This window comes from Bremerella cremea (genome assembly GCF_003335505.1).
Taxonomy (GTDB): domain Bacteria; phylum Planctomycetota; class Planctomycetia; order Pirellulales; family Pirellulaceae; genus Bremerella; species Bremerella cremea_A.
This window is the reverse complement of the sequence record NZ_QPEX01000044.1, coordinates 1-57,671: the sequence shown is the minus strand read 5'-3', so window position 1 is coordinate 57,671 and position 57,671 is coordinate 1. Positions and strand designations below refer to the sequence as shown.

47 protein-coding genes, 1 tRNA gene and 1 pseudogene (1 of these 49 running past the window's edge) are annotated in these 57,671 nt (G+C 53.4%); 27 read left to right on the top strand and 22 right to left on the bottom strand.

Features of this window, described 5'->3' with window-relative positions:
* A protein-coding gene (locus tag DTL42_RS19855; RefSeq protein WP_114371285.1) for a hypothetical protein crosses the window boundary here: on the top strand, positions 1 to 243 show its 3' portion. Its footprint begins 123 nt before the window's first position; the window shows 243 of its 366 coding nt (coding positions 124-366); the start codon falls outside the window, past its left edge; it ends in the stop codon at positions 241 to 243.
* Between the two features lie 161 nt (positions 244 to 404).
* Here DTL42_RS19855 and DTL42_RS19850 read toward each other — a convergent pair whose 3' ends face one another.
* Together DTL42_RS19850 and DTL42_RS19845 are read right to left on the bottom strand one after the other, a co-directional pair.
* On the bottom strand, positions 405 to 1,289 hold the full coding sequence (locus DTL42_RS19850) for an ankyrin repeat domain-containing protein (protein ID WP_114371283.1): 885 nt from the start codon (positions 1,287 to 1,289) through the stop codon (positions 405 to 407).
* 45 nt (positions 1,290 to 1,334) lie between these two features.
* Positions 1,335 to 2,591 carry a PQQ-binding-like beta-propeller repeat protein gene (locus DTL42_RS19845; RefSeq protein WP_114371281.1) on the bottom strand — a complete coding sequence of 419 codons (1,257 nt, stop codon included), beginning with the start codon at positions 2,589 to 2,591 and terminating at the stop codon, positions 1,335 to 1,337.
* Positions 2,592 to 2,910: 319 nt separating this feature from the next.
* On the opposite strand from DTL42_RS19845, the gene DTL42_RS19840 reads away from it, so the two are divergent.
* Complete coding sequence (locus DTL42_RS19840) at positions 2,911 to 4,602, top strand: ABC1 kinase family protein (protein ID WP_234824281.1); 1,692 nt, start codon at positions 2,911 to 2,913, stop codon at positions 4,600 to 4,602.
* A 43-nt stretch (positions 4,603 to 4,645) separates the two neighbouring features.
* Here the strand turns inward: DTL42_RS19840 and DTL42_RS26085 are convergent, their stop codons facing one another.
* From DTL42_RS26085 to DTL42_RS19805, 7 genes are all read right to left on the bottom strand, one after another.
* On the bottom strand, positions 4,646 to 4,831 hold the full coding sequence (locus DTL42_RS26085; protein WP_147274371.1) for a hypothetical protein: 186 nt from the start codon (positions 4,829 to 4,831) through the stop codon (positions 4,646 to 4,648).
* A gap of 390 nt (positions 4,832 to 5,221) precedes the next feature.
* Positions 5,222 to 6,418: a type II secretion system F family protein gene (locus DTL42_RS19830; protein ID WP_114371275.1), complete on the bottom strand. Its 1,197-nt coding sequence runs from the start codon at positions 6,416 to 6,418 to the stop codon at positions 5,222 to 5,224.
* A gap of 45 nt (positions 6,419 to 6,463) precedes the next feature.
* Entirely contained in the window at positions 6,464 to 8,191 is a 1,728-nt protein-coding gene (locus tag DTL42_RS19825; RefSeq protein WP_234824280.1) for a GspE/PulE family protein, read from the bottom strand.
* 20 nt (positions 8,192 to 8,211) lie between these two features.
* Positions 8,212 to 8,538: an STAS domain-containing protein gene (locus tag DTL42_RS19820; protein WP_114371273.1), complete on the bottom strand. Its 327-nt coding sequence runs from the start codon at positions 8,536 to 8,538 to the stop codon at positions 8,212 to 8,214.
* 18 nt (positions 8,539 to 8,556) lie between these two features.
* A complete protein-coding gene (locus tag DTL42_RS19815) occupies positions 8,557 to 8,961 on the bottom strand; it encodes a response regulator (RefSeq protein WP_114371271.1) in 405 nt (134 codons plus the stop codon).
* A gap of 42 nt (positions 8,962 to 9,003) precedes the next feature.
* Entirely contained in the window at positions 9,004 to 10,497 is a 1,494-nt protein-coding gene (locus DTL42_RS19810) for a sensor histidine kinase (RefSeq protein WP_114371269.1), read from the bottom strand.
* 256 nt (positions 10,498 to 10,753) lie between these two features.
* Positions 10,754 to 11,647, bottom strand: a complete 894-nt coding sequence (locus DTL42_RS19805; protein ID WP_114371267.1) for a methyltransferase domain-containing protein — start codon at positions 11,645 to 11,647, stop codon at positions 10,754 to 10,756.
* 368 nt (positions 11,648 to 12,015) lie between these two features.
* On the opposite strand from DTL42_RS19805, the gene DTL42_RS19800 reads away from it, so the two are divergent.
* Positions 12,016 to 12,201 carry a hypothetical protein gene (locus tag DTL42_RS19800; RefSeq protein ID WP_147274370.1) on the top strand — a complete coding sequence of 62 codons (186 nt, stop codon included), beginning with the start codon at positions 12,016 to 12,018 and terminating at the stop codon, positions 12,199 to 12,201.
* 172 nt (positions 12,202 to 12,373) lie between these two features.
* Here the strand turns inward: DTL42_RS19800 and DTL42_RS19795 are convergent, their stop codons facing one another.
* Positions 12,374 to 12,562 carry a hypothetical protein gene (locus DTL42_RS19795; protein WP_114371263.1) on the bottom strand — a complete coding sequence of 63 codons (189 nt, stop codon included), beginning with the start codon at positions 12,560 to 12,562 and terminating at the stop codon, positions 12,374 to 12,376.
* Positions 12,563 to 12,908: 346 nt separating this feature from the next.
* Between DTL42_RS19795 and DTL42_RS19790 the strand changes: the two genes are divergently transcribed.
* A complete protein-coding gene (locus tag DTL42_RS19790) occupies positions 12,909 to 14,228 on the top strand; it encodes an AAA family ATPase (RefSeq protein WP_234824279.1) in 1,320 nt (439 codons plus the stop codon).
* 86 nt (positions 14,229 to 14,314) lie between these two features.
* On the opposite strand, the gene DTL42_RS19785 is transcribed toward DTL42_RS19790, so the two are convergent.
* A complete protein-coding gene (locus tag DTL42_RS19785) occupies positions 14,315 to 15,559 on the bottom strand; it encodes a CBS domain-containing protein (RefSeq protein ID WP_158545481.1) in 1,245 nt (414 codons plus the stop codon).
* A gap of 499 nt (positions 15,560 to 16,058) precedes the next feature.
* On the opposite strand from DTL42_RS19785, the gene DTL42_RS19780 reads away from it, so the two are divergent.
* On the top strand, positions 16,059 to 17,144 hold the full coding sequence (locus DTL42_RS19780) for an FHA domain-containing protein (RefSeq protein WP_158545480.1): 1,086 nt from the start codon (positions 16,059 to 16,061) through the stop codon (positions 17,142 to 17,144).
* 173 nt (positions 17,145 to 17,317) lie between these two features.
* Entirely contained in the window at positions 17,318 to 20,761 is a 3,444-nt protein-coding gene (locus DTL42_RS19775; RefSeq protein ID WP_114371255.1) for a protein kinase domain-containing protein, read from the top strand.
* Positions 20,762 to 20,768: 7 nt separating this feature from the next.
* Here the strand turns inward: DTL42_RS19775 and DTL42_RS19770 are convergent, their stop codons facing one another.
* Positions 20,769 to 23,012: a hypothetical protein gene (locus tag DTL42_RS19770; RefSeq protein ID WP_147274369.1), complete on the bottom strand. Its 2,244-nt coding sequence runs from the start codon at positions 23,010 to 23,012 to the stop codon at positions 20,769 to 20,771.
* Positions 23,013 to 23,189: 177 nt separating this feature from the next.
* Positions 23,190 to 24,623, bottom strand: coding sequence for a cardiolipin synthase (cls, locus tag DTL42_RS19765; protein ID WP_114371250.1), 1,434 nt, complete (start codon positions 24,621 to 24,623; stop codon positions 23,190 to 23,192).
* A gap of 97 nt (positions 24,624 to 24,720) precedes the next feature.
* Between cls and DTL42_RS19760 the strand changes: the two genes are divergently transcribed.
* The 3 genes from DTL42_RS19760 to DTL42_RS26965 all read left to right on the top strand — a co-directional run bounded on the left by DTL42_RS19760 (position 24,721) and on the right by DTL42_RS26965 (position 27,717).
* Positions 24,721 to 25,329, top strand: coding sequence for a cob(I)yrinic acid a,c-diamide adenosyltransferase (locus DTL42_RS19760; protein ID WP_158545479.1), 609 nt, complete (start codon positions 24,721 to 24,723; stop codon positions 25,327 to 25,329).
* A gap of 474 nt (positions 25,330 to 25,803) precedes the next feature.
* A complete protein-coding gene (locus tag DTL42_RS19755) occupies positions 25,804 to 27,348 on the top strand; it encodes a mechanosensitive ion channel domain-containing protein (RefSeq protein WP_114371246.1) in 1,545 nt (514 codons plus the stop codon).
* Positions 27,349 to 27,582: 234 nt separating this feature from the next.
* Positions 27,583 to 27,717 (top strand): hypothetical protein, encoded by a 135-nt coding sequence (locus DTL42_RS26965; RefSeq protein WP_261341603.1) that lies wholly within the window; start codon positions 27,583 to 27,585, stop codon positions 27,715 to 27,717.
* A 108-nt stretch (positions 27,718 to 27,825) separates the two neighbouring features.
* Here the strand turns inward: DTL42_RS26965 and DTL42_RS19750 are convergent, their stop codons facing one another.
* On the bottom strand, positions 27,826 to 28,224 hold the full coding sequence (locus DTL42_RS19750) for a VOC family protein (protein WP_114371244.1): 399 nt from the start codon (positions 28,222 to 28,224) through the stop codon (positions 27,826 to 27,828).
* 261 nt (positions 28,225 to 28,485) lie between these two features.
* On the opposite strand from DTL42_RS19750, the gene DTL42_RS19745 reads away from it, so the two are divergent.
* On the top strand, positions 28,486 to 28,908 hold the full coding sequence (locus tag DTL42_RS19745; protein WP_114371242.1) for a YciI family protein: 423 nt from the start codon (positions 28,486 to 28,488) through the stop codon (positions 28,906 to 28,908).
* Between the two features lie 18 nt (positions 28,909 to 28,926).
* On the opposite strand, the gene DTL42_RS19740 is transcribed toward DTL42_RS19745, so the two are convergent.
* Positions 28,927 to 29,565: a helix-turn-helix domain-containing protein gene (locus tag DTL42_RS19740; protein ID WP_114371240.1), complete on the bottom strand. Its 639-nt coding sequence runs from the start codon at positions 29,563 to 29,565 to the stop codon at positions 28,927 to 28,929.
* Between the two features lie 657 nt (positions 29,566 to 30,222).
* Between DTL42_RS19740 and DTL42_RS19735 the strand changes: the two genes are divergently transcribed.
* The 3 genes from DTL42_RS19735 (at position 30,223) to DTL42_RS19725 (ending at position 32,892) form a co-directional block, all read left to right on the top strand.
* Positions 30,223 to 30,783: a hypothetical protein gene (locus DTL42_RS19735; protein WP_114371238.1), complete on the top strand. Its 561-nt coding sequence runs from the start codon at positions 30,223 to 30,225 to the stop codon at positions 30,781 to 30,783.
* 596 nt (positions 30,784 to 31,379) lie between these two features.
* Positions 31,380 to 31,844: a DUF4198 domain-containing protein gene (locus DTL42_RS19730; protein WP_147274368.1), complete on the top strand. Its 465-nt coding sequence runs from the start codon at positions 31,380 to 31,382 to the stop codon at positions 31,842 to 31,844.
* 97 nt (positions 31,845 to 31,941) lie between these two features.
* Entirely contained in the window at positions 31,942 to 32,892 is a 951-nt protein-coding gene (locus DTL42_RS19725) for a DUF1559 domain-containing protein (protein WP_114371233.1), read from the top strand.
* Between the two features lie 132 nt (positions 32,893 to 33,024).
* On the opposite strand, the gene DTL42_RS19720 is transcribed toward DTL42_RS19725, so the two are convergent.
* Positions 33,025 to 33,097: transfer RNA gene (locus tag DTL42_RS19720), tRNA-Arg, on the bottom strand.
* A 321-nt stretch (positions 33,098 to 33,418) separates the two neighbouring features.
* Between DTL42_RS19720 and DTL42_RS19715 the strand changes: the two genes are divergently transcribed.
* Entirely contained in the window at positions 33,419 to 34,363 is a 945-nt protein-coding gene (locus tag DTL42_RS19715; RefSeq protein ID WP_158545478.1) for a tyrosine-type recombinase/integrase, read from the top strand.
* Positions 34,364 to 34,660: 297 nt separating this feature from the next.
* On the top strand, positions 34,661 to 35,443 hold the full coding sequence (locus DTL42_RS19710) for a hypothetical protein (RefSeq protein ID WP_158545477.1): 783 nt from the start codon (positions 34,661 to 34,663) through the stop codon (positions 35,441 to 35,443).
* Here the strand turns inward: DTL42_RS19710 and DTL42_RS19705 are convergent.
* The 5 genes from DTL42_RS19705 to DTL42_RS19680 all read right to left on the bottom strand — a co-directional run bounded on the left by DTL42_RS19705 (position 35,440) and on the right by DTL42_RS19680 (position 37,327).
* Positions 35,440 to 35,967 (bottom strand): hypothetical protein, encoded by a 528-nt coding sequence (locus tag DTL42_RS19705; RefSeq protein WP_147274367.1) that lies wholly within the window; start codon positions 35,965 to 35,967, stop codon positions 35,440 to 35,442. The two genes, DTL42_RS19710 and DTL42_RS19705, sit on opposite strands and share 4 nt — an antisense overlap.
* 111 nt (positions 35,968 to 36,078) lie before the next feature.
* Positions 36,079 to 36,303 (bottom strand): hypothetical protein, encoded by a 225-nt coding sequence (locus DTL42_RS19700; protein ID WP_114371224.1) that lies wholly within the window; start codon positions 36,301 to 36,303, stop codon positions 36,079 to 36,081.
* A 16-nt stretch (positions 36,304 to 36,319) separates the two neighbouring features.
* Positions 36,320 to 36,541, bottom strand: a complete 222-nt coding sequence (locus DTL42_RS19695) for a hypothetical protein (RefSeq protein ID WP_114371222.1) — start codon at positions 36,539 to 36,541, stop codon at positions 36,320 to 36,322.
* A 77-nt stretch (positions 36,542 to 36,618) separates the two neighbouring features.
* Positions 36,619 to 36,849 (bottom strand): helix-turn-helix domain-containing protein, encoded by a 231-nt coding sequence (locus DTL42_RS19690; RefSeq protein WP_114371220.1) that lies wholly within the window; start codon positions 36,847 to 36,849, stop codon positions 36,619 to 36,621.
* Between the two features lie 292 nt (positions 36,850 to 37,141).
* The gene (locus DTL42_RS19680; protein ID WP_114371216.1) at positions 37,142 to 37,327 is read right to left on the bottom strand and encodes a hypothetical protein; all 186 of its coding nucleotides are present in this window, start codon (positions 37,325 to 37,327) and stop codon (positions 37,142 to 37,144) included.
* A gap of 748 nt (positions 37,328 to 38,075) precedes the next feature.
* Here DTL42_RS19680 and DTL42_RS19670 point away from each other — a divergent pair.
* The 8 genes and pseudogenes from DTL42_RS19670 (at position 38,076) to DTL42_RS19635 (ending at position 50,639) form a co-directional block, all read left to right on the top strand.
* Positions 38,076 to 39,611: a metallophosphoesterase gene (locus tag DTL42_RS19670; protein ID WP_147274366.1), complete on the top strand. Its 1,536-nt coding sequence runs from the start codon at positions 38,076 to 38,078 to the stop codon at positions 39,609 to 39,611.
* Between the two features lie 114 nt (positions 39,612 to 39,725).
* Positions 39,726 to 41,897, top strand: a complete 2,172-nt coding sequence (locus DTL42_RS19665) for an N-acyl-D-glucosamine 2-epimerase (protein ID WP_147274365.1) — start codon at positions 39,726 to 39,728, stop codon at positions 41,895 to 41,897.
* A 51-nt stretch (positions 41,898 to 41,948) separates the two neighbouring features.
* The gene (locus DTL42_RS19660) at positions 41,949 to 42,647 is read left to right on the top strand and encodes a DJ-1/PfpI family protein (RefSeq protein ID WP_114371208.1); all 699 of its coding nucleotides are present in this window, start codon (positions 41,949 to 41,951) and stop codon (positions 42,645 to 42,647) included.
* 28 nt (positions 42,648 to 42,675) lie between these two features.
* Entirely contained in the window at positions 42,676 to 43,509 is an 834-nt protein-coding gene (locus DTL42_RS19655; RefSeq protein WP_114371206.1) for a type 1 glutamine amidotransferase domain-containing protein, read from the top strand.
* A gap of 55 nt (positions 43,510 to 43,564) precedes the next feature.
* Positions 43,565 to 45,631 (top strand): ankyrin repeat domain-containing protein, encoded by a 2,067-nt coding sequence (locus DTL42_RS19650; protein ID WP_114371204.1) that lies wholly within the window; start codon positions 43,565 to 43,567, stop codon positions 45,629 to 45,631.
* 26 nt (positions 45,632 to 45,657) lie between these two features.
* A complete protein-coding gene (locus DTL42_RS19645) occupies positions 45,658 to 48,225 on the top strand; it encodes an alpha-amylase family glycosyl hydrolase (protein WP_114371202.1) in 2,568 nt (855 codons plus the stop codon).
* Positions 48,226 to 48,376: 151 nt separating this feature from the next.
* Complete coding sequence (locus DTL42_RS19640) at positions 48,377 to 48,829, top strand: hypothetical protein (RefSeq protein WP_114371200.1); 453 nt, start codon at positions 48,377 to 48,379, stop codon at positions 48,827 to 48,829.
* 585 nt (positions 48,830 to 49,414) lie between these two features.
* Positions 49,415 to 50,639: pseudogene (locus DTL42_RS19635) on the top strand (IS256 family transposase).
* A 180-nt stretch (positions 50,640 to 50,819) separates the two neighbouring features.
* On the opposite strand, the gene DTL42_RS26420 reads toward DTL42_RS19635, so the two are convergent.
* On the bottom strand, positions 50,820 to 50,981 hold the full coding sequence (locus DTL42_RS26420; RefSeq protein WP_158545476.1) for a hypothetical protein: 162 nt from the start codon (positions 50,979 to 50,981) through the stop codon (positions 50,820 to 50,822).
* A 746-nt stretch (positions 50,982 to 51,727) separates the two neighbouring features.
* Here DTL42_RS26420 and DTL42_RS19625 point away from each other — a divergent pair.
* The 4 genes from DTL42_RS19625 to DTL42_RS19610 all read left to right on the top strand — a co-directional run bounded on the left by DTL42_RS19625 (position 51,728) and on the right by DTL42_RS19610 (position 57,280).
* Positions 51,728 to 53,071 (top strand): efflux RND transporter periplasmic adaptor subunit, encoded by a 1,344-nt coding sequence (locus tag DTL42_RS19625; RefSeq protein ID WP_234824278.1) that lies wholly within the window; start codon positions 51,728 to 51,730, stop codon positions 53,069 to 53,071.
* Between the two features lie 11 nt (positions 53,072 to 53,082).
* The gene (locus tag DTL42_RS19620) at positions 53,083 to 56,271 is read left to right on the top strand and encodes an efflux RND transporter permease subunit (protein WP_114371194.1); all 3,189 of its coding nucleotides are present in this window, start codon (positions 53,083 to 53,085) and stop codon (positions 56,269 to 56,271) included.
* 39 nt (positions 56,272 to 56,310) lie between these two features.
* Entirely contained in the window at positions 56,311 to 56,715 is a 405-nt protein-coding gene (locus DTL42_RS19615) for an RND transporter (RefSeq protein WP_114371192.1), read from the top strand.
* Positions 56,716 to 56,797: 82 nt separating this feature from the next.
* Positions 56,798 to 57,280: a thioredoxin family protein gene (locus tag DTL42_RS19610; protein ID WP_114371190.1), complete on the top strand. Its 483-nt coding sequence runs from the start codon at positions 56,798 to 56,800 to the stop codon at positions 57,278 to 57,280.
* Positions 57,281 to 57,671: the final 391 nt, after the last annotated feature.

Below are 57,671 nucleotides of genomic sequence, written 5' to 3'. Positions count from 1 at the left end.
GGCATTGCTCTCATGGGCCCGCTAATGTTTGTGCTGCTTATGTTCCGCAAAGTTTCGGGGGAAGAAATCTCGGTTCTCTGGGGAGCCGAACTCTCGCTCGTAGCGGTTCTCTCGCTTGCTTGGGTGGCGTCGTGGATACCCAACTTTGGCATCGCGACCACGATCGCCTTCATGCTGATTTCTCTCTATCCGACCGCCAGAAATGCCGGGTCTCGCTGTTTCCGACTGGCCCCCAAGGTGTAAGCTGTTTTCGTTTGGGGCTTGCCTTTCAAATTGACGCAATAAACCGTGATTGGAAACAGGCTTGCGGCGAGAATACCTGGTTTATCACGGTCACCATCGCCCGGTTGGTCGTCCCTGATTCTGTGAGGACGAAGCGATTTGGGGAGGTAGATATGGCCCCGCTAGTAACGAGGATAGCGCTCTTCCAAGAGTTGAATGATTCGATCGGCATTTTCCGGCGTGATCGAATTCGGGTCGCCCCTTTTCATTATTTGTTGCGCGATATCCCGTATGGCTACTTTCTTGGGGAAATAGTGGTCGGCACCTTGATCGAGTAGGTATGCCACCAGATTGGCATTGCCAGACCGAATCGCCAATGTCAGGGGATCATTTTTTCCCGTATCTAACTGTCTTGGCACATTCACATCAGCACCCGCCTCGACAAGAATTTGGCAGATTTTCAAATTCCCATGCTCTGCGGCGATATGTAGCGGTTGCCGTTCCATGAACGAATATTTTAGCCGCAGCCACATAGATTCATTGACGCCCTGCTCGATCAGGAATTCGACGACATCGGCATAATCGTTTTCAAGCGCGATGGAGAACGGCGTTTCCTTATCCGTAACACTCACTTCGTTGAGCGGGGCGCCACTTTCCCATAGCCGACGGCAAAGCTTCGCGTTCCCTGATTTCGCTCCCCAGTGCATCGTTTCAGGTTCTTTTGCCAACGCTGGGTAGCGTTTTACCAGCGCCAAATACCGCTCGGTGAGTTCTGGCGTTGGTTCCTGCTGGTTCAATTCGTAGAACTCAGCCCAGGCCGCTGGCCAGGCGACATACCAATGCCAAACACCCAAACCGATGGAGATAAGGGCAACAAAAACGAGTAGTCCGAAGAACGAGAAGTAAAAACGAGGAAGTTTCATCGGAACCGACCTGACGTTCCATGGCGACCTATCGATGCAATCAACAAGCAGAGAGCCAACCTTGCGCATGGAGTCTTCTGCCGTTGTCCGGCGGGTGATTTCCGAATAAATCGGATGGCTCGCTTTCCGGTGGTGAATTCCCACACGTTGCCCTCCACACAATATGGTCAAGGGCAATGTGCTTGGGCATTACTCGCCAATCGCCCACAACGCGTCGAACGTTCGTAGGTAGATGCGCCCGTTGCTGAATACCGGCGAGGCGGCGATCGCTTCGCCGATTTCGTTTTGGGCGATGATCTTGAACTCAGGGCCAGCTTGAACCACGGTAACCATGCCATCGCGGCCGGTGAGGTAGATCTTGCCATCGGCGTAAACGGGGGACGCGCGGTGGCGAATGCGGTTGGTTCGCTCTTCGTAAAGCTGCTTGCCGGTTGCCTTGTCGAGGGCGATCAGGTTACCGTTTTCGCGGCAGAGGTAAACGTAGTCATCTACAATCAACGGCGAAGGAACGTCTGGAGTGACGTCGAACGTCCAAAAATAATCTTCCTTCTTGTCGGTGATGTTCCCCTTGCTGGTGGTCTTCACGGCGGCGGTGATGCCCCGTTTGGCAGAAGGGACAACCACCATGCCATCTTTCGCCACGGGGGACGAAACAAAGCGGAGGGTCACATCGTAGCGGCCAGGCGGGTGCAAGCCACCGACACGCCAGAGCTCTTCGCCCGTTTCCAGGTCGTAGGCTATCGAATAGTCGGCCCCATGCGTCAGCAGGAACTTGGCTTCTGGTCCGTCGTAGACGATTGGCGAGGCGTAGCTGTGTTCGCATTCGGCACGGGCATCGCTCGGGCGAGCCACGGCCCACACTTCTTTGCCGGTTGCTTTATCAAGGGCGACTACCTTGGCACCGCCGCTGTGGATTAGCTGGAGGTAAAGCTTGTCGCCGTGAACAACCGGCGTCGAGGTCATACCGAACTGGATATCGAACTCGCCGTAGCGATCTTCGACGTCGAATTGCCAAATCTCGTTGCCTTCAAAGTCGAAGCAGCCGAGCGAGCCGTTGGTGAAGAAAGCCCAAACGTATTTCCCGTCGGTGGAAGGAGACGGCGCGGCCGAGTTTCCTTCGTCGCCACGGACATCACGGTTGCCGCTGCCCAACTTGCTGCGCCATTTCTCTTGGCCATCGGTGCCGATGCACATCAGCACCAAGTCATCGCCGGCAACGGAAGTCAGGAAGATGTTATCTTCCCAGACGATGGGGGTTGAGCCAGCGGCGCCTGGCATTTCTAACCGCCAGGCGATGTTCTTGTCTTTGCTCCACTCGACGGGAACATTCTTTTCGTAGCTGATTCCTTGATTGTCAGGACCACGCCAGGAAGGCCAGTTATCGGCCAGGGTGGAAGAAGAGAAGAGTGCCAGCAATGCGATGGTGGTAGGGAGCAGCGTTTTCATGCGAGAAATATCCGTCGAGGCAACGGGGCAGGTAATAGGTTTTTCGTATTATAGGGACAAATCTCACGAAAAAATCGAACGATTCGGCCCTAATAAGGTCTCTCCTGGGCTATTTTGGCCTGAGAAGTGCGGACAGACAGAGTTTGCGGCATTATTCTAGGGCGGTCAAGTGTTCTCGTATTTGCTGAATTCAGAATGGCCTAAGATTTATAGATGCCCACCGGTATGCTATCTGCCAGTTTCGATTTTTCAAATCGGCTGTCGTTTAGCAGGCGTCGATAAGAAGCTGAAAGGGTGACGGAAGCCTTTGAGAGGATTCATGAGACTCACGAACATTCCCCAGTTGTATCGCAATATGAACCGTTGGACCGAGATTGTCTCGGTGCTAAGCCGGTACGGGCTGGCGGACTGGATTCAGCGATTCCATTTCGACTTCGCCAAGAACCTGTTTAAGGATCGCGATGGCGAGTTGCTGGCACGCTATACCGGTGAAGCACGGATTCGCATGGCCTTGGAAGACCTGGGGCCGACGTTTATCAAGCTGGGACAAATCCTCAGCACACGTCCCGACATTGTTGGGGTCGATTTGGCTGAAGAGCTGAAAAAGCTGCAAGCCGAAACGCCCGCCGATCCCCCTGAGCAAGTTCGCCAGTTGATTGAATCGGAACTGGGGCAGCCAGTCGAACAGCTGTTCTCGACGTTCGAGGAAACTGCGCTAGCCTCGGCTTCAATTGGCCAGGTTCATTTGGCCCGCTTATTTACCGGCGAGAAGGTGGTGGTCAAAGTGCAGCACCACGGGATCGAGAAGGTCGTGCATGAAGACCTCGAGATCTTAACGGGACTGGCTTCTTTGGCGGAATCGGTGCCGGAGTTCCGAGATTATCATCCCAAAGCCACAGTGGCCGAGTTTCAGCGGGCCTTGCGACGCGAGCTCGATTTTGGCCGAGAAGAACGAAACATTCAGCAGTTCGAGGCTACCTTCGAACGCAACGAAACGGTCCAGATACCGAAGGTTTACCCCGATCTTTGTACGCCACGAATCTTGACGATGGAGTACATCCATGGGATTAAGCTATCGCAGCAAGCCCAATTGGTGGAAGCCGGAATCGATTTGAGCGAGGTGGCTCGTCGTGGCGCCGAGCTATACATGCATATGATCTTTGAAACCGGGTTCTATCACGCCGACCCGCATCCTGGCAACATTTTGTTGCTGCCAGGGGATGTGATTGGTTTGATCGATTTCGGAATGGTCGGGCGGATTGATGACCGGCTGCGGGAAGATATCGAAGACCTGCTGATGGGGATCACCACGCGCGACGCCGATTTACTTTCGGCAACGATCATGCGGATCGGTTCTACTCCGCCTGATTTGGATGAACGATCGCTCCGCCGCGATGCCAACGACTACGTGGCTGACTTCGCGAATCAGCAGTTGGAAGGGCTCAACTTCGCCGACGCGGTGAACGAGATGTTCAAGATCGTACGTGCCTACAAAATACAGTTGCCGCCGCAGGTCACCATGTTGCTGAAGACAATGATGATGCTGGACGGAACGGGGCGCATGTTGACGCCGTCTTTTAGCCTCGCCGAGCTTTTCAGTAAACATCGTCGCCGGATCATGATGCGGCGTTTTTCCCCCGCACGCCGACTGCGGAAATTATGGCGGATGTACAGCGAGGTGGAACGTTTGGCCGAGCAGATGCCACGGCGAATCAGCGAGATCTTAGAGCTGGTCCGCGTTGGCAAGTTTGATATTCATTTAGATCATCGCCGCTTGGAACCTTCGGTCAACCGAATGGTGTTGGGCATCATGACGGCCGCGCTGTTTATGGGTTCGTCGCAGATGCTCAGCTCGGACGTGCCTCCCCTGCTCTTCAAGAACGAAGGGTGGCTACAAATGAAAGATCTTTCTATCCCCGGCTCGATCGGCTTGGTGATTAGCTTTGTGCTAGGAGCCCGCTTGGTTCTGGCCATCAATCGCAGCGGTCGCTTGGACCGTGAGCGAGAATAGGCAACGATCGCTGAACAATATGGGGCAAGCGGTGTCGATCTGGCTAAGCCGCTTTTTGTTGGGCTTGGACCGGAATGGGGATCGGAACAACGACTGGTTCCGGGGTTTTGCTAAGCGATTTGAGAACCTGCTCGATCCGTTGGTCGAGGCTGTCCAGCTCTTGCAGGACTTGATCCTGGCGGCGGCAAAGCTCGTCGACGATGTTGGCAATTCGGATCGATGTGCTCATAAGAAGAAACCTATTCGCGGTGCGTTGCTCGACCGTAGAAAGATCGGACTCCGCCAAGTCGTTCTTCACGCGGAAACCGCCGTCGTTATGCTGGCAGGCTGACCGAAATGTTAAGATGTAACGGTCGTAGCGGTTGTCGGTTGCAATGCGATGCTGGCGTTTCCCTCGTTGGGGGCAGGGGCCCGGGTAAGGCCCTTGCGATGGGGCCGAATGGCAGGCATCGCTAGTGGGGAGTTTTTAGGGGAAAGTTACCGTTGGTTGCCCATGCGTGCTGCTCCCCTCACCCTAGCCCTCTCCCAGGAGGGGCGAGGGGACAGGAATGAAGATTCCCTGGCGTGTGGTTTTGTCTATCTGCTGCTTCCCAATTGAAAACTTCAAATTAGCCGCAGGCTAAACATTTCGGCTGAGTTGGAAAATTGGCAACAGAAGCGACATCGCGATGCCGCCCACCACGACACCCATCACGGCGATCATGATCGGTTCGATCAGGCTCGTGGTGGTCTTGATCGACATATCGACATCGTGTTCGTAGTGGGTGCTGACTTTGTCGAGCACGTCGTCGAGTCGCCCAGTTTCTTCTCCGGCGGCGATCATCTGGACGATGGTCGATGGCATCAACTGGCTCTTGCGTAGGCATTCATGGATTTGACTACCGGAGGTGACTGCTTCAATCACGTCTTTCCACATCTTAGAATAGTGGCTGTTGTTGCAAACCTGAGCAGTGAGTTCCAGCGATTGCAGCATCGGAACGTCGCTCCGGACGAGTGTTCCTAAGGTGTTCAAGCTGCGAGCGATGGCCACTTTGCGGATCATAGGGCCGATGATGGGGAAGTTCAGCTTGAGGCTATCAAGCACCTTGCGCCCTGGCTCACTCTGGCGAAAGATCAGAAAGCCGACCAGCATCGCCACGAGAGCCGGAATCCAGTATGGCCAATAATTAAGTAAGAAGTCGGAAGACTTCATCATGATGATGGTCGGCGTTGGCAGCTTGATTCCCTTGCGGTTGAACAAGGGTTCGAACTTCGGCAGAACGAACGTTAACAGGAAGATTGTCACACCGCAGGCCAGGCAGATCATCACGGCTGGGTAGGCCAACGCTGCCCGGATTTTGCCTCGGGTTTCGGCTTCTTTACGAAGATAGCGGGCGATTTTTTCGAGCATCTCTCCCATGAGCCCTGTCTGTTCACTGGCACGGATCAGGGCGACATAGGTTTGATCGAAGTATTTAGGGCATCGTGATAAGACTAACGAGAAGTCCTCCCCTCCTTCGACATCTTTCTTCAAATCGAGAATCAACTTCTTAAGGGCTTCGTTCTTTTCTTGCGAAGCGATCCCCGACAACGCCGCTGACAAGTTGATACCGGTTTCGACCATCACCGACAGTTGGCTGGTCATGTAGATGATATCGTTTCGCGAGATCCGATTGCCGCCGAAACCCAAGCCGAACGAGGCTTCTTGCTCGATCGAAACGATTTGCAGGCCGTCGCCCGCCAGCAAGGCCCGTGCTTCTTCCACGCTTTCTGCTTCGATCGAACTATCGTGCACTTGCCCGAGTCGGTCTTTGGCTTGATAGGCGAATGTTTGCATGGTTGCGGTCTCGTTGGGCTTTAGTGGGCTGCGTTTGGTAGCCGGTTAGTACACGATATCGCCAGTGGCATGAATGATTTCCTCGACGGTCGTGATTCCTTCTTTCACCTTGCGGTAGCCGTCCAGTTGCATGCCGATGAGCGAGTTGTTGGCTTGCGCGATCTTACGCATATCGGCCAATGAAGTTCCGTTGACGATGGCATCGCGTAGTTCGTCCGAGATGGTTAACAGTTCGTGAACGCCGATACGGCCGCTGTAGCCGGTATTACGACAAGCCCGACAGCCGACCCCTTTGCGGAACGAATCGATCTCGTGGCCCATGCGTTCGAGAGCCCGGCGAAGGTTACGGTCTGGTTCGTACGCTTCGCTACATTTCGGACAGATGCGTCGCACCAGGCGTTGCGCAAGCACCATATTGAGTGCCGCCCCGATCAGGTACGGTTCGACCCCCATGTTCACCAACCGCGTGACTGCCGAGAGGGCGTTGTTGGTATGCAGCGTACTAAGCACCAAGTGCCCGGTTAGGGCCGCTTGAATGGCCGTGCGTCCCGTTTCCTCATCACGAATTTCACCCACCATGATCACGTCGGGGTCTTGCCGCAACAGGGTTCTGAGGGCGACCGAGAATGTCAGGCCAACACGTTCTTGTACTTGAAACTGGTTGATCAACGGCAGGTGGTACTCAATCGGATCTTCGACCGTGCAGACGTTGTTTTCCATCGAAGCGATTTCGTTGAGCGCCGCATAGAGCGTGGTCGACTTACCGCTACCGGTTGGCCCGGTTACCAGCACGATTCCGTTGGGGGCATGGACGTTGGCGGTGAGCCGCGTGAGGATATCTTCGGCGAAACCGAGGTTCTTCAGGACCAGCGTGATCTTTTTGGTGTCGAGAACACGAATCACCGTCTTTTCGCCACGATTGCCGGGGAAGGTGCTCACACGCAAGTCGATCTTTCGCGAATCGAGCATCACGTGAACACGGCCATCTTGGGGCAAGCGGCGTTCGCTGATGTCGAGGCCGGCCATGATCTTGATACGGCTGCTCACCGCATTAAGTAGGTGAATCGGCACTTCCAGCGACTTGTGCAGGCGACCATCGATGCGATAACGAACGCGCATGCAGCGCTCGGCTGGCTCGATATGGATATCGCTCGCCCCTTCCTTCACCGCGTTATAGACGACGTAGTTGACCAAGCGAATCACTGGGGATTGGCCTGCGATTTCCTCGACGTCGCCAATGTCCTCAATCGCTTCTTCAATTAAAGTGACTTCGGTGTCGTTGTTGTCCTCGATAATGTCGTCGATCACGAAAACCCGCGAGTCTGGCAGGTTCGAGATCATCCGGCGAATATCTTTGGTCGACGCCGCGACAATTTGAACTTCGAGTCCTGTTTGGTTTTTGATCTCTTCAATCAAAAACAGGTTCGAGAGTTCCGAGAGAGCGATGGTGAGTACGCCGCGAATCTTGAACAGCGGGAAGACGTGATGCTTCTCGATATATTCGCGGGGGAGTAAGTCGACGACCTTGGGATCGTACAACCGTGCTTCGAGCCGCGCATGCGGAACGCCATACTCGGTGGCGAGGCACTCGATGACTTGGTCTTCGGTGCAGAAGTCGAGTTCAACAAGAATTTCGCCAACAAGCTTGCCCCGCCCTTTGGTCTGTTGATAGACCAGGGCTTCTTCGAGTTGTTCCACGGTGACATAGCCGCGACGAATTAGTAAGTTACCAAGACGAGGCGGAGCGTGCGTGGGGGACATCATCGATTCCATGGGCATCCTCTTCGCACTAGCTAGGCGTAGCTCTTGACGGCGTCGATGACGCTATCAAAAACTTCGAGCATTGAATCGAGCCGGGTAAGTTCCATGATCTTGCGGTTGGCGTAGTTGGTGGTGGCAATCCGCAAATCGCCCCCTTGTTCTCGGAGGGTATCTTGCACTTCCAAGAGGGTTTCCAAGCCGATACTGTCGATCGTTTCCGTACCGTCTAGGTCGACGATCAGCTTTTTGCGATCACGTGATTCCAGAAACTCGCGTACGTTTTCCGCTTGGTCTTCCCCCAGTTCTTCAGGAGTGTGGATGACCATCACGTTGCCGAAAGTTTCGGAAGACAGGTTCATGGCTGGAGCAAATTTCGCTTAGAACGTGGTGACGGTGGGAACATAACTGCCGGTTTCTAGTACTTCGTGAATACATTGCACCAGGCCACGTGGGCTGAATGGTTTGGCCAGCACGGCGGCAATATTTAGCTCGGCCGTTTCGTCGTCATCGCCAGAAAGATCGAAGCCTTTCGCGGTCAGCATAACAATCGGCAAGCTGGCGGTTGCCTCGTTTTGACGAACGGTGCGGCACAGCGCGAGGCCATCCATGCGAGGCATGTGGTAGTCGGTGATTAGAATATCGGGAGCCTGCTCTTGGATGGCTTCCCACGCGGCCTGGCCGTCTTCCACACAGGCAACGTCGAAGCCACTCCGCTTGAGCTTGAATTCGGCTGCACGCAGGATGTGCATTTCATCGTCAGCAATCAGGACTTTCGCAGACATGCGACTTTCTCTCCAGCGAGATTGGGTATGGAATGAATTTGGTTAGCTGGCGTGCTCGATCACTTGAACCGTTGGCAACGCGATTTGGAAAGTACTTCCCTTGCCTAGTTGGCTTTTCACGGTGAGCGTCCCGCCGTGCACGTCCTCGACAATATGTTTGGCAAGTGGTAGACCAAGACCTGTTCCCGAGGCCATCTTTTGATCTTTCTTTACGCGGTAGAACTTCTCGAAGACCATCTCGCAGTCTTCGGGACTGAGCCCCACGCCGGTATCTTCTACCTCGAAGTGAACCTCGCGATCGACCAGGCGACTGCGAAGCGTTACTTTGCCTCCTTCGGGCGTATATTTGATGGCGTTGGAAAGCAGGTTGATCGCCGCTTGTAAAATCATGTCGCGATCGGCAAGCACGCCCAAGTACATGGGGCTTAGTTCCACGCTCAGGGTGATGTTTTTTTGTTCGGCGGTGGGCTGAACAATGGTCGCTGCCTCTTCGAGCAAGTCGTTCAGCGAGCGAGGCTTCTTGCTCACGCTAACGACGCCAGCTTCGATACGTGCCAAGTTCAGCAAGTTATCGATCAGGCGTTGCAGGCGATCTGCCTGGCCGCTGATAACGCCGAGGAATTCGTCTCGCGTTTCTTCGTCTTCCGCTTCGCCGTCGGCCAATAGTTCAGTGTAGGCTTTAATGCCGGCCAAAGGAGTTTTCATTTCGTGGCTGACCGCCGAGACGAACTCTGCATTGCGCCGTTGAATGGCTTTGTAGCCGCTAATGTCACGCAAGACTGCCACGGCACCAAAACTGGTATCGCAGCTTCCGTCTTGCTCGCCTTCCGATACGGTGTTAACCGTCACGCGGTACCAGTGCTTCTCGCCGTTAGGATCGGCCAGCTCAATCTCGGCCACGCGAGACGAACGCAACTTACGGCGACGTGTTTCGTGCAGAAGCTGAATCAAAGTGTCGCAGTGGAGCGTTTGCTCGATGGGCGTGCCAGGCTTAGCGTCTTGCATGCCTAACAGGTTGACTGCAGCAGGGTTGGTGAGGGTGAGTTCACCGTATTGATTAATCATCAAAACGGGCTCGGTTAAACCTTCGATAACCCAGTTGATTTGGTTTGCACGCGACTCCGCTAGATGGATGCGGACTTCAGCGCTGGCCGAGCGTTGTTGCAGTTCAAACAACTTCTCGCGATTCGAGTGGATCGCATCTTGGACTTCCCATAAAACCGATTTGGCTCGCGGTGAGAAATGATGCCGGGCGATTTGTTCTTTAAATCGCTGGAGTTCAAGGTCATCGCTTGACATCGTCACTAGGTTTTGGAGCAAGTCAAACAGCTTGGATTTTATGTTGTTGTAGGCGTAGCGTTTCCAAAGACACAGGACGAAAGCAAGCGACATGCCTGCCAGGGCAATTGCCACCGGAATGGGAGAAGCGGTGGGTAATAAGACGTAGGCAACTCCGGTAGCGAACAAGGTAGTGCCCAAAGTAATAGGGCAGAACCAAGCCAAGGTCGCGAACGCTCCTGGTTTGTCTGTGGTCATATCGCAAGTCAATCTGCAAAGGTATATCGCTTCGATCGAATCGCTGCCCAGGCACTTGGCAAGCACGCCACAAGTGCATGAAAAGCGAAAATCTACGAAAACCTAGGTCAGATCAACGGAATGTCCATAGAAGGCAACGTTCGCTTTAGGAAACCTACGGCCAATAGGATCCGCAGAATCGTTACCAACGCTCAGACAGCACAGGTGCAGCCACGTGTGCCGGAACGATAAACCAAGTTGGTTGCAGGAAAGACCGTTAGGCAGCAAGCTTTTTTTGACCGAACGGAACGTGCAGGCGCTGCTGGATGCCATCCCACAAATCCGTTAGCTCGCTACAGAATTGATAAGCAACCTCGACTTCAACACGGTCACCGATTTGGACTTCTAGCGGTTCTGACAAAGGGACGACCAAGTATTGGTTGTGCCAGCAAATCTCGGTTTGCTGTTCGACCAAAATGGCCAACACGTTCTTAGTGACCAGCCGCCAGGCGTTCAGAGTGCCGGCATGTTGCATGGTCAAGACTCCCTTCCAGGCCACTTCGTGTTGAAAGTTAGAATCGTAAAGAACCGTTTCGTATAGCGCTGGCTGGCCCAGTTCGGTTGTTCCGGGCATTTGGGCTACGGGGGGCTGAAACAAAGGAACTGGCGCGTGAAAACCAGAGAACTCGTAAGCTTGCGTGACCGGTTGCAAAGCCAGCAGCGAGGCTTCTGGAATGAAACGTGGAAGCTTAGGCCCATGTTTTTCCGTGTAATTGCGTTTGAAAGCGGCGATGACCTCGGTTTGTTTTTCCCGTACCAAACCTACATGCAGCATTTCACAGGTAACCACATCGACTGGTTCCGAGGGAACAAATTGAGCGGCGTCTTCGTGGACGATCGTGACAAGATCGGCCACTTTGTTCATTTTTAGAAACCGCTGAGCAACGGCAACCAGTTCTGGATTGCGCTCGACATAGTAAACCTTGGCGCCTGCCATGGCGGCGAAGTAGGAAAGCACACCAGTTCCACCTCCCAGGTCGACGACCGTCATTCCTGGCTGAACCGTTTGGGAGATGGCCTGCTGGAAAGCAGTCATTCGGTAGTTATCCCGCAGCATATCGTAGTGGTAATGAAGCGGAATGAATTGGCCAAGGATTTCGGGAGAAGTCACGTCGTTCGATTCCTTTCAAACGGATGTACGCAGCGAGAGCGGGCAAATAGTAATGACCTTCCGCCAAGGCTGCAAGGCAGAATTAGGAGGGTTGCAATAGTTACGCTCGCGCTGACGAGAAAACGACTTACGTCCGAAGGAAGCGAAAACGCAAGCACCCGGACAGAATGCACTAGCGGCCATTGTGCTATCAGAGAGCACAGGTTTTACCGGTCAATCCGATAAACGGTTATTGCCTCGCGAGAATCTGGTCATTCAGGCCTTGGGCGGGCGATGCGGTCCTAACAAGTTACGGATTTCGTTCCGATACATCTCGTAGTTACCGCCAAGGATGTTGGACAATGATTGGATACGGATTGGATACTTCCATGCTGTCAAGGGTCGAGATCGAAAACCTGCCTGCTCATGAGCTAGAGATTCTTCTGGAGTATGGGCAAGACTTGCTATCACCAAGCGAATTGTTGGGGGTCCAACTTTTTATTCAACGGATTGGTGGCTTGCAAAATGCCCGTCAGGCGATCGATATGCTAAAGCAATTAGAACAATGCGACTAAAGCGGTAGCTGGTGTGTTTTCTACCTCTGCCGGTTCTGCAGGCACTTTCCCGGATAGCAGCTATCCCTGGCCGGGAGACTTCCCAGCAAAAGAGATCTTGGCGACGCATTGGATAGCCGGTTTAGACCGTCGCCAGGTTCCTAGCGTTCAATTTGCCTAGAAACTAGGCTCCTTAAATGCCAGGCAAGACCGTCGTCGAGGCCATCTCGCATTTCTCTGAACGCAACAATCGCAGCCAATCGAGGTAATCTTCGATCTCTTCCATGGGCATGCCCAAGTGCAGAGCCGATTGGATGGCGGTGATCCGTTCGAAGTAGTCGCTGGCATTCTCTAGCAGTAGTTTGGCTTTTTCGTTGGCCATGATTCAACTCGTAGGGGAAAAGGTTTTGTGAAACCTACCATGAATAGGCTCGGCAAGAAATACGATTTCGCCAACTCGTTACACGTCTTATTATCGTCGTAGTGTCAAGACTAGGTCATGGAATCCCATATGTTGAATGCTAGCAATATGAAATTCGGGCATCTAGTTGTTTCGGCCTAAGACGACACTTGGGGATTAGGGCTGAAAAAGCGGAAAATACCGCGTAAATCGTGCATAAACACCACTTTCTAGGCATCTCCACAAGCTGCGACCTACACTTTTGGGTCTAAGGACATACGGCTTTTCATCCCAGAATGCGCTTGAATAATCGACGAAAGACATATCTATGGTTAGTACCGAACTAAAATCAGGCCTTCTTGCCGCTCTGCTAGCAGATGATGGTTTTCGTCCGGAAGAACCTAAAACGCTCGAAGACACTCAGTTATCGCAAACGTTGGTCGAATCGATCATCTGTAAGTTGTTGCTGAACATTGGTTCGATGAGTGGTCGTAAGACGGCGGAGCACATCTGTTTGCCGTTTGGTGTGGTCGAGGGAATTCTCACTTCGATGCGTACTCGCCAGATCATCACCCATTGTGGTTCCGCCCCGCTGAACGACTATACCTATACCCTCACCGATCAGGGACGAACCCGAGCCCAAGCCTATATGCATTCGTGCGCCTATTTTGGGCCGGCTCCGGTTTCGCTAGAGGATTACATCACCTCGGTCGAAGCCCAATCAGTACGTAACGAGACCCCCAAGGAGGAAGACCTGAAGCGGGCCTTCGATGGGCTTTCGATAGAACCGGGCCTGTTTGATCGTCTCGGGCCAGCAGTGAACTCGGGAGCTGGGTTGTTTTTGTACGGAGCCCCAGGCAACGGAAAAACGACGCTCGCGAAACGTATTACGGCTTGTTACGGCCAAGAGATTTGGATTCCACGGACCATTGTCGAGGATGGCCAATACATCAAATTGTTTGATGCTGCTTTTCACGAAGCGGTCGATCAGCATGAGAACAGCATTATCAAAGCCGATAACTTTGATCATCGCTGGGTCAAGATCCAACGCCCGACCGTTGTGGTGGGGGGCGAGCTGACGATGGATAGCCTGGAAATCCGTTTCGATCCTATCAACAACATCTGTGAAGCTCCGCTGCAAATGAAAAGCAACTGCGGTAGCTTGTTGATCGACGACTTTGGTCGCCAACGGATGCAGCCACAAGAACTCCTTAATCGCTGGATCGTCCCCCTGGAAAATCGAGTCGATTACTTGGCGCTTCCCAACGGTAAGAAGATTCAAGTTCCGTTCGAGCAGTTGATCATCTTTTCGACGAACCTAGAACCATCTGATTTAACCGACGACGCGTTCCTGCGACGTATTCCGTATAAGATCGAAGTCGAGGATGCCTCGCCTGAAGAGTTTCAAAACTTGTTCCAGATCTTCTCGAAGCAGTTTGGCTGTCGCTGCGATGAAGACGCCGTCAATCACTTGATCGAGAAGCACTACAAGCCCAACAACCGCCCACTGCGTCGCTGCCAACCACGCGACCTGTTGTCGCAAATCCGCAATTACTGCGTCTACAAAGGCTTCCCCATGGAAATGAGGCCTGAGTATTTCGACCTAGTAGTAGGCAGCTACTTCACGGTGGTGGCCGGAAACGACTAAGCCGCTGGCGGCAAGCAGTGCAAAGTTTGCAACAAACGTCATCTTACGCGATGCGTTTGTTGGGGGATGAAAGACCACGGCCCTGACTATGGCAATGAAACCATTACCGGGGTGTTCATCGAGGTGAGGTCATCGCAGTGGATCACGCCTACCGGGTGACTGTCTTGCAGCACTTCCAGCCATGACGAATCGTTGGACGAGAACAAGGCGACGAATTCCTCGAAGTTTGCATCCCACGAAACCTTGGGGACGTTCGGCAGGCAGTGCTGGCGGATGGGCTGGTTAGGGTCTTCTACTTCCACCAGATCATCAACTCGGATCAGTCCGCACGGTTCTCCATCGCTGGTAAGAACCGGGGCGATGTCGGCATTCCAAAGACGCATCTTTTCAAGTGCCGAGCCGACAGGTTCGTTATCGGGCAGTTCGATGGTAGTCGGTCGCATGATGTCGCGAGCCGTCATTCCATCGAAGATACTGCCGGTTGGTTGCTGCGAGAGCCATTGGTTTTCGTGTGGCTCGTCGATCAGCAAGCCTTCGCCCAGGCTTAACGCAAGGTTCAAGCGATCGTTGAGAACCAAGGCCATTTGTTCGCTTGAAGTTCCCTCGTTGCGCGTGGTGACGAAACTGCCGGAAACTCGGAGCACCGCTTGCTCGGTACTGGTTGTGTCGGTAACCGAGGCACTTGCCAGGCGTTCGGCGGCCCAATCGGAAACTTGTTCGGGGGCAGTGGCTGGCGTGACGACGGCAACCCGTTTTCCGGAGAGTTCAAAGATGCGCGAATTTGGCAAAGCGGTTGTGGCCAAGTCTTGTAGCCACGTCTGATAGCGTTGAGGATCTTCGGTTGCGGTGGCGAACATGGTCGCGCAGACGTAGTGGCCATGGATCGAGATTTGTTCGATTGTCTGCTGCAAGGTTCCCAGAAACGCGCCTTCGCCTGGATAGCGATTACGTACGTCGCGACCAAATTGCTGAGAAATTGCGATACGGGCTTCCAAAATGGCAGCCGCGGCGCGAATACGAACCAATAGTTTGGCAGGCGTTACCGGACGTACCACCACGTCGTCAGCCCCTTCGGAAATCGCTTGACGTACGTGATCGGGCCGGTTGGCGGATACGACGGCGATCTTATACAAACTGTGATGGGAAGTGGCCTGATTCGCGACGTAGTCGTAGATTAGCAAGTCATTCTTGTGAAAGCGATCGGTCTCGCGGTAGATCGTGTCACACTGGGTTTCTACTTCGTATCCGCAGGCTACAAAGAAGTCGTAGCCATTGCGGAGATATTGACGGTCTTCCGATACGACAACAATTCGTAGTGCGCGTGCTACCATGGAACTACCTGCTACCCCAGAAGAGAAGATGAGCGACGCGTGCGGAAAACGGGGCACGTGTCGAAGAGAGATTACCTTGCGGTTCGCCTGATTGGCCTGCGATCGATGTCGGAACGGTTCGACGTCAGGTGAATCGTTAAGACAACCGATCGCGCTCGCCCGATGAACGGCAAGATGGTCTCCTAGGGGAAACATAGTTCGATTTCGCTAGGGAATTTGCTTTGCTTCTCCCCAGATTTCGTTTTTTTACGAATGTCCTGAACATGCCGTAAAAAAATATCCGCCGCGTATCTCAAAAAAATCCTAATCACGCTTTGCGATTATGACCTATGGTTTAGTTGGGTATCACTTACCCACCTTTTATTCCCGCCGTGCGAATCAGAAAACGTAAGGCGGCACCTTTTCCAAACAAGCTCGATGATCGTCGCGGGGCACCTCATTTATTGCGACGGACAAGCGGGACAGTGGCTTAACAGGGTTAGGACGCATGCAAACGCAAATGCTTCCAAGAACCGGAAATGACTCGATCTTTCTCGAGTACCTCGATCATGCTACGGGCAAACCGATGAAAGCCATGATCGATGAATTTCCGTTCATCATTGGTCGAAACGCTACGTGCAACCTGACTGTTGAATCAGGACGCGTATCACGCGAACACGCAGAAGTAGTACGGCACGGCACCGGCTATTTGTTGCGCGATTTGCACAGTACCAACGGGGTTTACGTAAACGGCGAACCAATCGAAGAGCACGTCCTGGTCGATGGCGACACGGTATCGATTGCGGATTTCGAGTTCGATTTTCACTGTCCATCCAACGAAACCACACGTCAAACGGTAACTTTGGCGATGGATGGCCGGACGCCCTCGTCCGACAAGAAAGAAGACCCTTTCCAACTCATTCATGCTTTGCGGACGGTAAATCAGTGGACCGGGTTAAGCCGGATTGATGCCGCCCTAGCGCCGATCGAAACGTTATCGGATCAGCAGACGATTGGCTATTGGTGCCCATTGTTTCGCAAAGCTTATCAAGCTCACGAAGAAATCAAACCGCTCGGCGATACGGTCGTGTTAGAGAAGCCGCTGCGGATGTTACAGCATGTTTCGGCGATGTTCTCTGTACTGGAACGCCAACTAGAGAATGGGTTTCTTTTGTTAGAGGTCGATCAGAACGATCTGCAACGAGTCGACTTGGTCGAGACCGTAGGTTGGATGCGCACCAAGTTCGGAGCGGGCGTCCAGGTGGTTCTCGGTGGCAGCGTTGAACTATGGGAAACCAACTTAGCCGAGAACGCACTGCTGGATGACATCCGCGCCATGGGGGTGCAACTGGCAGCCGTAGGAATCGATCAATTCAAGCCACCGATTGCTGCCGAAGTGTTTAAGCAGGCCACCTATATCGGCGTTTCCGCGAGTGCTTTGTCAGGGACTTCGCGAAGCCCAGCGGTGGCCAATAATATTCAAGAATTCATTACGGAAGTCACGGCTGCTGGATGCAAGGCACTCGCCCAAACGAGTCCCAACAGCCCTGACTCGCATGCATTGATGCAAATGGGTTTTCGTGCAGCAGTACGTTTCCCGAGTTGAAGTATCTTTCGCTTGCGATAGGACCGGACGCCTGGCCAGTTGCCTCGCTCGAATTTTTTTGAGCGAGGTTTAAAGCTATGAAAGCTGAACGCATTGGTTGCGTGACTATAAACCATAGTGGGTGTTTCCTTGCGATAATCGCAATCGCAGACCCGAGATAAAGGTCCCTAACCGTGTCGATCGAGACAACAGGAACCGTACGAGAAATCGATGGCTATCGGCTCGTACAACGAATCGGAGCAGGCGGCTACGGCGAAGTGTGGCGCGCGGATGCCCCTGGCGGACTTTCGAAGGCCGTTAAGTTGGTGTTCGGGTTCCACGACGAAGCCAGGGCCTCGCGCGAACTGAAAGCACTGAACCGGATTAAGAACCTCCGCCATCCGTTTCTGCTTTCCTTAGAGCGTATCGAAGTGATTGAGGCTCAGTTGGTGGTCGTTACCGAACTGGCCGATTGCTGCTTGAAAGACCGCTTTGACGCCTGCCGCAAGGAAGGTATGCCAGGGATCCCGCGCGCTGAACTGCTACGTTTTCTGGCGGACTCGGCGGAAGCATTGGACTATATGACCGATGTCCACTCGCTGCAGCACTTAGATGTGAAGCCAGAAAACCTGTTGATTGTTGGCAGGCATGCCAAGGTTGCGGACTTCGGGCTGGTCAAAAGCATTCAAGACGTAACCGCGTCGATGATGGCTGGCCTCACGCCTCTGTATGCTTCGCCGGAAGTCTTCAACGATCAGCCTTCGCGGCAAAGCGATCAATACAGCTTGGCGATCGTTTACCAAGAGATGCTGACCGGCACCCTCCCCTTCCCCGGCCGCAATCTGGCCCAACTCACCGCTCAGCACCTCAACAGCCCGCCCCGGCTGAACATGCTGCCACCGCGTGATCGCGATATTCTTTCCAAAGCGTTGGCTAAGAAGCCGCAAGAACGTTATCGCAGCTGCGCCGAAATGATTCAGGCATTGATCTCGGCGGATAGTATCGCGCACCTTCCTCAGGTCCGGTCTGGCGTTGATTCTCACGATGAAACGACCAAAACCGACACCAAGACCATCAGTTGCAACGACACCAAGTCAAGCGTCGCCGAATCAAGCCCCGATTTGTCGGAACCGGCCACGATTCGGATGGAGCAAGATAGCGTCCCGTGGCAGGTCCGGTCGAGCAAAATCTGGGAAGAGATCGCGCCCCGTCAGCAGTCTGTCCTGCCGCCTATCGCCGACGATCGCACCCAACGCGAGTTGCGTCCCTGCGTGCTCTTAGGAATTGGAGGCTTGGGAAATCGAGTCATTCGCCACTTTGTCGATCGGCGTCTGGAACTTGTTGGTACGCAAGCGGAGCAGCACTGGTGCCAATGCGTAGCAATCGATACCGATACGAATGACCTGATTCAAAGCACCGGGCAACTTGGTGCAGCCAGTGGAACGCCTTCCTTATCGACGTTAGAAATGCCGCTGCGTCGTCCGCAAGCATATCGAAATCTGTCGCGGCAGTTGACCAAATCGATGAGTCGTCGTTGGCTTTATAACATTCCCTTGTCGCTGAAGACCGAAGGGATGCGGCCATTGGGGCGGTTAGCCTTTGCCGACCATGCGAGTCGACTGCGAGAAAAAATTCATGATGCAGTAACCGCTGCTATCGAGCAAGCCGAAGCCAACATGGACCCAGCCAGCACCAACTATATGTGGCAAGCCAAGCCACGTGTCGTGCTGGTGATGAGCAGCAGCGGCGGAACCGGCAGCGGGATGGTCTGGGATGCGTTTGCGCTGGCCCAAGAAGTCTTGCAAGAGCATGGTGGCAGCGGGGCCGATGTTTCGTTATGGCTGGTACACGCCTCGCCCAGCGGAGTCGAACAACAAGACCTGGCCCGTTGCAATACGTATGCTTGCTTGCGCGAGTTGTTTCACTTCCAGGTCACCGGAGAATACCCTGGCGATGCGGTAACCAAGATTCCGGCGCAGCGTTGGAACGAGAGCATCTCGAAGCAAATCACTTTGCTGGAAACGGGGGGCAATCCCGAAACGCGAAACATTCCGGTCGATTTGCATGACATCGCTGACCTGTTGTATATGAACATTTACGAGGGACGTCAGGTAGCGCAGCGAAGTCGAGACGACGAATCGAGCGAACCACCCCGCGAGCCGAGCGTTTCGGCCTGGGCTTTTGCCGGTAAGGCGCTTTGTTCCAGCGGTCACCTTGACCTGGCCGCAGCGCATTATGCGTTAGAGTTGATCAAGCGATGGCATGGGGCCGCCAGTGGCGATAAAGAACAGCGGAAGCTGGCTCATTTGAACGACACCGACCAACATGCTTCTGCTCGGGCCGAACAGTTCCGCTATCTCTTGGATATGCGAACCGCGAAGATCTTCCAAGATTCCGGCTTAGGCTTAGAGTCGGTGATCGATATGGTTACGCAAGTTGTCGAAGACGAGATCGGCAATCGCCCGGAAGATTACTTCCAGGAAACGATCGGGAGACTCGCCAACGAGTTAGGGGCTCGACGTATCGCTCCGACTTCGGCGGAAATGACGATTCAGATGCTCGATTCGCTCGATCAATTGATCGGGGCTTCCAATCTGGAAGCGGAGCCAGGACAGCTCATATCGGTTTCGTTGCATACAGAAATATCGCCCCACATTCTTCAGTTGGCCAACCATTTCCAAGGAGTTGTGCTAAATCAAATTCACGAGATATTGAACGAAGCAAACTTCCGCGTACGTGGGGTAAAGCAGCTTTCCGCCGTTGTCGATCAACATTTGAACGAGCTTGAATCGAAAGCCCGCTCGATGGGCGAACGTACACTGCTAGAGATCGAAAAGGTACGGACATCGTTATTCCCGATTATTCATCGTTCGACTAAGCGTGGTTATCGTGGCAACGAACCTACTTTGAGTTTGCCAGAACTGCGAGCTTTGTGGTTGAACTACGCCCTGCTTCGTACACACAACGTAATTGTATTGGCCGGATGCCAGGTATTTCAGCATTTGCGTGCCGCCATCATGCGCGACAATATGTGGCTGAAGAATACGATCGTCAGCTTAGAGATGGCAGAAACTAAAGTCAGACAGAAGCTGGCCTTAGACGATGTTTCGGTAACCGGGGATCCTAAGTTTCATGAGAAACTGATCGTCTTGGAGCGAAGCGTTGACGACATCTTAAATGCCGAACATGGCGGGCTGTGCAACTTGCTGCATGAAGAGCGAAATGGTGTCGATAAGTTGATTGATATTATGCTCGAGCGTGGTAAGGAGCTTGCTCGCCGCAACGCCACCGAAGAAGGTAACGAAAATCAATATCTAAATTCGATGCAGGACGGGCCCGATTGGAAACGTCGTGTTGCGTCGAACAGTTGCCGGCTAACGCAACTGGGACCAGCCGTACAACGACTGATGTTTCTGCCAGAATCGGTGGCAGAGAACACCGAGGCTACCGCTTCGGCGCCTCATCTTTCAGGAAGTTCCCCTTTGGGAACCAAGCTACCCAAAGTGGTTTGGATGGAATCTGGCGGGAACATACCGCTGCGAGACGCAGCACGGTTGCTGATCGAGAATCGGCCTGATTATGTGCCGGTGGCCGATCGTTTACTAACACGCGCCGACGTTCACTGGACAGAACTATAGGTCCGCTCTAGTCGATGATGTAGGCTTTCGGAGTCGCTTGAAACGCAGGATTCTGCTGGGTATCTTGAGGCCGCACGACAGGAGCCAGCTTGGCTGGGGCTCGATTGGCGGGAACCGGCGAGGGACGCCAAGCGTTCCCATTATTCTCTTTCGTCAGCGGTGCCGGTTCGGCTGGGCGAATCATAACACCTCGCTGAGTGGCCGAAGGTGTCTCAGCAGGCTGTGCAGATTGCGTGGGAGATGTGACGGCCTGGGGGCGGAACGTTTGAGGTCGGGCAGGAACCGCTTGAATCACAGGTCGCGCTTCCGGTTGAGCGGTAATTGGTGCAGCTTCGGCCACCGGCTGAGGCTCTGTCTGTGCTTCCAGGTTAGGCGTTTGCAGAGCCGGATTGGGTTCGGCAGGTGCAGACGGAACATTCGGTTGTGGGACAAAACGGGGACGCCATGGGGCTGCTGGATTGATTGCCGGATTCGACGGCTGAATCGCGCGCGGTGCTGTTTCTAGAACCGGTTTTGAAAACGGTTGATGCCTGATTGGGGCTTGGGGAATCGGCGGTTGGGCAACTGGCGACGGCTCAACCTGTGCAGGTTCGATCGGAGTGGACTCAACCGGGGTGGACTCGAACGTGGACTGTTGCGGTTCTGGGGCGATGGTCATGTTGATCGTCGTTTTCGGCATCTGCTGTGCTGCAGGCATTTGCGCCGAAGCTGGCGGGACGGCAGGCGTTTCGTCCTTGCCTTCAATGATTTCAGGCAACGCTTCGCTGGCGGCTTCCTCAGGCTCGAAGTCCCAATTGGTCAGTTCGCTGGCAGCTTGCATTTTGCTGACGACCGACGATTCGAAGTGCAGCGGATTCGTGGTCGTGATCGCCTGATTGTTTGCCGCTTTGCGAGTTGCTGGAGCAGACTTCCTGACCGGCCCGGCCATCTGATTGGTGATCCGTTGCGGCGACTTAGGCATGGGGGGAATATCTTGATCGCTGTTCAAAGCGTATGGATTAACCGTGGTGGCCGGAGGGGGCTGAGGAGCGGCAACTACCTGTGCCCCTTTCCGAACGGTTTCCACAGGCATTTCTGGTTCGAGGGAAGCCGACCATTTCTTACTACGGGAAGTCGCTTCTGAAGGCTCCGTCAGCTTGTTATTGACGATGGTCTGAGGCTGCTGGGATGAACCAAACGAGCCTCTGCCTGACCAATCGGTCTTGCCGCTACGCAGCGGGTTGTTTTGGGTTGCGCTCAAGCCCGTCGATTGAGGCGAAGTGGCGTTTTGCGTGAACGCAGAACCTGGTTGATGTTGCGGGCTTGCTTCGCTGGTGGTAGACGTTTCGGGTTCGCTTTGAGGAACTTGAGAGGCTATCGCAGAGTTGGTTACTGCGGGTGGTGTTGCTTCCTGCCCGACCGACTCTAAAGCCAAATCCAAAGCATGAATAAGCGTGGTCGACTCGCTCGACGAATTGTCTTTCGCCTTATTCAAAAGAGCCGATTTATTCAACGGTGATTGGGCCATCGCATCGAGGTTTGAACCTTGCGGCGTTGGCTCAACGACCACTTCCGGAGGCGAATTTGGCTGAGGGCTCTCGGGTTGTTCGGTCGGTTGCGGTGCTGCGACGATTTGCGTCTCTTGATCTGTGGACCTCGAAACTACCTTCGGCATTTCCGCCTTGGGAGTGGTCTCTTGTGTGACAACCACTGGTAGGTTCGATTCGCTGGTGACACGAGCCGAAGCTGGCGTGCGGGAAGCTTGTATTTGGCGTTCGACCGGAGGAAGTTCGTCCGTTTGCCGCACGACCGGTGGCAATTCGCTCTCAGGCGTGGGGCTGCTAGGTGGGGCCGGCAGAAGCGGATCGCTGTTTATCAGGCTTTTCGCGGGCGTGATTTCGACCGTTTCTACCGGGGTCAGCGTTGCTGTCTGAGGCGAGACTTCAGGTTCCGGTGACGCTTCTGGGGGATGTTTCGAGCCGCCCCCAAACATGTTGCCCAAGAAGCGGGCGAACGGGGGAAGCTTTTTCTTGGCCGGCGGAACTTGGGCCATATCAACCGGCTGATCGGCTGATTGAGCCGGAGCGAGAGCAGGAAGACCCGCTAAGCTAGACGCTTCCTGGGGCGAAGTCTCGGGCTCCGCTAGCTCTGCGACGGTATGATCGATATTGGCTTGGCTGCCCCGGGAAAAAGGGAAAATACAGCCGGAAACGCTGACGGTGGTCGCGAGAGTCAAGGTCGCGATCAAGTTGGGACGAAGCGTTTTAGGCATGATATCGATCCACATCTCGACAGGGGGAAAGCAAGTTCAGCGAAATCTTGAGCAACGCTCTGCGCATTCGAGATGAACACACAGAACGTCTTTCTCGTTTTCGGCCTTTGGCAAGCTTCCGGTTAAGTAAACTTTGCCGATCCTGTCGTTTATGCGGCTGCTAGCGATGGTGGCATGCTATTGAATTGGAGACATCAGCCGCGACAAGCTGACTCCTAAGCGGAACCAGAACGATCGCTCTTCCAGTTCGTGCGGATCAACCTTACGGCAATGCTCGAAGTCGTCTAGTAGCATCTCTTCAACCGATTTTGCGAACGAATGGCTCACGATCGCAACCATCATCTCGAAGTTGAGGCGGAACGAGCGGTTATCGAGATTCGCCGTACCAACGGCGGCAAATTGATCGTCGACCAACAGAACCTTCTGATGTAAGAAGCCGGGTTGATAGCGGTAAAAAGAAATCCGGTCCGCGATGGCCGTTTCTGAAATGAAATGAAAGCTCGAAAGATAAACCAGCAAATGGTCAGGCCGCTCGGGAAGCATAATGCGGACATCGCAACCCCGCAGTGCTGCTAATTGCAACGCACACACAACTTGCTTGTCGGGCACAAAGTAAGGAGACGCAATCCAAATCCGTCGTCTAGCCGAATTGATCGCATGCACAAAGAACAGACCGCACGTCTCAACCTCGTCGGCCGGGCTCATCGGAATTACCAGGGCCGCGTGTGGCGCATCTTCAGCCGCCGTTTCTTTCCAGTTCACCGCTGGCGTTTGACCGGAAGCCCAGTACCAGTCTTCTAAAAACGACCATTGGATGGCCTGGACTGCGGGACCGCGGATTTCTATGTGTGTATCGCGCCAAGGACCGAACTTGGGAGAAAGCCCAAGATACTCGTCACCAAAGTTGTGTCCCCCAACCGCAGCGATCTTGCCGTCGACGACGACGATCTTGCGGTGATTGCGGAAGTTCAGTTGAAAGCGATTCCCTTTCCCTCGTGTCGTATGAAACGCGGTGACATGGATGCCGGCTTGATGAAGTTCGTGGATGAAATTCCGGGTAAGTTGATAACTACCGATTTCATCGTACAAAAAATAAATCCGTACCCCTTCGCTCGCTTTACGGGTTAACTGCTCGCGGAATCGCTCGCCCACGCCGTCGTCGCGGAAGATGTAGGTTTGCAGCAAGACATAGTCTGTGGCTGTTTCTATCGCGTCGTAAATGGCGTCAAAGGTTGCCTTTCCGTTAACGAGCAAGCGAATCGCGTTGGAATGGGTATACGGAAAATCGGCCAGACGTTCGAGCACCAACAATTCGGGATGATGTTCAAAGTCGGCGACCACAGAAGAATCGACCACGCGAAACGTTTGCGTGTTGTCTTTGATGCTGCGACTACGAATCCGGCGGGTATTAACGTATCCCTGAAATTTGCTACGTCCAAAGATCCAATAGAACGGCAAAGCAATGTAAGGAACAAAGATCAGCAACAAAGCCCACCCGATTGCTCCTTGCGAAGTGCGAGACTTCATGATGGCGTCAACCGCCGTGAAGAGCCCCATCAAGTGAAAGATGGGAAGGATAATTGCAAGGAGCGTGTAAAAATTCAGTTCCATCTTGGACCGGTTACCTTCGACACCGCCATTCTCTTGGCGATGAGCATTTGTAATGATGGGGAATACGTGTGCCCAGTTTAATCCGGAGAGCAACTTGATGTCGATTCACATTCACCGAATCTATACCCGTGCCGGCGACGGTGGAGAAACAGCCCTGGCGGGCGGTGTGAAGGTCTCGAAATCTTCTCTGGAAGTCGAATCTTACGGGGAATCTGATGAATTAATCAGCTATTTGGGGGTCGTTCGTGCGGTGGCGAATGATCCTTCCAGCCGGCCAAGTGACGAGATCGCAGCAGAAACTGACGAAGTTTTTTTGAAAATTCAGAATACGTTGTACGAAGCCGGCGCCGTTCTCGCTGCGCGGACACCGCTTTCGCCAGAGGCCGCCACTTACGAGGCCGCGCAAGATCCCCGTATTTCTTTTCTCGAAAATCGCATCGATCAGTATCGCGAGCTGTTTGACGCGATTGATGGGTTCACAATTCCGGGCGATTGCGTTTTGAATGCGCATGCACACGTAGCGCGAACCATTTGTCGTCGCTGGGAGCGTGTTTTGGTACGGCGGCACGAGGCAGCGCCGCTTGAACCTTGGGTGTTAGCGTACGCGAATCGCCTGAGTGACTATTTGTTTGCCTATACCCGTTGGATAACGGCCAAGCTTTCCACGCAAGAGAAATTGTGGAAAGGTCGATCAGGGGAAGGTTGATTCGGGAAGTGCCGCCTAAAGGGATCGCAATCGCAATTACGGCTGCTCGGCTTCTACTTCGCGTATTTCGAACGATCGGCTGCCCTCTGCGACATAAAAAAGAGAAGACGCGAGGTTTCGCGTTCTATCCTTGGTAACCATCGGAGGAAGACCCAAGACGAACGATCGTTGCCGTACGCTTCCGTGGCGCTTGGTTCAAGACTGAGTTGTTTTTCCCACAGATTTGCGTGTTTGCTCGCGCTTCGCTTGGTGATCAGGCGGTTGCCCTTCTTTAGCAATCGCCCCAAGATGGTATTACCCCTTGCTTAAGGCGGAGACTTGCAAGGGGTTATTTGAAGACTGCGCTGTGAATTAAACAGGGGCGACCAAAGGTAGCCTGGAATTCTTAGATAACACGTCTAAGTAAGTTTAGATCGCGTGCACAGAAATCATAAGTTCGCAAATCGTACTGAATCAAGACGAGGGGAAAACGACATGAGGTTGGCAAGTCTATTTACGTTATTACTGCTATGTTTTAGTCCGGCGTTCGACCTGCTGGGGCAGGAAACGGCAAATGACAAAGCAGCTACGAAGGATTCGTATACCCCTGTTACGACGATCGATCCCGCGATTCCGATCGATCAATTGGTGATTATGGTTCGCCCGCTGACCAAGCATGAATTGGAAGGAGAAGCCAAGGCCTGGTTCGATTTGCTCCGGGCCAAGTCTCGCCAGATTGCCGCCGCACGGCTGGGAGTGAAGAAGACCAACGAAGCAATGTCGGCTGATAGCGAAGAGGCCGCCAAGGCATCCTTGGAAGAAGCCCAGTTGGTTAAAGAAAGAGCTGAAGTTGAAGCGAAGAAAGCCGAAAAAGAAATCGTCGATGCCGCGCAAAAAGAACTGGGCGTTGATGGAGTTAGTAAGGTTGAAAATCAACCCGCCGAAGATGCCAAGACTGATGAAGAAGCTGCCCCTGAGCCAACCGATGTAAAAGCAGCCTCAAAAACGAAAGTGAACTTGCTGGCCAATGTCAGTAAATTGCAAGATCAACGGGCTGCTCTGGCCGAACGTTTAGGCGTTGTCATCGATTCGCTGCAGCGCAAAGGAGGCGACGTTGAGGACTATCAAAAATACATCAATGCTGTGGTAGGAATCGAGGTCGACACGGCCGATATGGCGGAAGTTTGGGCTGCGATGAACGGTTGGGTGTTGTCTAAAGAGGGAGGACAACGCGTTGCGTGGAATCTGTCTAAGTTCATTATCATTTTGCTGATCAGTTATCTGATCGCCAAGGTCATTCAGAAGGTGACCAACTGGTTGCTAGAGCGTCGGCTGCGCCTAAGCCGATTGGCAGAATCGTTGATTGCCCGGATGATTAAGAACGTGGTCATGGTGATCGGTTTTGCGATTGCTCTGACGGCGCTTGAAGTTGATATCACGCCCATCGTCGCTGCAATTGGGGCTACTGGTTTAGTGGTTGGCTTGGCACTGCAAGGAACGCTCAGTAATTTTGCCAGCGGCATTATGATTCTTGTGAACCGCCCATTCGACGTGGGCGACGTAGTGACGGCCGGCGGAGTGACGGGCGTGATTCATCAGATGAATTTGGTTTCGACTACGTTTCGCACGTTCGATAACCAGACGATTCATGTGCCGAACAACTCGATCTGGAATAACGTGATCACCAACATCACCGCCAACCCAACACGTCGTGTTGATCTCGAATTCAGCATCGGATACGACGACGACTTCGAGCAGGCAGAACAGATCATCATGGATGTGGTGAAAAGTCACGCCCTGGTTCTCAAAGATCCTGCCCCGCAAGTCGTTACGCATGATTTGGCTGATTCGTCGGTGAACATCGTCTGCCGCCCTTGGGCCAAGACCAGCGATTGGTGGGCCGTGAAGACCGATATCACCCGATCCGTCAAACGCCGATTCGACGAAGCCGGCATCACCATCCCTTACCCACAGCAAGATGTGCATTTCCATCCCAGGGGAACCGAAGCTCTTCAAAACGGGGAGCCATCGCCAGCCTAAGCAGAGCCCCGTTGGGCTTCGATAAGGGAAGAGCCAAAAGAATCAAAAACCGCCAGCATGCAAGTTGGCGGTTTTTTTGGTGCGTATGCAATTCGCGAGACTTGTCTTGCTTAAACATTGGGGCTGATCGCGGTAGTCGGTTTCCCACGATTCGACGATCTCGTTTTTTTGCTATCACAACTCACGTCACTGTGACGTTGTTCGTCGTAACGCGTAGGAGAGGCAAGCCCGCAGATGACCATTGCTCTGCAGGTGGATTTGCCCCCCTACCCTTTTGTGATGACGGTTGCCATCGCCGCATCTGCCGCGTTGATGATGCCGGTCGCTTCGCCTGTGAATACGTTCGTGATGGGGCCAGGCCAGTATTGATTTGGCGACTACATGAAGATCGGTACACCTCGTTACCGTGCTGGTGTTGATCTTATGGGTCGTCTTGATTCCGTGGCTCTACGGTTAACCAGTGGTTCTACGCAGGCCTCAATTAGATGAACTGCTTTGCGTGGCGACCCACCAAGTGGTTCCCCCTGCATCTTGAAACCCGCCTCGCTTGTCGTCGTCCGACGTTTTCTGAGAGGGCTCTTGAATGGAGGTCGCACCAGCGGCGAGTGCGCTGGCAAATACGGCGTCAACATCAGGAACATAGATATGAACATGCGCCGGGCAGGCGGGCCAGTTTTCTACCTCGTCGGCAAGCATGATCACGGTGTCGTCGATCCGGACTTCGGCATGCATGATGCTGCCATTTTCGCGGTCGATGCGACGAAGTGGAGTTGCTGAAAACACATTGCGCAGAAATTCAATCGTGGCTGCCGCCCCTTTCACAATCAAGTAAGGGGACGCCGAGTTGTAACGGTCAGGCTTATAGGCGGTTTCCATGGTGCCTTTCCAGGACGAGGGACGATCGAAACGGAAGGTTCAGCCGATTTTATTGATGTCTGCGCTGGTAATTCAATATGACTATGGGCCAACTTGCCACCAATCCAATAGGGTGACCGGAAAGTAAGGGGAAACCAGACCGGCGAAATCGAAAAAACTTTTCCCCGCATGTCGATCCGCTGCTTCACTGTTCGTCTATTCCACGATGGACGAAACTAGAACTCGCTCGTCCACACTTTCCTTAAATAAAGGTTTCACTCCATGAAAGTTATGGTCGTTATCAAAGCGTCACCCGATTCCGAAGCTGGTAAGTTGCCTTCGACAGATTTATTAGAAGCGATGGGAAAATTTAATCAGCAGTTAGTCGATGCCGGTGTGATGCTGGCTGGCGAAGGGCTCAAGCCTAGTTCTGCCGGGGCACGAGTACGTTTTCAAGGGGATGAACGGATTGTCACTGATGGCCCCTTTGCCGAAACGAAAGAACTGATTGCCGGATTTTGGCTGTGGCAGGTCGGATCGCTACAGGAAGCGATTGATTGGCTGAAGAAATGCCCGTCGCCGATGGAAGGGGATTCAGAGTTCGAGATTCGCCCGGTTTACGAGATGGACGACTTCGCTGAAAACGATCCCACCGGCGAGATCCGCGCGCACGAGCAGCAGTTACGTGATCAACTAGCCGGATAAAACGCAGCGAAGAAACGATTACGGGTCGGAAGCTTGATTCAGACAAGCTGCTCCGGCAGCCGTATCAAAGCAATCGTCTAAAAACACCAGCTTCCCTCGGCGGAACTTTAGCAAGTTCGAGATCTGAATCGGTGCCGATAACGGACGCCCGATGGGATGAATCCATGACTGGCCCCAAATAATGGCATTGGGGCCTTGGCAGATGTATTGAAAGCACTTCTCGAAGTCATGATCGGGGACTTCGAGCACACTGAAAAAAATATGAAAGCATTGCCGAGCCGCTTCAAGGCCGCGGTGCTCGCCTGCAAACGGAATATCAGCCGGATTGCCTGCGATCCGAAAGACAACTTCCGGGTCGATCATGTCTTCCAGTACATCGATCGTGTTCTTCTTATGGATATGAAACGCATAGATATAGCGTTGGGCAAGCTGAATCGGATCGCAAGCGAGGTCTTCCCAATAAAGTTGCTCTTCCTCGCTGCTGAGCGCTTCGGCTAAGTCTGAGATCGTATCGCGGGCGATCGGTGCCCCTGCCTCGGCCTTGCTGATGAGCCGTTCGCTGTAGCCGGCGCGGCGAGCTAAATCGGCCTGAGTCCATCCATTCCGCAGACGAAGTTGTCGAAGAAAGTCGCGATTACAAGCGAAAGCGCGGCTCATGCGTGACCTGGGGTAAACGTCGTGGTTTCAAGGAAAGACGTTGCTAACCGAGAATTTGGCGGGCTACCGTCGATGTTGGATGTAGTTACTCTATTTCGTGAATCAAAAATTGACAACCAATCTGCTACTGCTCGCCTAAAACATAGCTCAGAGCTTGTCGAAGCTAACTTGGTATTCCTCGATTCGGAATTGAAAACGTTTGCGAACGAAGCGTAAAAAGAAGTGAATTGCCTATAAATGCCATCATGAACGTGCAGTTTCTGAGGGGAGCTCTGCGGGAAAAAAATCAACCAGAAGGGTGGAGAAATCTCACTTACGGCCTAGGAAAGTGATTTCGCCTCCTTGAGACGGGCGAGCATCTCTGTGGAGTGATGGAAGAAGACTGCAGTTCTTTACGCGAGAGCAAGCACTAGACGTTGAGCTGAAAAAAGCCTTAGAAAGTTAGCTACGGATATGGCAGTAGATTGCCCCTAGGGTAGGATGTCTGAGCAGGCTCTGCAACTAAACGGGGGGCAACTGTGACGAAGATAGAATGCTCGGTCTGTCGGAAAATAGATCGCCTAACGGAACTTAGCCGGGTGGATTTCAGGTTGGTTCCCCAGCACGCTTGGCAGCAGATCCTTAGCAAACCAAACAGCAAGTCGTTGACGGAATATCATGAACACCAATCCGTTTGAGTCACCGGTTGCTATCACTCAAGTTGATGACTTGGGGGAGACCAGTCCTCAGTTGGTCGCAGCCAGGCGTACGGCGGTGTTCTCGGTTCGGGCCGCAATTTTGATTCTGTTGGTTGCAGGTTTGTTCAATTATTATGCCTTCGATCAGGTTGTCGTCACGGATGTCGTTGCTCCACGTTTTCAGACTACGGTTCGTGTAACCAACCTTACCGGTATGGTTGCCATCACGCTGGTGGCTTGGTTTTTGTTCGTGCCGGCCTTGGAAGTACTGGGTCGAATGTTGCGGCATTTGTCAGGCGAGAAGACCCCGGTTGCTGCCTGGAACGAATCGCTCTATCGCTCGCTTAGACTCGCCGTTTATTTCGCTATCCCTGGGGCAATTCTTTGGGGCATTTGGGTGATAGGTTTCTACTTCGTCCACCTTAATTTTATGGTGCTCTCGATTGCGGTTGGCGTCCCTGCCCATCTCTTGGCAGCTGGGTTGTATCTTCCGCTGCTTTTTCGCTGGTACTTGTTGGCTCGTTCTAAATCGGAACCGTAGCCCGCTGGAGTGCATGGCAAACCCCTGAATGAACCTTGTTTTGACTTCTTGGCAGTGCTTCGGCTAAGGGTGCGCAGAAATAATTTTTGCGTCGGCGAAGGGTTCCTATCATGCGAACGATTAGCACGGTAGGCGTTTAAAAAAACGTGTATCGCCGCAACAGTGCGTGGTTCTTTTAAGTTAGCGAATAAGTGCTTGTGAAATAACTCTAATGAAATGAACGCAGCCGCTTGCCTTCATCAATTCTTCAATGAATTCGGCGTTAAGAAACGGTCGGATCGTCTTTTGTGGGTGTTATAGTGCGGCCTTTTAAGTGGCAGAAAGCTGGAATTTTTGTAACACCTCGGCCACAGCATCATTCCGGTTGTAAACGTCTGCGTTGTCAATCGATCAGAGGCAACCAACCGCAGCCTTAAGATTCGGCGATGAAGTACCGTTTCTTCGGTTTTAGATTGCGTACGCAGACGTTCCCAATGGCTCGAAAGTTGTGGCAAGTAAGAAGCGAACGGCTGATGCAAGTGAGTTCACGCGAGCATTGCTCCCTAACCAGCTTCCCCCTGCCAAGGTTCACATCGTTTGAAAATAGGAGCGTTACTTTGTCCTGTAATTGCATGACGTTGATGGTCTTGACGGCTGTGGTCGCGCTAACTGGCTGCGATACCGCAGTGCAAACCGACTACAGCAAACTGGGACTCGTCGAAGTAAGCGGCAAAATTACTTTCGATGGCAAGCCTCTTTCGGACGCGACGGTCATGTTTGAAGCGCCCGACGAGACCTATTCGTACGGCAAGACCGACGAAAGCGGGCACTACACGATGATGTTCAACACCGAGAAAACCGGCGTCACACCAGGCAAAAAGATTGTGCGTGTTGTGACCGGCAGTGTGGGAGACATCGGCGCCGGGGAAGGTGATGAAGAGGAAGAACAAAGTGCCCCGGCACAGCAAGTTGCTGTCCCCAAATGCTACAACCAAAAATCAAAAATCGAAGTCGATGTCAAAACGTCCGCTACGTTCAACTTCGACCTGAAGACCGACTGTTCGACGACCGGCCCAAGCTAGATTTCGAGTTCTATTTCTAGCTGTCATTTATTCGTTTTAGGAAACGCGTTGCTGATTTTCTCAGGTAACGGCAACGCACCAACAGGAGTGTATCTCGATGAACATTCAGAAAACCAAACCGAGGCTTCGTTCTGGTTTTACCCTGGTGGAATTGCTGGTGGTGATTGCGATTATCGGCGTATTGATCTCTTTGCTTTTGCCGGCGGTGCAACAAGCCCGTGAAGCTGCTCGGCGGATGCAGTGTAGCAACAATATGAAGCAAATCGGCTTGGGGCTGCATAACTACCACGACACCCACAAAGTGTTTCCGCCTGGCTGGTTTAACCGAGGGCATTTGTGGAGCGGACGAATTCTTCCTTATATCGAGCAGAAGAATCTGTACGATACGCTGCTCTTCGGCGAAAGCGATAACTGGGCACCAGCCGGGCCGAACGAAGACGCCTGTGGAACATTCATCAGCGCCTACTTCTGCCCGACGATGCCCCTGCCCCAGCATTACGACAGCTTCAATAGCATTAAGAATCGTGTGCCGATGAGCTACTTGGGGAACTCAGGAACGTTGTCGAGTGCGGATAAAGTAAAACAGGTGAACACTTCTTACGGTCCCCTCTCGCTGCAAGCGCTCGATCAGAACGGCGTGATCTTTGGATGTAAGGGGATGCGGTTTGCGGATATCACAGATGGTACGTCGAACACAATTGCCGTCGGCGAAGCTCAAACCGATCCGAAGTTTGGCAAAGACGGACAAGCGGTCGATCACTGGTACATCGGCTCGAATCAAATCGACCCTTGCCGCTGCGATGGCAGCAATCACGGAGCCGAATTCAGCGAAACCGTTGGCTCAGCGGCCGTGAAGATGAATGCTCGCCTGAACGATCCATCTGTCTCAGGCCACCTGTTGGAATTGTCGTTCGGCAGCTACCACCCTGGCGGAGCCATGTTTACCCGCTGCGACGGCTCGGTAGCATTCCTGCCGGACACAATCAACTTCAACACCTACCAGGCCCTCTTCACCCGCAACGGCGGCGAAGTAAACCAAGGCTACTAATTTCAACTTAGCAGCCCAAAAAGCAAAAAAAGCCACCACAAGGACTTGCTGCCAAGCGAGTCCTTTTTTTGTGGCCCCAGCACCAGCCCCAAGAAAAAGGCCAGCCAAGCAAGAGTTTAAAAGAGAAAAAAGTGCCCCCGGGTGGAATCGAACCACCGACCTGCGGTTTAGGAAACCGTCGCTCTATCCCCTGAGCTACGAGGGCAAGTGCCGTTTTCCCCGTGTTTTAGCCACTTTTTTGGGCCTTGGCACCAAATCGCGAATGACTAGTCGGGGGCTGCAAGTCGCGGCTTCGCGGGACTGGCATTCCGGGAACATCGTCATGGCTCGCAAGCACTTAGGCCGAAAACAGGGAAGTCGGAACAAAGGATTTTTCTATCGTAGCGGTAGAGGTTGGTACACAAAAGAGGGCGGCAGGTTCACTCCCCTCACGGATGAAAACGGGAACCGGCTGAAAGACCCTGAAATCAAGGAATCGGTCGTCAAAAAAGCCTACGCTCGCTTTCTGGCAGCAGAAAAGCAGGCCATGGTCCAGCTGGTGACCGGGGTTACCGTTCAGGAAGTCTGTGAGGCCTATCTGGCCAACTGCAAGGCGAACGATTCCCCGGCCACCTTCGTGATGCGTTCGACCAGCCTGTTCGACTTCTGTTCCGGTTTTCCGGGGAAATATCGGGACGGGCGAAAGAGGAATCCCAAGGATCGCATCCACGACGGCTACGGAGGCATGCCAGTGGACGACCTGAAGCCGATCCACGTCGATCAGTGGCTCCAGGCCCATCCCGGCTGGAATGGCTCCAAACGATCCCACATCCAGGGCCTCAAGCGGGCCTTTAACTACGCCGCCAAGCAGGAGATGATCCCTCGGAACCCGATCAAGGGTTTCAAGGCTCCCAAAGGCAATGGCCGGGTTACCTATATCGAGCCGGAGCAAGAGGAGGCGATGATTGCGAACACCAACAAAGCCTTCGGCGAGGCCATTCGCATCCTGATCCGCACCGGAGCCCGGCCTGGAATCGAATTCGCCAGCCTGACGGCTGCTCATGTCATCGACCATGGTGACAAGATGGAGTGGGTTTTCAAGGCCGAGGAATCCAAGACGGGCCGGAAGCGGATCATCTACGTGACCGATCCCCATATCATGTCGATCGTCCGCCGCCAGATTGAACGCCATAACGCTGGCCCACTATTTCGCAACACTCGTGGAAACCCTTGGACTATGGAAGGGCTGCGGCCATCCTTCGACCGAGTTCGACGCAAGCTGAAGAAGAAAGGAATTACTCTCGACAAGGACGCGTGCGTCTATTCGTTCCGGCACACTTACGCCAAGAGATGCCTGGATGGGTATTGGACGCAGAAACCGATCAGCGTCGAGACGCTTTCGAAGCTGATGGGAAACTCTGTGGAGATTTGCCGAGAGCATTACTTGGCTTGGGATCAGAGGTATACTGAGCAGCTATGGGCTGCTTGCTGAGTTTTCTTACTTTGGTTGTTCAGTGGCATCGAGCGAGTAATTTGTTCTGCTAGAGAGCTATCCATGAGTCTAAAGACATTCATTATCGGATCGGTGTTCGTTGCATGCTTGCTGGGGGCGGGATACTGCTTACATATTGCGTCGACATCTCAGAATCCATCGCCGCGAGAGACATTCCTATTAAGTGTCGTGTTATTCCTGCTCTCGTCGGTGTCCTCAATTGTCATAGGGTACTTTTTCGCAAAGTACTCAACGACGGAGAAGGTTGATACGTTCGCTGAACGCTCGGCGGAGAAGATGATCAATTTGTCAAATGAGTTGATGCGTCTTAGTACCTACCTTGAGGAGACCGAAGAGGTCGCAGATCAAGAGTTCAATCATTATGCAGCACAGAATGCCTATCGTCACCGGATCGAAGCAGCCGCCCGCATGGCGCAGAATATCGCAATAACCAATGTCACTCTTGGAAACGATTGGTTGGCCGTTGCTTCGGCTGACACAGCCACAGCGATTGATAGAAAATACGCGGCATTCCGCAGCCAGATCGAGGATGTACAAGAGTTGGAGAGGCTTCAGCAAACCAACGCGACGTCACAAGCAAATGTTTCAATTCCAATCGAAAATAGAATCGCGGAAATTGAGCAACGGATGCTGGCGAGACAAGACTCAATTCCGAAAATCCCGGTAAGACAAGTCGCTCAAAAGGCGGTGATCGCAAATCAGCAAATCGATGAGGCCAGTGACAACCGTCAGTCCGGATATTTGACACTTTCCGTTGTTCGGGACCTTTTTATTGCTACTGGTAGCGGAACGCTTCAGCCGCATATGACTTCCGTTCCATCCATCCATGTAGAATTGATCAAGTCGCCGCCTGAAGTCGATACCAAAAGTTTGTTAATCAGGCCTGGCACAGGCACTACATATGACTTTAACATTACTTTAAAATCAACGGCGTTTAATGTGTTTGTGCCAAAGGGTGATTACAGATTTCGGTATGAAGCAGTTTGTTCCGATGGGGAACTTGATTCCGTCAATAATGAGGCGAGTGTATCAAACAGTAAAGAAGAAGCACCTAATTAGAAGCGCTTAAGACGATCCTCAACTTGTCGCAAGAACTGTTCGACGTCTCTGAGCCTTGCTGCTTCGAATGCACGCGGCTGACCTTTGTATGCAAAAGGATCGTTTCCGTCCCAAAACAGCCAGTTCGAAATTCTGATACGCCATTCTTCCAGTTGGGGACCATTGGATTCGCCTTCTTCTTTCATGCCAGTCTCCCAGAGCTGAGTAGAGGCACCAGCCTCTAGGATTTGAAATGGATTCTTGTCTGCTACACCGATTCCGATAATGCCTTTCCCTTTTGCCCACATTAGCACGAAATCTCCCTTTTCGACCTCTTCCATGTGAGGGTACTCGATTTCAACTGGCCAAGCGGCAGCAACATTCATTCGTCGCATTAGACCTTCCAGCCTTTTCTCAGTTGGAAAGTCTCGATGTCGCCGGTTTGTATTACAAAACCAAAACTGACGTACGTTTCGTTCCTCAAGCATGATGCTAAGGGATGCTGACGATACAATCCGGTAGGGATATTGTTGTTTATCATTCATCGGATGCCATGCCCCTTGGACTTATTGAACAGAGGCTCTTTGATAAGAAAAGTAAGAGCTGCACTCCGCGATTTTCGGAGTACAGCTTTCTGATGTCAACATAGGAGAAGATTACTTCTTCTCCGTCGCTCGTTGGATCGCGTACATAATCCCGCCAGCGATCGCCAATGGAGCAACGACCGGTGCCGCCGCTGCTACGGCTACGGCGGCTGATGTCCCCGCAAGGACTTTCGTGGCGACAACTGCCTCGGTAACAAGAGCTCCGGTGACTTGGCGGGCAGCCGCTGTGTGTTCGAAGCGGTACACGACAAAGCAAGCCGCTGGTTCGCCAATCACAGAAACTATGGTTGGGCTATTTCGTGGCCTTCCCGATGAGGTAAGCCAAGCCACCAGCAATCGCGATTGGCACCGCGATCGGTGCTGCCGCGACAACAGCGGCAGACACAGCAGGGCCTGCGACAGCTTTCGCCGTGATCGCGGCTCCCAGAGTGGCCGCACCTACGACTTGCTTGCCAACGGAAGTGTGGTCAAGCCCATGTTTGATGGCATGGGCAGTGTGTGCAAGATTTGACATCGTTCTAATTCCTTTGTGGAAAGGAAGGGAAATCGCTGACAAACACATCAGCGTTGAAATTCGAATAAAGTTTCGGGTCATGTCCAAACGCTTGGGTCGAATTTCGGCGACTGGCGTTTGGCAGTTTCTTTCTGTTCAGCGGGTTTGGTGTTGGCTTCGATAAAGTCATCGAGCCATTCCCGCTTGAATTTAAGGGGAGCTCCCTCGGTCGCCTGGAAGTAGCGGATGATGCCGCGATTTACCAGCTTTCGAAGGCCGGAGACCGAGTAGCCGAGATATTCGGCAGCCTGATTGATAGTCATGAGCATGCGATTAAGCCTGATACATGAAACAGGAAAACCATCCGTGGCAGTGCCTGGGCTTCACTCCAAAGCCGCTTGGTCATTTGGCGTAAGGTGAGGGACGCAGGCCGTGGTTCAGATAGAATGAGATCTCCGTGCAATTGATCTCCCACTCTTTCGATCGACCACGACCACATGCGCGTTTCCGGGCGATGATCCTCTCAGTGCGGCACCATTCGCGAACGGTGTAGGCAGCCCTGCCGACAATGGCAGCGAACTCTGCCGGTGAGTACCATTGCTTTTCCATGGGGATGATCTCCTAGGTGGCTGTCTGGACGCGGCTGCGATCGCGAAGGATGCTCACCGCCGTCTTTATATCGAGACCTTGATTCTTTGCCTTGCGGCACTCCTTCAAGAGGTCTTCCAGCAGATCGATCAGGGCGGGAAGGCTTAGGCCCACTTTTGCTTGGACCGACACCTTTGCTTGCGGAAGCTGGCAACTCACCTTTCTGATGCTGCCTGGGCGTGTCACTTGGGATCTACGACTTTGACTGTGGCGATGATCGCCAGCACAGCGTGATTGCTAGGCCTAGTCATTTCAACGATGCGGGCAATTGGTTGCTGAAAGGGCAAGGCCTTTTGACCGGATGAGCACGGCGACAAAGTGGCGAAGTCATTAGCCGCTCCAACTACAGCTTCACCTGAATCCGCGTAATCCTCTACCAAAACACGACTTGTCTTGCCGTTTATCGTAATGACAGGCGGTCTGAGGGGCATTGAGGCGCAGAGCTGAGCAGTGGCAGTTAATTTTCAATAAATATGCCTTGCGGAGTTAGTATCTTTTGGTAGTCTAATATCCACCAAAGGTGGCATTCTGGATTGTTATGTGTTTTACTAGCTCGCCAAACTTTTAACCGCCAGGAAACATCCGCTGATTCAACAAATTGTCGGGTCCGAATTATTGTTTGCTTCGCAATTCCCAATCCGTACCCAACCCCGAAGTGTTGAGCATCATTCTTAGACCTGACCGACGAGTGTCCTTCGTGTCTCACTGCTGAAGAGCCAGGCACGATCCATGTGGTGTGAGCCAGCCATCATCGCGCGCAATTCACCGCCCCGTCAGCGCTTCCGTAATCAGAACGCCCCTTTAAAACGATTGCTCATCGATTGGCATTGCATTCGTTAGAGAAGAGAACTCTCCAAAACGTAGTTTACGTAACAGTTCGCGAACGTTTCGAAGTTATCAAATTCGCTTGTCGACATTCATCATTGAGCTATCAATGAGACACGATGCAATAGCATTTTCATCGGCCGACCCGCAACCTGGCGAACCAGTCACTATTATGTACAAGGGAAGTTTGGCCAATGCAGAAACGCTCTATATTCATTGCGGCTTTAACGGTTGGAATCAGGTTAGCGACCCCCAGCTACAAGTCGAAGACAGTGGAGGTAACCTTGAATACTTCATCGAAACACCGCTGACAAAGATCGAGGCCTCGCATTTCGAGATTACGATTCAGTTGTCTCGCGAGGCGTGTGTCTGGCATTTTGTGTTCTTTTCAGAGAATGGACTCGGCCGGACATGGGACAACAACGGAAGCGATGATTATCGAGCAGCCGTAGGACGACTCTATTTAGGTCCCTATCTGCCTTGGAATTCCAATACTCAGCCACATAGCGGCGTCGTAGTGAATTGCATTACGCACGTTCCCATGATTTTTCGACTCAAGTATGGGAAAGATCCGACTCTTGGGAAAACAGTGACCGGTGCATTCGCTACGCATCACCGCCTCGAACTCAACGATCTGCAAACGGTTACGGGATACTTCGAACGCCTATTCAGGGATGAAGAGCCGCTAACACCAGTGCACAGGTTTAAGACGGCCAAAGAAGAGGTCTCCGTACTAAGTTTCATGCTTGTTAGAGACATGCAAGACAGCGGCGACAATCGAAGATGGGGTGATACCGCAATAGAAATTGCAGAAGCGCACTCCGACGTTGACTTCCTCATTCTCGTCGGAGACCTTACTTGGAACGATACTCCGGGACACTGGTGGACGTTCTTCGACATGGGCCGGGAAGTCCTGACGACGAAAGTTGCCATGCCAATTATTGGGAACCACGACACACCCTGGACGGGAAGCCACTGGGATGCCAAGACGTTTCTGAACAATTTCGCGTTCCTATTCTCCTCAACGTCCCTCACCTTCTCTTCCTTCCGTTTCGGACCAGTTCGTTTCTTGGAGTTCGACACAGAAGTTCCCGACGAATTTAGCGATGCAAACGGGAAACAATTTCAATGGGCGCAAGCGGAACTTGGCGATATCGCTAGCGATCCGGAAGGCGAGTGGGTATTCGCGCTGATGCACATCGCGCCGTGCAACGCGGGACGCAGGCATCGTCACACACGGGGCAGATTTCATCACATCACGCGTCTTTTCAATCGTGTCGTAGATTGGGTGTTTTTTGGGCATGAGCGCCTTTACCAGCGATTTCACCCACTTCAATACAACGCGACTTTCACGCCTTCGGAAGCCTACGGATCTGGGGCTGACGACGGCGTGGGTTATTTGATTGTGCCGCCCGCAGGGAATTTGCCCGAATCACACGTTGTCGCATCCGAGTTTGATGTGAGTTGTTGTCGCAAACGCCTCGTGTATCCAGCTATTGACGAAGGTTCGAGCAGTGTCGCGTCTGAGATTGGCTTTGTCACAGCGGACATCGACGGCCGAACAATACGACTTCGGACATCCGTGATGGGGACTCTTGAAATGCCTGTAGCAAGCTGAGTCCTTGACGAAGTTAGCTATGAGAAATAGAGACGACGAACCCAACGTATTCGCACGAAATCGAGAGATATCCTTGGGGGCTTGGTTGGCAAATTTGAATTCAAGGACTTCATTATGACAGCATTACACTCTAGTTTCACGCTCATGGGCGAAGTTGAATCGCCTGACCCTGCTGAAGCCATGTTCTCACTCCGATTGTTGTCGGGCGAAGTGGTATCGATAGCCGTGTCACGGACTACTTACTATGAAGTGATTCGGAATATCGGGGATGAGTGGCGCGATCGTGTCGGAGAGCCTGATGCGAATGTCGTCGAAGCGAAAATCGGCAGTCGTTCCGGCGCTCCCGACGAAGCCATGTGGACAGCGAAACGGCAACTTCTCAAATACTTGAAGCCCGGTCACATGGTCTGCATTGAGGGAGTCTGCAGTAGCCAACGAAATGTTGCGCAGTATTATGCAAGGCGCATTGTCTTGATGCACTCCGTCCAGGGACTTTTTGCATGGGAGGACACTCACTGGTGGCTACAGCAGATCAATACACTATTTGAACAGTGGTTGGACGTATTATTCAAAGAACGGCGTGACATCACCGAGAATGACTTCTCTGCCTTTTACCGTACGAATCTTGACCTGCTCGGAGGGGCCACCGGCGATGCCGTTCAAGAATCGGCCACTCTCTCGCGATTCCTCTACGGCCTTTCATCAGCCTACTTGCTGACTGGCAATATGCGGGCACTTTCTGCAGCCAGAGCCTGTGCCAAGCATCTGGTCGGCGCCTACGCCAGTCCAACGCATGACGGTGAATGTGTCGTCTGGAAGTTCGGACGCGTCAACGATGGCAGGAGCACGAAAGAGATACTAGGTTCTCTCAATCCTGAGGATCATGGGAGCTTTCCGCTCTATGAACAGATATATGTCCTGTCTGGGTTAGCCCAATATTACCGAGTGACTCAGGATACGTGGGTAATGGGATACATCGTGCGCACCGTGGCCGCGTTTGAGAGATTTTATCGTGATACAAGGCGTGACGGCGATCCATGTTTCACGGGACAGGGCGGGTATTTCTCCCACATTGATCCGGTCACCATGCGTCCCGATTCACCGTCGCTAGACGTCTATCGCGAAGGTGCTCGCTACGACAATCGCGCAAAGAAGAATTGGAACTCGATCGGCGACCATATTCCGGCCTACTTGATCAATCTTCTGGCTGCAATCGATCCGATTCCGGTTTCCGGTCATGAGTGCGAATGGGTAAAACTACGGGACAGATGTCGCGACATGCTCGATGAGTGTGTTCTCTGCATACTCGATCATTTCGCGCCCGACAACGGCAGCAAACTTGTCAACGAGCGGTTTCATAAGGACTGGAGCCCTGATCACACCTGGGGCTGGCAGCAGAACCGAGGCATTGTGGGACACAACCTCAAGATCTCGTGGAATCTCACCCGTTGCGGCAACTATTATGTCTCCCGCGCAAAGCAGGCGAACGAAGATGGCGACACACAGTCTTCCGACAAGTATCACAAATTGGCCGAAAGGTGTTACGAATTCGCCCGGGTATTAGGCCACAATATGGAAGAGGTCGGTGTCGACCTTGCGCGAGGTGGCATTTTCGACGCGTTGGAACGGAATCCTTCCAGCGGGATGCCAACCGAGTTTTGTTGGGGTAGCACCAAGGATTTTTGGCAGCAGGAGCAAGCCATTCTGGCCTATTATATCATGCAGGGGTGCACGGAAGACGAAGCCGAAAAAGCCAAATTCCTTAAGCTCGCTCGTTTCTGTACCGCCTTCTGGAGCTTGTTCTTCGTCGACCAAGACAATCGAAAGATCCACTTTCGAACCGACGAATGTGGTCGCACGCTGATACAAGGTCAGTACGCTCAGCAAGCAGGCCACGCGATTGCCGGATACCATGCCTTTGAATTGAACTATCTGGCGCATCTCTACATCCGCACGTTTGTCGAACGCGGCAAAGGACGCAATGACGCCTTTGTCCTCTATTACAGGCCTGTAAAGAACAGTAGCCTCCAGTCACTCAATGTCTTGCCAGATTTTTTCCGGCCCAGTGACCTGAAGATCGTCAATGTACGCATTAATGGTCTGGTCGTACCGGTGGCGGATCCCCACAAGTTCCAGATCGACATTTCACAATGGCCAGAAGATTCCGTGATCATGGTTGAGTATCTACCGACTGGACGAGCAGATGCCCAGGCCGAAGCAGACTTGAGGGATGATGCATCGGAAATGGGAGGCTTGGACATTGGGTTCGACTTCGTCTCGCTTTGAGCGGCTTCGTCTGAAGCCCTACGTACCACAATTATTATGAGGATCTAGACCGTGCTTGATAAACCACTAGCGGGCAAGAAGATTGCAGTCGTTGTCGAGAGCAAATACATTCCCGAAGAGATCAAGGCATATAAGTATTGCTTTGGACTTCTCGGCGCCAAGGTAGACCTGATTTCACGTCTCTACTATGGAAGCTATGCGCCGGGAGATGAGGGTTGGACATCTGCCGTTTTTTACAGCGACGTTGATCCCAATGAGCAGAAACCTTGGGAGACTCCTGAGATGCTGGCCATGGAAGACAACAAAGACGTCTCGCGGATCAATCTCGACGACTACGCGGCGCTCATCATGTCGGCGAACTATACCAGCGTTCGGCTGCGTTATACGGATGACACAGAGATCAGCGACGCCCGTTCTTTCGTTCAGTCGGCTCCTGTCGTACGTTTCTTCGCCGAGGCGATGGGCCGTAAGGATCTTGTCAAGGGCCTGTTGTGTCACGGGCTCTGGATACTGACGCCAAACCGCGATCTCCTCAAATCACGCCGTGTAACGTGCCATACCGTCGTCATGGCGGACATCCTCAATACAGATGCACACATCGTGTTCGAGAAGGATGAAAATGGGAAGAGTGCGCCGGCGAAAGTGGTCACGGATGGAGATCTTGTTACTGGATTCTCAAAGGACGAAGTCGTTCCTTTTATCGAAGCGATCGCGCTACAAATCTCGATGATGCAAACACGAGTTCATTAGTTTACTCTCAACCTACTGAAAGAATGCCATGAACAAAAAAGTGCTTATCGCTGTTTCTGAGCACGGATTCTGGGTAGAAGAACTCCTCAAGCCGATGGACCATTTGGACGCCGCCGGCATTGGGTATCACTTCGTGTCCCCTAAAGGCAATATAACTCCGTTTCCTGACGGAGCGAGTCTGAATGCAGAGTATGTTGATCCACCGCTCGGGCGCCAGGTAACATCTCCGGACCTCGCCCGGCGCGGCAAAGAAACAGACTGGGAAGAACTTTTCGGGCATCGTCATACCCTTGAGAAGTGGTTTCCGGTCCGTCCCTATTTGAGCGCAGACGGGTACCTCGGAACACTCGAGCGATATTACGAGGAACGCCGCAAAGCATGGAAGCTCATTTCGGAGTACGATGCCCTGCTCCTTGTCGGGGGCAGCGGTCCTGTTGTTGACATGGTAAATAATAATCGCCTCCACGACCTCATTCTCGGCTTCTACTACGCGGGCAAGCCCATTGCTGCTGAATGCTATACCGTCACTTGTCTCGCCTTTGCCCGAGAGCTCGACACCCGGGAGAGCATCCTGCGCGGAAAGCATGTCACTGGTCACACGATGGAATACGACTATACCGCCGGCTGGTCGATTCTTGCCAATGGTGAATATTTCACATTCGAAACGCCACCATATCCGCTCGAGTATATTTTGCGAGATACCGTTGGGCCGAACGGAAAGTTTCACGGAAATGTAGGCCGCCTGACATCCGTGATCGTCGACTACCCGTTCATCACCAGTCGGTCAGTCGCCTCGTCGGACCTATGCGGGCGTCTGCTTGTGGAAGTCTTGACAAATGACTTGAAACGCTTCGGCTGGTAATCCTCGGCGACGGATTTTTCTATCTTTGCCCCGCTATTTCCGAAGTCCTTCGTCTATGGATATTCATGCAGAGTCAATTCACAGATTCCTCGACTCGCTTTTGCGGGACGACGGTGGCTACGCAAATGCCGCCGGGAAAGCAAAGAGTTCCCTCAGCTCAACCAACAGCGTCTTGAAGGCTCTGGATAGCCTTGATTGCATAGTTTCTGCGACAGAAAAGACCGTTGACTTCGTCAGGAGTTGCCACGATGGTGTCTTGGGAGGATTCGCCCAGCAGCCGGGAGCAGAAGCCGACGGATTCACCACTGCCTCAGCACTGATGCTGCTAAACAGGCTTGGTGGCTCCGGCGCTGTCTCCATCTATCAGGAGCGAGCCGTCCAGTTCATGAATTCGAAGGCGAGAACTCAGTACGATCACTTTATGACGATCGCGGCGTATGAGGAATGCGACATTACGGGTTCCTCACCCGACAAAGCAATCGCGTACTTCCAGGCAAAGGCCAGCGACGACACGCCGAACGCCAGGGTTCTCGACAACGCGATCACATTCTCCTCGCTGCTCCGAGCGGGACAGCCGTTTAAGAACAAGCCGGCGGTCATCGACTTGCTTCTGCAGAGACAGCGTGACGACGGCGGATTTGGCGACGGCGACTCCTCCGACCTTTTTACGACCTACTGTGTGCTTCGCTGCCTCGTTCTTCTCAAAACTCCACCAAACGTTCGACGGTTGCAGAGATACCTCTCCCAGTTGCGCAGGAAAAACGGGTTCGCTGCAACACGGGGCGAGGCTGCTTCGGCTGGGGCGACATATCAAGTGTTGAGCATTCTGCAGTGGATCAGCGACCTCCAAAGAGACGCCGTCGACATGGCGCGTGCCGGCGATGTCACGGGCCTATCAAAGTGGTTGGTCTGCGGGGGGGACCCCAACATCTATGACAGCGATGGCTGGACGGTACTGCTGGCAGCGTCGGCTTACGGGAAGCACCAAGTCGTTGATTTCCTCTTGAACAATGCGATGCACGATGTCCCCAACGCCGACCCTTGCCTCCGATTCTGCGGGGCCGATGCGCTGCCGATCTACATGGCCGGTCAATCAGGCGACGTGAAGACGGTGGAGATTCTTCTTAAGGCGAAGCCGGAGCACTTGCATGCGATAAGCACCGTCAACGGCCACACCGTGTTTCTGCAGGCGGCATTCTACGGCAAATCCGTTCACCTCGATCTCGCTCGATATCTTCTGGACAATTGCTGCTCCCTCCTCGGTTCTCCCCCCGACCAGTTGCCGAGCGAACAAAAGAGACTCACGACGGCGACCAACGTCCGCGGCTACACTGGTTTGACCATGCAGCATCTCTGGCACAACGAAAAGATGTCTGAACTCCTCAGCGGATACCCCCAACCCACGGAGGAAGAAAAGGAGACGTACCTCGATGACCTCCTGCTCCGCATCGCCGACGCGCAATCGCTCAGCGAGCGACTGATTCATGAGTTGCGTTTCTGGCAAAACAAGGCCGCTGCGGTTGAAGACGGCGCCGCGCCGGTGGATCAACAGCTAGTGGAGCAAGCCCTCGTCGCGATCGATCGCATCGCATCGCAATCGGCGTTTGAGATCGATCGGCTAGCAAGCTCGCTCTACCAGCCCCCACTGATCTATGCGATTACGGGGGTTGATAGGACGCGGTCTGGTGCCGAGATGCGATTTGCTATTGTGAAATATCTTCTCGACAAGAAGGCGGACCCCAAAGTCCGTGAGAAACACCCGATGGGTATCGGATCCGTGATTCGTGCGTCGGTGCTGAATCAGTTTGAGCTGTTGAAACTCGTCGCCGATTATATGACCAAGCAAGATTTTGCCGACGAGATGAACACCAGCCCCGCAGTGAACGGATTGACCGCCATGCATGACGCAGTGCACCGAGCGTTGACGGCGCCCGCTCCCGACCTGCAGCCACACCTTAATAAGATTAGATGGATGCTCCAGAGGGGCGCTCGCATCGATATCCCGGATCACACGGGTCAGACTCAAAAGCAGCTGGCGATCGAAGCCCACGGCGACCCGGCGTTTTCAGAGGGCAATGTAAGAGCGGTTTGGGAAGTTCTGGGACTGCCCGTTTGTCCGTAAGCGATCTCTATCATTTAGGATAACCAATGGCTACGCACCATGTCACGTTTATCTACTATTTCGGGGTCTCCGGGGATCCTTTTCCTGATTTCAACGCGACCCTGGAAGGCAGTTGGAATGCGGTGGGGGAGTATTCCGATGACTGGTCAGTCTCTGCGATGGAAAAGATTGAATCGGAAGACGGAGGCTATTGCTTCAAGGGCGCCGTGCAGCTCGACGACAGCCAAACGGGGCAAGTTTTTAAATGGGGTGTCCGCTTCCATCGCGGTGAAACGTCTACGTGGGCCATTCCGCAGGAGATCAAGTCACACGAGTCCCGCGCCCGATTTCGATCCTTTCGCTTCGATGGCGCGGCTCAGACGGAGCGTTTCTATTTAACGCATTGTCGCCATTTGGGCGCCAACAAGTACAAGAAGAGTGACGGAACGTGGGGGATCTGTTTTCGCGTTTGGGCGCCGAAGGCCAAGGAAGTCGAATTGGTATTTGGATCTCTCTGGAACGCCGATGATCCCACAAAGACGCCACTTTCTCAGGGCGAGTCTCTGTTGCGAGAGAAGCTCGCCGGCGGATACATCGGGAATGACAGTTCCGGTATAGACACCACACTCCCGAGGATCGCGATGATCAAGCGTGAGGGCGGGATATGGGAAACCCCCGCCGATCACGATTACCTGCAAGACTTCGAGGCGCTCAACCACAAATTGTATATGTACCGGATCAAGCGGGATGATGATTCGCAACTCTACCGCACCGACCTTTATTCGCGCTGCCAGGCTGGGTTCGGGGCGACCGACCCGGCAACCGACTCGTGGGGCGAGTTGCTCAGCGACTTGGCGGGAAGGGTCAGCTGCTCCGTGACGGTCGATCCCGATACCGTGGTCAAGGAATTTGAAGTTCCAGCATGGCCGGAAGCTCCTGCGGACTTCATTCCGACCGAGGAGTTTTGGGAAGACGAGTTTACCGACAAGCAGGTACCGCAGCAGGTTCAGGATTTGATTATCTACGAGCTCCATCTCGGCGCCCTCGGGTTTGGCAGCGGCAAGCCGGGTACGTTGAAGGACGCCATGGCGTTGCTCGACCACATCGTTGGACTCAATGCGAACGCAGTCGAACTGCTTCCCTTGTCGGAGTTTGCCGGGGGCGCTCAGAACTGGGGCTACGCGACCTCACACTATTTTGCGATTGAGTACGGGGGCGGTGGCCGCGATCAATTCAAGCACTTCGTTAAGGAGTGCCATCGACGTGGATTGGCGGTCATCATGGACGTTGTATACAACCACTACGATCACGATGCGGAACGCGCGGAGCGGTACTACGACTCTCCGGTCCCCGAGCGCGACACGTTTTATTGGTATGAGGGTCGATCGGACGACTACCGGTACCTCGAGCATCGGGGCTGGGGCGATAAATGGTATCGTGGCGGCTACGTCAAGAATCAATCCTCCGGCGATGCTCCCGCGTATCACGAAGAGATGGTGCGGGCGATGTTCGTCAGCAGTGCGGTGGCGCTGGCGAGAGAGTTTCACATCGACGGCTTCCGCGTCGATCAAACCACGTCAATTCACGGCTACAATCGCCTCAGAGCGAACGACGCCGAGGTTCCGAATGCGAACATCTACGGGGCCAAACTGTTGCGTGAATTCGGCCGGACAGTTCGGCTCTTTCATCCGGGCATCATGCTGATGGCGGAGGATCACTCGGAATGGGACGAAGTCTTGAAGCCAGTCGAACAGGATGGAATGGGCTTCGATGGCCGTTGGTACTCGGATTTCTACCACCACCTCGCGGGTGACACGAAATCTGACGGGAAGGCGAAGCTGTTATTGCAAGCGGCCCGGAACAGCTTTGGGGGAGGTGAGGACCTCAAGCTCGACTCATTTTCTGGCGCCCTCTGGAATTCGCAATTCCAGAAGATCGTTTACAACGAGTCGCACGACGAAGCCGGCAACAGCTCGGGGCCCTTCTGGGATCCTACTTGGAAGGATGGTGACGAAGAGAGCAAGAAATGCACATCCCACCGCACAATCAAGGTCGCCGCTAATGCACAGCCGCTGATTGGAGAGACGCGAAAGTACGCCGAGGCTCGGTGTCGCTTCGCCTGGGGGATAACGGCGTTATCCGCCGGCACTCCCATGTTTCTGTTTGGCGAAGAGGTCGGCGCCGAGAAACGTTTCAAGTACAGCGCCGTGATTGATTTCAAGGAAGACCTTCACGGCATGCGTGAGGGAATTGGCAAGAGCCTCTACAGGTTCTATTCTGACGTGAACAAGCTTCGGCTAGATCATCCCGCGCTGCGAAGCAGAAACATCGACATTGTCCACGTGCGCAACGACACTCGCGTGGTTGTGTTTCGCCGCTGGAAAGGTGATCGGTCGTTTCTAATCTTCGCCAGCTTGGCGGACCAGCCTTACGCTAACGGGTACATCGTAAACAACAGTCGGATCGAATCGGGCCCCTGGCGAGAGGTCTTCAACAGTGATTCCTTCGACTATGGAGGTGACAACGTGGGTAATGGAGGACAGACGCTCTGGTGCGACAATGGGCGCATCGAGGCGGTTGTTCCTTTTAATGGGTTTGTCGTTTTCTCACATTAATTGTGGCCCTGTCGGCACGCTACCGCACAAGCGTCCAATTGGCTGCGTTTCCGCCGTGCGATCCACAACCTAAGCACGGCCATCTGCTTTTGCAGTGTCCGCGATCACTTCGCCGTTATCGAGTCAATTCCGCCAGCTTGAGGAGAGGTAAATGCCGCCAGGATTTGTGAAACTTTATGGCCTCGCTCACCACGAGCCGAGCATCGGTCTGGTCTTCGTGGCAGCGGATTCCTGCCTCGAAATACCTGTCGAACCTCGAAAGACGCTTTCCGATGAGCAAGCCGCTTTTTACCACGACTCGCCCTTTTACCAAGTGTCCACGGAACTTCACTTCACCGCCACGAGGTTGATTCTCGCCTCGCTTGCCTCATCAAACATCACCACGCAGTATCCCCGACCGTTTGTCTCAATACTCGCGGAGTTCCCACCGGATAGTTCCAACTCCTTCTTCCTTCGCACCTTTGCTTCTCACTCAGCAATCAATTCGCGAGCTTTCTCGCTTCATCAAGTTGACGAGTCGAGAAGTGCCCTGGAAAACTGGCTGATCGCGGAGGACGAATTGCTCAATCCGGAATCTTGGCCGATTGTATACGTTGGGGGATAGTGGCGGGTAGGGCCTGCAGCGCGACGACACCCTTTGCGCTGCAGACAAGCGTGTCGGGAGTCTTCGACATTAAGAAAGTTGGTGCTTTAGGCGGAACCGTCCTGGGATAGCAACTGCGTAGTACACAATACTTATCCAACTCATTATCTGTAGTTACAATTCCCCAAGTCTCGGGCGATTCTCATTTCCTCCGCGATGCTGAAGTTTACAAATCAATCGTCGCCTACACAGAACGTCGCAAAATCGTATTTGCGATGCCGAGGCGGACCCCGGATGTGATGTCTTGGGTCGCACTGTATGAGGGCCAATGACAGTTCGAAAGCAGGCCACCCGACCTAGCGAATCCTGACGATCTTTGCTCCCAGCTCACATTTTCCCCAGGCCTGCTCCGTTGTCAGTGCAGGAACCGATAACTTCATGACAAGCGACAGGCAGCAAGCTATTGTCAAATCTCGTGTTCTAGCTGAAGAGGTAAAAAGCGGCGTATTCTGCTGTTGGAATGCATTTCATCAGCCGCCCAACGTGGGCGTGAGGATACGCCATGATCCAGGGTACGAAAATTGTTCCGAACGAGCAGACGACAACATGGGGGCTTTTTCGCAGCCTGTAGAGGCTCGCAGTTTGCTCGATCAGATTGTGCAACAAGGATCCCAGCGGATGCTTCAGGCTGCCATTGAAGCCGACAGCTTTCTGGAGCAGCACTCCAGCAAGCGAGATGATCGCGGGCGAAGGCTCGTGGTTCGCAATGGCCGCTTGCCTGACCGCGAAGTGATGACCGGCGCCGGAAAGCTCGCAGCCAGTCAGCCGTGGGTTCGTGACAAGTCGACCGGTGAGGACGATCGCGTTCACTTCTCGCCGAAGGTCTTGCTGCCGAATCTTCGCCGCAGCCAGAGCATCGACGATTTGATTCCCTGGCTCTATTTGAAAGGCGTGTCGACAGGCGATTTCCGCGCGGCTTTGCAGTCGCTCGTTGGTGAAGCGGCGTCCGGTCTAAGTGCCAACACGATTGTGCGGCTGAAGGAAAGCTGGTCGGCCGAATACGATGCCTGGTGCCGTCGCTCGCTTGACGAGAAGCACTACGTTTACGTCTGGGCCGATGGCATTCACGTGAACGTGCGGCTCGAAGATGAAGCGAGAAAACGGCAATGCACTCTAGTTTTAATGGGAGCAACAACCGACGGCAAGAAGGAACTGCTGGCAGTGGCCGACGGTTATCGTGAGAGCGAGCAGAACTGGCATGAAGTGCTGATCGACCTGAAGCAGCGAGGGCGCTGGCGCATGCTCCGCACCTAGCGATTGGCGACGGGGCATTCGGGGTCTGGGCGGCACTTCGTAAAGTCTTTCCGGAGACGCGCGAGCAGCGGTGTTGGGTTCATAAAACGGCCAACGAGGTGAACCAAATGCCCAAGAGCGTGCAGCCCAAAGTTAAGGCCGACATCCACGACATCTGGCTGGCCGAGACGCGGGCCGATGCGGAGAAGGCGATCGAACAGTTCGCGGAGAAATACGGCACGAAGTACTCGGCGGCATGCGAGCGGATCGAGACGTGCTGCTGACGTTCTACGACTTACTGGCCGAACATTGGAAGCACCTGCGAACGACCAACCCAATCGAATCGTCCTTTGCCACGTTTCGCCTGAGGCATCGAAAAACAAAAGGGAGCGGCAACCGCAGGACGAGCCTTGCCATGATGTTTAAGCTGGGACAAACAGCCCAATAGGGCTGGCGTCGCTTGAACGGACACGCCCAAATCGCCAATTTACTAGCAGTAAAGAGTTTCAACAACGGCATCCAGCAGACCACCGTTTGAGCCTCGGCTAGAACACGAGATTTGACAATAGCTCGATGGCATTTACATAAACCAAGACACTGAAGGAACTTGTGAATCACCCGGACTCGCATGCATTTTTCGTGGGGACATAACTCGCCTTGAAATGGGGTACTCTGTGCCGTATCATCGAATCGTGCGATCTTGTTCGCCTTGCTCAATTTAACGTTCGTTATGAATCACTTCGTTGTATTCCTGATTACGCTTCGTGTTGTTTTCTGCCCGCTGTTTTGCGGTGCTCAGAGCTTGGCTGCGCCACAACATGTTGATCAGCATCAATTCCAATTCACGATGGACTGCCAGGAAGCACAGGCTTGTTGCCACCACTGTTCGCACGATCGCAGCCCTGCCCCACAAAATGATTGCCCTCACGACTCGTGTCCTGATTGCGATTGTTTCTGTAGCCAATCGGCGATTGTGGGACTTAAGGTAGAGGTCGAAGATTTGTCGTCTTGGGCATGGGATTGTTTCCTGCCGTACGAAGATCAATGGCAATCGACCCAGCATCAACTTAACGATGATTCGCAATACTACGATCGCTCTTGGAAGGTGTTGTCAGGCCGCTTCATGCGCCTAACGCTCGCTTCTCTCTTAATTTAAGCACCGCATTCTATTGTCGTGGTGCGCAGAGCTGGTTCATTCCGGCTTTGTCATTGGCAACACCTTGCGTGGAAGCCAATGCCTTCTGCCCATTTCCCTGTTCCATTGACGTCTTCTTTGCGGGAGTTCTGCAAATGAGTCAATCCGTCGTCGAAACGCAGAAACAAGCTGCGGGAAGTAAGCCGAACGAGGTTGCTAATTCCGAGAGTTCAACGAACGCGCCGCCCGGCTCGACTACCCAACTTCCATCCCAATCGCTTGCGAGGCGTGTAGTTGCGTTTTGCGGTGCGAGCGTTGGTCCTTGCTTGGTACTTTTAGCATTCGCTGGGCTATTTGCATTCGGCCATTACACCGACTGGAAAATGCCCAAGTTTGCGGCTTTAACTGGAAAAGTCGCACCCGCAGACGCGGACTGGTGCGATGAACATGGAGTACCAGAATCGATCTGCGTCGAGTGCGACGAATCCCTCATGCCGAAAACGCCGGACTTCGGCTGGTGCTCCAAGCATGGCATTCATAATTGCGTCCTCGACCACCCTGAACTGGCCCAACTGAACGAGACACCTGCGATCTCCTCGGCGGATCGATCTCGTGCCGAGTTGGCTATGAGCATGCCGCTTTCGAAAGAAAACAACAGCGGTTGCCTAACCTATCTGAAGCGAATTCAATTTGCATCCGTCGATGCCGTTGCCCAAGCGGGCGTCGACGTCGAACTCGTGGAACGCCGCCCTATCGAACAAACGGTCTCAGGCAGCGGTGAAATTCTCTACGACCCCACGCGAACGGCCAGTTTTGCTTCACGAGCCTCTGGAAGTGTTTGGCGTGTTGAAAAGACCTTAGGAGATCGCGTGGAAGAAGGGGAAGTTCTCGCACTGGTGGAAGCAGAACAAGTCGGTGATCTAAAAACCAGCCTCATCCGTGCTCTGGCAGAACAATCATTACAGCGACAAAATGTGGAACGATTAAAAATTGCCAAGGGAGCCGTGGCAGGTGTTCGGCTGTTAGAGGCCGATGCCGACTTGGCCAAAGCAAAGGCCGAGGTGTTGAGCATCGCTCAATCGATGGAGAACTTGGGATTATCGCCTGATATTCAATCTCTGGCCCAACTTTCGGAACGCGAAGCTTTTGAACAACTACGCTTTCTGGGCATTCCACAAACGCTTCGCTCTTCGGTGAAAGCACAAGTTTCCAGTGCTAATTTTCTGCCTGTGCGATCCTCGATCTCTGGACTGATTGTCGAACGAAACGTCACGCAAGGTGAAGTCGTCGATACCCGACGACCGTTATTTCGCATTGTCGATACGAGCCAAATGTGGTTGATGCTTGAGGTTCCCCTAGAGGACGTACAGCAAGTTGAGGTCGGGCAGAAGGTTCACTTCCAAGCGGACGGAAGCTCGTCGCAAGTTTTAGGGCAGGTGGACTGGATTAGCACCGGGGCCGATTCCCAGACCCGTATGGTTAAGGTCCGTGCTGTCCTTCCCAATCCCAAGGGCAAATTGCGTGACAAGACTTACGGCATCGGTGATATCGTCCTAAGAGAGGAAGAAAATGCGATCGCCGTGCCGGCAGAAAGCGTCCACTCCGAAGGCTGCTGTCGAATCGTTTTCGTACGTGATAAGCACTACTTCGATAGCCCTGAGTCCCCCAAAGTCTTCCATGTTCGCTCGGTGCGTTTGGGAGCTTACCAGGATGGTTTTACGGAAATTGTTGCGGGGGTTCTCCCTGGGGAAGTCGTCGCTACGACGGGCAGTGATGTTCTGCGAGCCCAACTGTTGAAGAACGGTTTAGGGGCTGGCTGCTGCGTCGACGAATAAAGGGAGACAAAATGCTCAGCAACCTAATTGATTTTTCACTTCGGCATCGGGCGTTAGTCATCCTTGTCACGCTCGTGTTGGCGGTAGCTGGCGTCTTCGCGCTGCAGCAGCTTGATATCGATGCGTTTCCCGATACCACCCCGGTTCAGGTTCAGATCAATACGACGGCACCGGCACTCTCTTCTGAAGAAGTCGAGAAACAGATTACCTTTCCCGTCGAGCAGAGCATTAGTGGCCTGCCTGGTTTGACGGTTATGCGATCGATCTCGAAATTTGGACTTTCCCAGGTCGTCGTGACCTTCGAGGATGGGATCGATATCTATTTTGCCCGTCAGCTAATCAACGAGCGGCTTAGTACCGTGGAGTTGCCGGTAGGAATCGGCAGGCCGCAGATGGGCCCCGTATCGACAGGACTCGGCGAGGTCTTCCATTATGTACTGACCTATCAGGGAGTCGACTTTTCCCAGGTCAGCGACCAGGAGCGTGTTGATCGGCTGACCGAATTACGCACTCTCCATGACTGGGTGGTAAAACCGCAATTGCGTTCTGTCCCGGGTGTCGCTGAGGTGAACAGTTGGGGAGGCTACGAAAAACAATATCAAGTTCGGCTTGATCCAGATCGTCTGATCAAACACGCCCTGACCTATGAGGAAGTTGCAGATGCCATTCGTGCAAACAATGAAAATGTCGGGGGAGGGACGATTACCGATGGCAGCGAAATGCTGCTGGTACATGGAGTTGGCCGCACGGTAGACATCGACCAGATCAAAAATATCGTCATCAAAGCAAAAGATGGGGTCCCTATTCGCGTCGGCGACATCGGCGAAGTGCAAATTGGTCATGAGATTCGCCGGGGAACAGTAACTGCTGATGGCCAGGGGGAGGCGGTACTGGGACTTGGGTTCATGCTCATGGGCGAGAACAGTCACGAGGTGACTTGGGCCCTGAAGAACAAGCTGGAGCAGATTCGCAGCACGCTTCCTGTTGGCGTTACCATCAAAACGGTTTACGACCGAACGGAACTCGTCGACCACGTGATCCACACGGTGCAGAAAAACCTGTTCGAGGGGGGCCTGTTGGTTGTCGCGGTTTTATTCGTCTTCCTCGGGAATCTGCGTGCCGGTTTCATCGTCGCTCTGGCAATTCCACTTTCGATGTTGTTCGCATTTTCGGGCATGCTACAAGTTGGCATTGCGGCTAGTTTGCTCAGCCTGGGGGCGATCGACTTTGGGTTGGTGGTCGATAGTTCGGTGGTGATGATCGAAAACTGCGTCCGGCATCTGTCGCGCGACAGCGGAGGTCGCAGCCACTTGGAGATCATCCGCGATGCGGCCATCGAGGTTCGCAAACCAACGATGTTCGGTGAGTTAATCATCATGATCGTTTACTTGCCCATTTTGACGCTGGAAGGTGTCGAAGGGAAACTCTTCCGTCCGATGGCGATGACCGTGATTATGGCTTTGGCCGGATCGATGGTATTGTCGCTGACTCTTATGCCGGTGCTGGCCAGTTTTCTCTTGCCTCAGAACATCCAAGAAAAAGAGCCCCTTTTGATCCGCTGGCTCAAGCGGCTCTACGCACCGGTATTGCGATTTACGATGCACAATAAATTCGTTGTGATCGGTTCGGCTCTCTGCCTGTTTGTAGCCGTATTCGGGCTGATTGCCCCGAACCTTGGTTCGGAGTTTGTCCCCCGCCTCTCCGAAGGGGCGATAACGCTGAATGTCGTCCGACTGGCAGGCACGGATCTGGAAGAGTCAATCCGTTACAACACGCGTATGGAAAAGGTCCTGCTGGAAAAGTTCCCCGATGAGATCGCGCACGTTTGGAGTCGTGTCGGAACCGCCGAAGTGGCAACCGACCCGATGGGAACGGAGCTAACCGATCTATTCATTACCCTTCATCCCCGGAAGCAGTGGACTCGTGCCGGCACTCAAGAAGAACTGACCATCCAAGTGCAGGAAGAGTTACGCGATCTACCAGGCCCTCGCCTGGCCATGTCGCAGCCAATAGAGATGCGGATGAATGAGATGATCTCTGGGGTGCGGGCCGATGTCGCCGCAATCCTTTACGGAGATGATCTGGAATTGATGGTTAGCAAAGCGTCCGAAATTGAAAAAGTGATCAAGGGCATTGCGGGAGCTTCCGAAGTCAAGGTGGAACAGGTCACGGGACAGCCGGTGCTTCAAATCAAGATCAAGCAGGACCAGATCGCCCGCTATGAAGTGCCTGCCAAGAACGTCTTGAATCTCGTTCGATCATTGGGCAGCCATCACGTAGGAGAAGTTTACGAGGGACAACTGCGTTTCCCGCTAGTCATTCGTCTGCCAGAAAAAGTACGTGCTGATCCCTCGGCCATCGCCGATATTTTGGTCGCGACTTCGTCCGGGCAACGCATCCCGCTTTCGCGACTAGCGTCGATCGAGCGGGTAGACGAACCTAATACGATCAAACGCGAGTGGTATCAGCGCCGTATCACTGTCGAAGCAAACGTCCGGGGACGCGACATGGGAAGCTTCGTTGCGGAAGCCCGCCAGGCAGTTGCTGAGCAAGTTGCGTTGCCACCAGGGCGTTACCGAGTCGAATGGGGCGGACAATTCGAGAATCTCCAGCGTGCCCAACAACGTCTCATGATTGTCGTTCCGATCGCGTTGTTGATGATTCTTGCCCTGTTGTACATGACCTATCGAAACTGGATAGACGCGTTGCGAGTGTTCACTGGGGTACCATTCGCCTGGATTGGTGGCGTTGTCGCCTTGTGGATTCGCGATATGCCGTTCTCGATTTCCGCTGCGGTCGGCTTCATCGCCCTTTCTGGTGTAGCCGTGCTAGACGATATGCTCTTGGTCTCCACGATTCGCCAATTGCGAAGACGTGGCAGGAACTTGGATGAAGCTGTCGAGGAAGCGGCGGTGACTCGTTTGCGTCCTATTCTCATGACAACTCTAGTGGCTAGTTTGGGCTTTGTGCCAATGGCCTTCAGTACGGGGATGGGGGCAGAAGTCCAGCGTCCATTGGCAACCGTGGTGATTGGGGGAGTGTGTAGTGCGATGCTTATGAGCCTGCTCGTCCTCCGCGTGCTTTACGTCGTCTTCAATCTTCCCGCTAAGAATCTTGGTTCGGGTGAATACGACGAGTTCGCTCCTGAACAACCTCCCCTGCCAGATTCTGCCAAGGGGGCGGAAACCGTCTCGGTTTGATTTCAATATAGTTTTTGAAAATTTAAGTAGGAGAATCTTATGAAGTGGATGTTTAGTACCTCCAGTTTGGCAGTTGGATTGCTTGCCGTTGCCGCTCTTTCATTCGCTGGCTGCAGTGGTGGCCAGTCCGCGATGGGAGATGCCGACGAGCACTCCGAAGTGGCTCACGATGACCACGATCACGGCGACGAACATAGCCACGTCCATGGAGAATGGTGGTGCGGCGAACATGGCGTGCCGGAAGAGATTTGTGCTTTGTGTGATACAAAGCTGATCGTAGAATTCAAGGAGAAGGGAGATTGGTGCGAAGAACACAATCGTCCCGCGTCCCAGTGCTTCATCTGCTCGCCGGAACTTTTCGACAAGTTTGCCGCCCGATACAAGGCCAAGTACGGCGAAGACCCACCGAAGCCGGAAGCCCTGGAAAAGGGGGCCGATTCGTAGCACGACTTATTGCGACGATTCTCATTCGACGCACGGAGCAGTTGGCTGTTATCTAGGCAGCCAACTGCCGTTGGGCAAACCAATGAAACGTTACCAAGAATTGGCAGCCGATCCCCTTACACGACCTGACATTTTGGGACTAGCGATCCTTCTTGTCACTATCTTCGGTGGCTGCGACCGAAGTTATCCCAGCAATTCGCCGGCAGATGGCCGCATAGATAACGGCGAAGGTCTCATGCTAGTTACCGACGATACCTTTTCTCGCGAGGTTCTTGAACAGGCAGACCCGGTCGTCGTTGTCATGACCACCAAATGGTGCCCCAAATGCACCGAAGCCAAGCCCGTCCTTCACGATTTGTCCTTCCAATTCAGGGAAAGCGTGCGGTTTCGAGAAGTTGACGCCGAAAGCAATCGATTTCTTTCGGAGAAATACAACGTTACTCAATATCCGACCATTCTGATCTTCGCCGATGGAGAGGTTCAGCATCGTATTGTTGGCGATCACCATACCTCACGTCTGGAACACGCTCTAAACACACTGATGGCCAACGCTGCGAGAGAATGAGCGAAATCAGCAATCACAAAGATAACTCTGCGATCGGCAGCAGCGATCCACTTCAAACAATAGTGCTCAATCGACAACCTGCCAGCCCCTGTTTCGGGGCCGATTCGCTCGGTGATTGGGGCAAGCCTTTGAATTCTTGATGTGCCATTCAATAGTCGCTCTGGGCAACCGATCGCGTGAAAAGCTCTATCTAAGAAATGGGCGTCCATGGTCCGACAGCTTGGGCCTATTCAATGCGACACAGAGGATGACAATAAATCATTTGTGAAGTGGACCCCATTATTCGGACCACGGGCTTAGATAGAAAACCTTGCTCCGATCGGTGAGACTGGTGTGTTGAAACTACCAGCAAGCATCAGGAGCGAGGGATGGCACGGAAGCGGCGGATCTT

What these genes read in the sequence shown, in the direction of transcription:
- DTL42_RS19715 (WP_158545478.1), top strand. Translation starts at nt 33,419, where the DNA reads ATGGTCCAGCTGGTGACCGGGGTTACCGTTCAGGAAGTCTGTGAGGCC.
- cls (WP_114371250.1), bottom strand. Translation starts at nt 24,623, where the DNA reads ATGGAACTGAATTTTTACACGCTCCTTGCAATTATCCTTCCCATCTTT.
- DTL42_RS19820 (WP_114371273.1), bottom strand. Translation starts at nt 8,538, where the DNA reads ATGAACCTGTCTTCCGAAACTTTCGGCAACGTGATGGTCATCCACACT.
- DTL42_RS26085 (WP_147274371.1), bottom strand. Translation starts at nt 4,831, where the DNA reads ATGAGCACATCGATCCGAATTGCCAACATCGTCGACGAGCTTTGCCGC.
- DTL42_RS19750 (WP_114371244.1), bottom strand. Translation starts at nt 28,224, where the DNA reads ATGGAAACCGCCTATAAGCCTGACCGTTACAACTCGGCGTCCCCTTAC.
- DTL42_RS19755 (WP_114371246.1), top strand. Translation starts at nt 25,804, where the DNA reads ATGAGGTTGGCAAGTCTATTTACGTTATTACTGCTATGTTTTAGTCCG.
- DTL42_RS19725 (WP_114371233.1), top strand. Translation starts at nt 31,942, where the DNA reads ATGAACATTCAGAAAACCAAACCGAGGCTTCGTTCTGGTTTTACCCTG.
- DTL42_RS19800 (WP_147274370.1), top strand. Translation starts at nt 12,016, where the DNA reads ATGCTGTCAAGGGTCGAGATCGAAAACCTGCCTGCTCATGAGCTAGAG.
- DTL42_RS19645 (WP_114371202.1), top strand. Translation starts at nt 45,658, where the DNA reads ATGGCTACGCACCATGTCACGTTTATCTACTATTTCGGGGTCTCCGGG.
- DTL42_RS19780 (WP_158545480.1), top strand. Translation starts at nt 16,059, where the DNA reads ATGCTTCCAAGAACCGGAAATGACTCGATCTTTCTCGAGTACCTCGAT.
- DTL42_RS19690 (WP_114371220.1), bottom strand. Translation starts at nt 36,849, where the DNA reads ATGCTCATGACTATCAATCAGGCTGCCGAATATCTCGGCTACTCGGTC.
- DTL42_RS19620 (WP_114371194.1), top strand. Translation starts at nt 53,083, where the DNA reads ATGCTCAGCAACCTAATTGATTTTTCACTTCGGCATCGGGCGTTAGTC.
- DTL42_RS19655 (WP_114371206.1), top strand. Translation starts at nt 42,676, where the DNA reads ATGAACAAAAAAGTGCTTATCGCTGTTTCTGAGCACGGATTCTGGGTA.
- DTL42_RS19610 (WP_114371190.1), top strand. Translation starts at nt 56,798, where the DNA reads ATGAAACGTTACCAAGAATTGGCAGCCGATCCCCTTACACGACCTGAC.
- DTL42_RS19760 (WP_158545479.1), top strand. Translation starts at nt 24,721, where the DNA reads ATGTCGATTCACATTCACCGAATCTATACCCGTGCCGGCGACGGTGGA.
- DTL42_RS19735 (WP_114371238.1), top strand. Translation starts at nt 30,223, where the DNA reads ATGAACACCAATCCGTTTGAGTCACCGGTTGCTATCACTCAAGTTGAT.
- DTL42_RS19845 (WP_114371281.1), bottom strand. Translation starts at nt 2,591, where the DNA reads ATGAAAACGCTGCTCCCTACCACCATCGCATTGCTGGCACTCTTCTCT.
- DTL42_RS19625 (WP_234824278.1), top strand. Translation starts at nt 51,728, where the DNA reads ATGCCGAAAACGCCGGACTTCGGCTGGTGCTCCAAGCATGGCATTCAT.
- DTL42_RS19810 (WP_114371269.1), bottom strand. Translation starts at nt 10,497, where the DNA reads ATGACCACAGACAAACCAGGAGCGTTCGCGACCTTGGCTTGGTTCTGC.
- DTL42_RS19695 (WP_114371222.1), bottom strand. Translation starts at nt 36,541, where the DNA reads ATGTCAAATCTTGCACACACTGCCCATGCCATCAAACATGGGCTTGAC.
- DTL42_RS19745 (WP_114371242.1), top strand. Translation starts at nt 28,486, where the DNA reads ATGAAAGTTATGGTCGTTATCAAAGCGTCACCCGATTCCGAAGCTGGT.
- DTL42_RS19830 (WP_114371275.1), bottom strand. Translation starts at nt 6,418, where the DNA reads ATGCAAACATTCGCCTATCAAGCCAAAGACCGACTCGGGCAAGTGCAC.
- DTL42_RS19665 (WP_147274365.1), top strand. Translation starts at nt 39,726, where the DNA reads ATGACAGCATTACACTCTAGTTTCACGCTCATGGGCGAAGTTGAATCG.
- DTL42_RS19825 (WP_234824280.1), bottom strand. Translation starts at nt 8,191, where the DNA reads ATGGAATCGATGATGTCCCCCACGCACGCTCCGCCTCGTCTTGGTAAC.
- DTL42_RS19840 (WP_234824281.1), top strand. Translation starts at nt 2,911, where the DNA reads ATGAGACTCACGAACATTCCCCAGTTGTATCGCAATATGAACCGTTGG.
- DTL42_RS19615 (WP_114371192.1), top strand. Translation starts at nt 56,311, where the DNA reads ATGAAGTGGATGTTTAGTACCTCCAGTTTGGCAGTTGGATTGCTTGCC.
- DTL42_RS19785 (WP_158545481.1), bottom strand. Translation starts at nt 15,559, where the DNA reads ATGGTAGCACGCGCACTACGAATTGTTGTCGTATCGGAAGACCGTCAA.
- DTL42_RS26965 (WP_261341603.1), top strand. Translation starts at nt 27,583, where the DNA reads ATGACCATTGCTCTGCAGGTGGATTTGCCCCCCTACCCTTTTGTGATG.
- DTL42_RS19815 (WP_114371271.1), bottom strand. Translation starts at nt 8,961, where the DNA reads ATGTCTGCGAAAGTCCTGATTGCTGACGATGAAATGCACATCCTGCGT.
- DTL42_RS19740 (WP_114371240.1), bottom strand. Translation starts at nt 29,565, where the DNA reads ATGAGCCGCGCTTTCGCTTGTAATCGCGACTTTCTTCGACAACTTCGT.
- DTL42_RS19795 (WP_114371263.1), bottom strand. Translation starts at nt 12,562, where the DNA reads ATGGCCAACGAAAAAGCCAAACTACTGCTAGAGAATGCCAGCGACTAC.
- DTL42_RS19705 (WP_147274367.1), bottom strand. Translation starts at nt 35,967, where the DNA reads ATGAATGATAAACAACAATATCCCTACCGGATTGTATCGTCAGCATCC.
- DTL42_RS19640 (WP_114371200.1), top strand. Translation starts at nt 48,377, where the DNA reads ATGCCGCCAGGATTTGTGAAACTTTATGGCCTCGCTCACCACGAGCCG.
- DTL42_RS19770 (WP_147274369.1), bottom strand. Translation starts at nt 23,012, where the DNA reads ATGCCTAAAACGCTTCGTCCCAACTTGATCGCGACCTTGACTCTCGCG.
- DTL42_RS19710 (WP_158545477.1), top strand. Translation starts at nt 34,661, where the DNA reads ATGATCAATTTGTCAAATGAGTTGATGCGTCTTAGTACCTACCTTGAG.
- DTL42_RS19790 (WP_234824279.1), top strand. Translation starts at nt 12,909, where the DNA reads ATGGTTAGTACCGAACTAAAATCAGGCCTTCTTGCCGCTCTGCTAGCA.
- DTL42_RS19650 (WP_114371204.1), top strand. Translation starts at nt 43,565, where the DNA reads ATGGATATTCATGCAGAGTCAATTCACAGATTCCTCGACTCGCTTTTG.